This window comes from Iningainema tapete BLCC-T55 (genome assembly GCF_014698965.1).
Taxonomy (GTDB): domain Bacteria; phylum Cyanobacteriota; class Cyanobacteriia; order Cyanobacteriales; family Nostocaceae; genus Iningainema; species Iningainema tapete.
Map to the genome: position 1 here is coordinate 1 of NZ_JACXAE010000080.1, position 57671 is coordinate 57671.

General features: G+C 40.8%; 54 protein-coding genes, 2 pseudogenes and 1 CRISPR repeat array (1 of these 57 running past the window's edge). Of the genes and pseudogenes, 34 read left to right on the forward strand and 22 right to left on the reverse strand.

What is annotated here, in order from left to right; genetic code table 11:
- Window positions 1-208: 208 nt before the first annotated feature.
- Together ICL16_RS25825 and ICL16_RS25830 are read right to left on the reverse strand one after the other, a co-directional pair.
- Window positions 209-355, reverse strand: a complete 147-nt coding sequence (locus ICL16_RS25825) for a hypothetical protein (protein ID WP_190833723.1) — start codon at window positions 353-355, stop codon at window positions 209-211.
- A gap of 98 nt (window positions 356-453) precedes the next feature.
- On the reverse strand, window positions 454-4764 hold the full coding sequence (locus ICL16_RS25830) for an nSTAND1 domain-containing NTPase (protein ID WP_190833733.1): 4311 nt from the start codon (window positions 4762-4764) through the stop codon (window positions 454-456).
- A 161-nt stretch (window positions 4765-4925) separates the two neighbouring features.
- Here ICL16_RS25830 and ICL16_RS25835 point away from each other — a divergent pair, with 161 nt between their 5' ends.
- Complete coding sequence (locus tag ICL16_RS25835) at window positions 4926-5723, forward strand: DUF4058 family protein (RefSeq protein ID WP_190833736.1); 798 nt, start codon at window positions 4926-4928, stop codon at window positions 5721-5723.
- Between the two features lie 415 nt (window positions 5724-6138).
- Here the strand turns inward: ICL16_RS25835 and ICL16_RS25840 are convergent, their stop codons facing one another.
- On the reverse strand, window positions 6139-7080 hold the full coding sequence (locus ICL16_RS25840; RefSeq protein ID WP_190833738.1) for an alpha/beta fold hydrolase: 942 nt from the start codon (window positions 7078-7080) through the stop codon (window positions 6139-6141).
- Between the two features lie 122 nt (window positions 7081-7202).
- On the opposite strand from ICL16_RS25840, the gene ICL16_RS25845 reads away from it, so the two are divergent.
- Window positions 7203-8078 (forward strand): shikimate dehydrogenase, encoded by an 876-nt coding sequence (locus tag ICL16_RS25845; RefSeq protein WP_190833740.1) that lies wholly within the window; start codon window positions 7203-7205, stop codon window positions 8076-8078.
- A gap of 21 nt (window positions 8079-8099) precedes the next feature.
- Here the strand turns inward: ICL16_RS25845 and ICL16_RS25850 are convergent, their stop codons facing one another.
- Complete coding sequence (locus ICL16_RS25850; RefSeq protein WP_190833742.1) at window positions 8100-8678, reverse strand: class I SAM-dependent methyltransferase; 579 nt, start codon at window positions 8676-8678, stop codon at window positions 8100-8102.
- 137 nt (window positions 8679-8815) lie between these two features.
- Here ICL16_RS25850 and ICL16_RS25855 point away from each other — a divergent pair, with 137 nt between their 5' ends.
- Window positions 8816-9250 (forward strand): hypothetical protein, encoded by a 435-nt coding sequence (locus ICL16_RS25855; protein ID WP_190833744.1) that lies wholly within the window; start codon window positions 8816-8818, stop codon window positions 9248-9250.
- 143 nt (window positions 9251-9393) lie between these two features.
- Here the strand turns inward: ICL16_RS25855 and ICL16_RS25860 are convergent, their stop codons facing one another.
- The 3 genes from ICL16_RS25860 to upp form a co-directional block, all read right to left on the reverse strand.
- The gene (locus tag ICL16_RS25860) at window positions 9394-9654 is read right to left on the reverse strand and encodes a YggT family protein (RefSeq protein ID WP_190833746.1); all 261 of its coding nucleotides are present in this window, start codon (window positions 9652-9654) and stop codon (window positions 9394-9396) included.
- A 225-nt stretch (window positions 9655-9879) separates the two neighbouring features.
- Entirely contained in the window at window positions 9880-10227 is a 348-nt protein-coding gene (locus tag ICL16_RS25865; protein WP_190833748.1) for a ssl2009 family thylakoid membrane protein, read from the reverse strand.
- Window positions 10228-10283: 56 nt separating this feature from the next.
- A complete protein-coding gene (gene upp / locus ICL16_RS25870; protein ID WP_190833750.1) occupies window positions 10284-10934 on the reverse strand; it encodes a uracil phosphoribosyltransferase in 651 nt (216 codons plus the stop codon).
- Between the two features lie 326 nt (window positions 10935-11260).
- On the opposite strand from upp, the gene crtH reads away from it, so the two are divergent.
- A complete protein-coding gene (gene crtH / locus ICL16_RS25875; protein ID WP_190833752.1) occupies window positions 11261-12751 on the forward strand; it encodes a carotenoid isomerase in 1491 nt (496 codons plus the stop codon).
- An 88-nt stretch (window positions 12752-12839) separates the two neighbouring features.
- Here the strand turns inward: crtH and ICL16_RS25880 are convergent, their stop codons facing one another.
- Window positions 12840-13805 carry an orange carotenoid protein N-terminal domain-containing protein gene (locus ICL16_RS25880; RefSeq protein ID WP_190833754.1) on the reverse strand — a complete coding sequence of 322 codons (966 nt, stop codon included), beginning with the start codon at window positions 13803-13805 and terminating at the stop codon, window positions 12840-12842.
- Window positions 13806-14221: 416 nt separating this feature from the next.
- On the opposite strand from ICL16_RS25880, the gene ICL16_RS25885 reads away from it, so the two are divergent.
- The 5 genes from ICL16_RS25885 (at window position 14222) to ICL16_RS25905 (ending at window position 21221) form a co-directional block, all read left to right on the forward strand.
- Entirely contained in the window at window positions 14222-15643 is a 1422-nt protein-coding gene (locus ICL16_RS25885) for a sigma-70 family RNA polymerase sigma factor (RefSeq protein ID WP_190833756.1), read from the forward strand.
- 24 nt (window positions 15644-15667) lie between these two features.
- Entirely contained in the window at window positions 15668-16711 is a 1044-nt protein-coding gene (locus tag ICL16_RS25890) for a DUF1822 family protein (RefSeq protein WP_190833758.1), read from the forward strand.
- A 163-nt stretch (window positions 16712-16874) separates the two neighbouring features.
- Window positions 16875-19502 (forward strand): CHAT domain-containing protein, encoded by a 2628-nt coding sequence (locus ICL16_RS25895; RefSeq protein WP_337907123.1) that lies wholly within the window; start codon window positions 16875-16877, stop codon window positions 19500-19502.
- A 280-nt stretch (window positions 19503-19782) separates the two neighbouring features.
- Entirely contained in the window at window positions 19783-20661 is an 879-nt protein-coding gene (locus ICL16_RS25900) for a polysaccharide deacetylase family protein (protein ID WP_190833760.1), read from the forward strand.
- Window positions 20658-21221 carry an ureidoglycolate lyase gene (locus ICL16_RS25905; protein ID WP_190833762.1) on the forward strand — a complete coding sequence of 188 codons (564 nt, stop codon included), beginning with the start codon at window positions 20658-20660 and terminating at the stop codon, window positions 21219-21221. The genes ICL16_RS25900 and ICL16_RS25905 overlap by 4 nt, the downstream gene beginning before the upstream one ends.
- A 154-nt stretch (window positions 21222-21375) precedes the next feature.
- On the opposite strand, the gene ICL16_RS25910 is transcribed toward ICL16_RS25905, so the two are convergent.
- The 3 genes from ICL16_RS25910 to ICL16_RS25920 form a co-directional block, all read right to left on the reverse strand.
- Window positions 21376-23379: a bifunctional metallophosphatase/5'-nucleotidase gene (locus ICL16_RS25910; protein ID WP_190833763.1), complete on the reverse strand. Its 2004-nt coding sequence runs from the start codon at window positions 23377-23379 to the stop codon at window positions 21376-21378.
- A 186-nt stretch (window positions 23380-23565) separates the two neighbouring features.
- Window positions 23566-24060, reverse strand: a complete 495-nt coding sequence (locus ICL16_RS25915; protein ID WP_190833765.1) for an ureidoglycolate lyase — start codon at window positions 24058-24060, stop codon at window positions 23566-23568.
- A gap of 39 nt (window positions 24061-24099) precedes the next feature.
- Window positions 24100-24321 carry a hypothetical protein gene (locus ICL16_RS25920; RefSeq protein ID WP_190833767.1) on the reverse strand — a complete coding sequence of 74 codons (222 nt, stop codon included), beginning with the start codon at window positions 24319-24321 and terminating at the stop codon, window positions 24100-24102.
- A gap of 320 nt (window positions 24322-24641) precedes the next feature.
- Between ICL16_RS25920 and ICL16_RS25925 the strand changes: the two genes are divergently transcribed.
- The 3 genes from ICL16_RS25925 to ICL16_RS45995 all read left to right on the forward strand — a co-directional run bounded on the left by ICL16_RS25925 (window position 24642) and on the right by ICL16_RS45995 (window position 25946).
- The gene (locus ICL16_RS25925) at window positions 24642-25145 is read left to right on the forward strand and encodes a hypothetical protein (protein WP_190833769.1); all 504 of its coding nucleotides are present in this window, start codon (window positions 24642-24644) and stop codon (window positions 25143-25145) included.
- Window positions 25146-25220: 75 nt separating this feature from the next.
- Window positions 25221-25634: a hypothetical protein gene (locus tag ICL16_RS25930; RefSeq protein WP_190833771.1), complete on the forward strand. Its 414-nt coding sequence runs from the start codon at window positions 25221-25223 to the stop codon at window positions 25632-25634.
- A gap of 105 nt (window positions 25635-25739) precedes the next feature.
- Window positions 25740-25946, forward strand: a complete 207-nt coding sequence (locus tag ICL16_RS45995; RefSeq protein ID WP_238360964.1) for a glutathione S-transferase family protein — start codon at window positions 25740-25742, stop codon at window positions 25944-25946.
- Between the two features lie 23 nt (window positions 25947-25969).
- On the opposite strand, the gene ICL16_RS25945 is transcribed toward ICL16_RS45995, so the two are convergent.
- Window positions 25970-26548, reverse strand: a complete 579-nt coding sequence (locus tag ICL16_RS25945) for an HD domain-containing protein (protein ID WP_190833774.1) — start codon at window positions 26546-26548, stop codon at window positions 25970-25972.
- A 4-nt stretch (window positions 26549-26552) separates the two neighbouring features.
- A complete protein-coding gene (locus ICL16_RS25950; RefSeq protein ID WP_190833776.1) occupies window positions 26553-27902 on the reverse strand; it encodes a TIGR03985 family CRISPR-associated protein in 1350 nt (449 codons plus the stop codon).
- 47 nt (window positions 27903-27949) lie between these two features.
- Here ICL16_RS25950 and ICL16_RS25955 point away from each other — a divergent pair, with 47 nt between their 5' ends.
- The 17 genes from ICL16_RS25955 (at window position 27950) to ICL16_RS26040 (ending at window position 42764) form a co-directional block, all read left to right on the forward strand.
- Entirely contained in the window at window positions 27950-28312 is a 363-nt protein-coding gene (locus ICL16_RS25955; protein ID WP_238360965.1) for a CRISPR-associated protein Csx3, read from the forward strand.
- Between the two features lie 92 nt (window positions 28313-28404).
- Complete coding sequence (locus ICL16_RS25960; RefSeq protein WP_190833778.1) at window positions 28405-29322, forward strand: CRISPR-associated protein Csx3; 918 nt, start codon at window positions 28405-28407, stop codon at window positions 29320-29322.
- 27 nt (window positions 29323-29349) lie between these two features.
- Window positions 29350-31701 (forward strand): type III-B CRISPR-associated protein Cas10/Cmr2, encoded by a 2352-nt coding sequence (gene cas10, locus ICL16_RS25965; protein WP_190833780.1) that lies wholly within the window; start codon window positions 29350-29352, stop codon window positions 31699-31701.
- Entirely contained in the window at window positions 31698-32429 is a 732-nt protein-coding gene (locus ICL16_RS25970; RefSeq protein WP_190833782.1) for an RAMP superfamily CRISPR-associated protein, read from the forward strand. Before cas10 ends, ICL16_RS25970 begins: the two co-directional genes overlap by 4 nt.
- Complete coding sequence (csx10, locus tag ICL16_RS25975) at window positions 32426-33796, forward strand: type III-D CRISPR-associated RAMP protein Csx10 (protein ID WP_190833784.1); 1371 nt, start codon at window positions 32426-32428, stop codon at window positions 33794-33796. The genes ICL16_RS25970 and csx10 overlap by 4 nt, the downstream gene beginning before the upstream one ends.
- Window positions 33793-34203 carry a hypothetical protein gene (locus ICL16_RS25980; protein WP_190833786.1) on the forward strand — a complete coding sequence of 137 codons (411 nt, stop codon included), beginning with the start codon at window positions 33793-33795 and terminating at the stop codon, window positions 34201-34203. The genes csx10 and ICL16_RS25980 overlap by 4 nt, the downstream gene beginning before the upstream one ends.
- 24 nt (window positions 34204-34227) lie before the next feature.
- Window positions 34228-35391 (forward strand): Card1-like endonuclease domain-containing protein, encoded by a 1164-nt coding sequence (locus ICL16_RS25985; RefSeq protein ID WP_190833788.1) that lies wholly within the window; start codon window positions 34228-34230, stop codon window positions 35389-35391.
- A 32-nt stretch (window positions 35392-35423) separates the two neighbouring features.
- Window positions 35424-36341, forward strand: a complete 918-nt coding sequence (csx7, locus tag ICL16_RS25990; RefSeq protein WP_190833790.1) for a type III CRISPR-associated RAMP protein Csx7 — start codon at window positions 35424-35426, stop codon at window positions 36339-36341.
- A gap of 363 nt (window positions 36342-36704) precedes the next feature.
- Complete coding sequence (locus ICL16_RS25995; protein WP_190833793.1) at window positions 36705-36929, forward strand: hypothetical protein; 225 nt, start codon at window positions 36705-36707, stop codon at window positions 36927-36929.
- On the forward strand, window positions 36926-37381 hold the full coding sequence (locus ICL16_RS26000; protein ID WP_190833795.1) for a hypothetical protein: 456 nt from the start codon (window positions 36926-36928) through the stop codon (window positions 37379-37381). The genes ICL16_RS25995 and ICL16_RS26000 overlap by 4 nt, the downstream gene beginning before the upstream one ends.
- A gap of 36 nt (window positions 37382-37417) precedes the next feature.
- Window positions 37418-37819 (forward strand): hypothetical protein, encoded by a 402-nt coding sequence (locus ICL16_RS26005; RefSeq protein ID WP_190833797.1) that lies wholly within the window; start codon window positions 37418-37420, stop codon window positions 37817-37819.
- Window positions 37820-38076: 257 nt separating this feature from the next.
- Entirely contained in the window at window positions 38077-38697 is a 621-nt protein-coding gene (locus ICL16_RS26010; protein ID WP_190833799.1) for a hypothetical protein, read from the forward strand.
- Window positions 38698-38793: 96 nt separating this feature from the next.
- Window positions 38794-39753 (forward strand): RAMP superfamily CRISPR-associated protein, encoded by a 960-nt coding sequence (locus tag ICL16_RS26015; RefSeq protein ID WP_190833801.1) that lies wholly within the window; start codon window positions 38794-38796, stop codon window positions 39751-39753.
- Window positions 39750-40217 carry a hypothetical protein gene (locus tag ICL16_RS26020; RefSeq protein ID WP_190833803.1) on the forward strand — a complete coding sequence of 156 codons (468 nt, stop codon included), beginning with the start codon at window positions 39750-39752 and terminating at the stop codon, window positions 40215-40217. The genes ICL16_RS26015 and ICL16_RS26020 overlap by 4 nt, the downstream gene beginning before the upstream one ends.
- Window positions 40214-41287, forward strand: coding sequence for an RAMP superfamily CRISPR-associated protein (locus ICL16_RS26025; protein ID WP_190833805.1), 1074 nt, complete (start codon window positions 40214-40216; stop codon window positions 41285-41287). Before ICL16_RS26020 ends, ICL16_RS26025 begins: the two co-directional genes overlap by 4 nt.
- Complete coding sequence (locus tag ICL16_RS26030; RefSeq protein WP_190833808.1) at window positions 41287-41949, forward strand: hypothetical protein; 663 nt, start codon at window positions 41287-41289, stop codon at window positions 41947-41949. Before ICL16_RS26025 ends, ICL16_RS26030 begins: the two co-directional genes overlap by 1 nt.
- A gap of 623 nt (window positions 41950-42572) precedes the next feature.
- On the forward strand, window positions 42573-42764 hold the full coding sequence (locus ICL16_RS26040; protein ID WP_190833810.1) for a hypothetical protein: 192 nt from the start codon (window positions 42573-42575) through the stop codon (window positions 42762-42764).
- Between the two features lie 29 nt (window positions 42765-42793).
- Here ICL16_RS26040 and ICL16_RS26045 read toward each other — a convergent pair whose 3' ends face one another.
- The gene (locus ICL16_RS26045) at window positions 42794-43006 is read right to left on the reverse strand and encodes a hypothetical protein (protein ID WP_190833812.1); all 213 of its coding nucleotides are present in this window, start codon (window positions 43004-43006) and stop codon (window positions 42794-42796) included.
- Between the two features lie 297 nt (window positions 43007-43303).
- On the opposite strand from ICL16_RS26045, the pseudogene ICL16_RS26050 reads away from it, so the two are divergent.
- From ICL16_RS26050 to ICL16_RS26060, 3 genes and pseudogenes are all read left to right on the forward strand, one after another.
- Window positions 43304-44724: pseudogene (locus ICL16_RS26050) on the forward strand (transposase); the annotation flags it as partial.
- A 556-nt stretch (window positions 44725-45280) separates the two neighbouring features.
- Window positions 45281-46561: a CRISPR direct-repeat array (repeat unit 36 nt; unit sequence CTTTCCAAACCACTTCCCCTGAGCGGGGACGGAAAC).
- A gap of 154 nt (window positions 46562-46715) precedes the next feature.
- Window positions 46716-47584, forward strand: a pseudogene (locus ICL16_RS26055) (Rpn family recombination-promoting nuclease/putative transposase).
- Between the two features lie 390 nt (window positions 47585-47974).
- On the forward strand, window positions 47975-48982 hold the full coding sequence (locus ICL16_RS26060; protein ID WP_190833813.1) for a DUF2235 domain-containing protein: 1008 nt from the start codon (window positions 47975-47977) through the stop codon (window positions 48980-48982).
- A 406-nt stretch (window positions 48983-49388) separates the two neighbouring features.
- Here ICL16_RS26060 and ICL16_RS26065 read toward each other — a convergent pair whose 3' ends face one another.
- Entirely contained in the window at window positions 49389-50414 is a 1026-nt protein-coding gene (locus ICL16_RS26065) for a sulfate/molybdate ABC transporter ATP-binding protein (protein ID WP_190833816.1), read from the reverse strand.
- Between the two features lie 74 nt (window positions 50415-50488).
- Here ICL16_RS26065 and ICL16_RS26070 point away from each other — a divergent pair, with 74 nt between their 5' ends.
- A complete protein-coding gene (locus tag ICL16_RS26070; protein WP_190833818.1) occupies window positions 50489-51070 on the forward strand; it encodes a Crp/Fnr family transcriptional regulator in 582 nt (193 codons plus the stop codon).
- 120 nt (window positions 51071-51190) lie between these two features.
- Here the strand turns inward: ICL16_RS26070 and ICL16_RS26075 are convergent, their stop codons facing one another.
- From ICL16_RS26075 to ICL16_RS26105, 7 genes are all read right to left on the reverse strand, one after another.
- On the reverse strand, window positions 51191-51841 hold the full coding sequence (locus ICL16_RS26075) for an NIL domain-containing protein (RefSeq protein WP_190833820.1): 651 nt from the start codon (window positions 51839-51841) through the stop codon (window positions 51191-51193).
- A 99-nt stretch (window positions 51842-51940) separates the two neighbouring features.
- Window positions 51941-52207: an NIL domain-containing protein gene (locus tag ICL16_RS26080; protein WP_190833822.1), complete on the reverse strand. Its 267-nt coding sequence runs from the start codon at window positions 52205-52207 to the stop codon at window positions 51941-51943.
- Window positions 52208-52218: 11 nt separating this feature from the next.
- A complete protein-coding gene (cysW, locus tag ICL16_RS26085; RefSeq protein WP_190833824.1) occupies window positions 52219-53109 on the reverse strand; it encodes a sulfate ABC transporter permease subunit CysW in 891 nt (296 codons plus the stop codon).
- Window positions 53096-53962 (reverse strand): sulfate ABC transporter permease subunit CysT, encoded by an 867-nt coding sequence (cysT, locus tag ICL16_RS26090; protein ID WP_190833826.1) that lies wholly within the window; start codon window positions 53960-53962, stop codon window positions 53096-53098. The genes cysW and cysT overlap by 14 nt, the downstream gene beginning before the upstream one ends.
- 53 nt (window positions 53963-54015) lie before the next feature.
- Window positions 54016-55155 carry a sulfate ABC transporter substrate-binding protein gene (locus ICL16_RS26095; RefSeq protein ID WP_190833828.1) on the reverse strand — a complete coding sequence of 380 codons (1140 nt, stop codon included), beginning with the start codon at window positions 55153-55155 and terminating at the stop codon, window positions 54016-54018.
- Window positions 55156-55316: 161 nt separating this feature from the next.
- Window positions 55317-56090, reverse strand: a complete 774-nt coding sequence (locus tag ICL16_RS26100) for a class II glutamine amidotransferase (protein WP_190833830.1) — start codon at window positions 56088-56090, stop codon at window positions 55317-55319.
- 88 nt (window positions 56091-56178) lie between these two features.
- On the reverse strand, window positions 56179-56754 hold the full coding sequence (locus tag ICL16_RS26105; RefSeq protein ID WP_190833832.1) for a Uma2 family endonuclease: 576 nt from the start codon (window positions 56752-56754) through the stop codon (window positions 56179-56181).
- Window positions 56755-56915: 161 nt separating this feature from the next.
- Between ICL16_RS26105 and ICL16_RS26110 the strand changes: the two genes are divergently transcribed.
- Window positions 56916-57671, forward strand: the 5' portion of a protein-coding gene (locus ICL16_RS26110; RefSeq protein WP_190833835.1) for a sulfate ABC transporter substrate-binding protein. 366 nt of this gene lie beyond the right edge of the window; the window shows 756 of its 1122 coding nt (coding positions 1-756); it begins with the start codon at window positions 56916-56918; its stop codon lies beyond the right edge, outside the window.

The following is a 57671-nucleotide window of genomic DNA, read 5'->3' on the forward strand; positions in this document are numbered from 1 at the left end:
TTATCTATAACTCTTGCTTGAATATTTTACTAATCCTCCTATGGCTTTTTATTGAGTTTTTCAGCAAGCCCTAATTACAGCCAGAGAGATCGCCAAAAAGTGTCATTAGTCACAAAGGACAATTGACACTTGACAAATGATAGCCTAGCGATGTACATGCTACTACTGACCGTGAGTTTTTCACAGGAGCGGCTCATCTACCTCTAATTTAAACACTACGAAGAGCGTTTTCTGGTGGAGTACCTACCCGCCCCGATATAAACCGTGCAGTTTGTGGTAGTTTACATGCCTGCTCCGATTTAGACCATTTCCCGCCTTGTTTTTTACAGTCCTTTTCGTTTGTTGGAATTCCCATAACTTTTATCTAACCTCCTAAAAATTGAGCTTTGTAGTATTTTTTGTTTATTGGGGTTTCACTTATATACTTCACTTTAGATACATAAATTCCTGAATTTACTGGCAGAGATTGCGATCGCTCTTTTCTACGTTTGGTTTGTACTTAAGATAATTCCTGAGCCATTTACAAGCTATTACTTCTAACTGAGGTAAATCTAAATTAAACTTCCATAAAATTAAAAGTCGCTCGTCATCAACAGTGGCAATTGTCTTACCGTCAAGGCTGAAGCTCACACCCAAGACATTACCAGAATAGCTGCTTAAAGTTTGAAGTTCCTCGCCGTTGATGCTCCAGAGTTTAGCTGGACCATTGGTACTTGCTGTAGCAATTGTCTTACTGTCGGGACTAAAACTCACCCTCAAAACAGCACCAGAATGACCGGGAAGATTTTTAAGTAGTTGACCGTCTAAGTTCCAAAGTTTGACAGTCCCGTCTTCATTGGCTGTAGCAATTGTTTTACCATCAGGACTGAAACTTAGGTCGTAAACATAACTAGAATTCCCCATGAGAGTTTGGCGTAGTTGACCATGGAGGCTCCAGAGTTTAGCAGTACCGTCCAAACTGGCAGTAGCAATTGTCTTGCCGTCTGGACTAAAACTCACGTCCCGAACTGCCTTGGGATGCACTGTGAGAGTTTGAAGTAGTTGACCATGAAGGCTCCAGAGTTTGACAGTACCGTCCGAATTGGCAGTAGCAATTATTTTACCGTCGGGGCTAAAACTTACGCTAGAGACTCCATCTTTATGTCCTTTCATGGTATGAAGTAGCAGACCATTTAAGTTCCAGAGTTTGGCAGTACCGTCCTGACTTGCAGTAGCAATTGTCTTTCCGTCGGGACTAAAACTCACGCGATTAACTGTAACTTTATGTCCCTTCAAGGTTTGGAGTAACTGACCGTTAGAGCGCCAAAGTTTAGCAGTACCATCTTTACTAGCAGTGGCAATTGTCTTTCCGTCGGGACTAAAACTTACATCGAAGATCCAATCTTGATGTCCTCGCGATATGATGTTGAGTTCTTCAATATCCTGGCTCCAGAGTTTAACAGTACCATCTCTACTGGCAGTGGCGATCGTCTTTCCGTCTGGACTGAAACTTACGCTATTTACCTGCTTGTTATGTCCCTTGAGAGTTTGGAGTAGCTGAGCGTCAAGGTTCCAGAGTTTAATTGTACCGTCCTCATTGGCAGTAGCAATTGTCTTGCCGTCAGGGCTAAAATTCACATCATAGACCGAACCACCATGCTCTTTAAGTGTTTTGAGTAATTGACCTTCCTGATTCCAAAGTTTGACGGTTTTATCATCACTGGCGGTAGCAATTGTTTTACCGTCGGGGCTAAAACGTACACGCCAGATCCAACCGTCATGTCCGCGCAGTATTTTGAGTAATTGACCTTTAAGATTCCAGAGTTTGGCAGTACCGTCCTGACTTGCAGTAGCAATCGTTTTACCATCCGGGCTAAAACTCACGCTCAATACATCAGCAGTATGCCCTTTGAGTGTTTTGAGTAATTGACCTTCCTGATTCCAAAGTTTGACGGTTTGATCGGCACTGGCAGTGACAAGCAGTCGCCCATCGGGGCTAAAAATTATGTTATATATTTCACCATTGTGTGCAGTAAAAGTACGAATGAGTTTACCATTAAGATTCCATATTTTGAAAGTTTTATCACCACTGGCAGTAGCAATTGTCTTACCATTGGGGCTGAAATTAACACTCAAAACCTGCTCAGTATGTCCGTGCAGTGTCTGTAATTGCTGACCATCAAGACTCCAAAGTTTGGCGGTTTTGTCTTTACTGGCAGTAGCAATTGTCTTACCATCTGGACTAAAACTTACACTAATAATAGATGCTTTATGCCCCTCTAATCGTTTGTGTTCTTGAATGTTGTAGACTTTCTGCCTCCAAGTCCGTGTAACCTGTTCGCGGAGTTTTTTATTTACCCAAGGTATGTGTTTCAATTGCTTACCTGCCTTGGCGATCGCAATCATTGCTCCGAGTTGATCGTCACGAAGAAGATTAGATTCTGACAAAGAAGTTAATCCCTTAATTTCCTCTTCAAAAGCAAACTGACGTTGAGCAAAAGCAAACATAGTTAATCCGCTCAGCGCTACAATCACAAAAACTACAGAGCTAATCAAACGTCCGAGTTTATTTCGTTTATGCTCAATGCTGTGTTCAAAAAATTCCAACTCCAAAGAATTCAACCAGCTAGGATCGAACTTAAGTAATTGCTGTATTAATGGTAGGCGAGGATCATCATTCCATAAAAGACCAAGAGCTTGTTTATCCCTCCTTTGAGTTGCCCATTTGTTAGCAGTAGGCGTAAGTTCACGTTGTAGTAGCAGAGAACCTAATTCTTGATCTTTCCATGTCTGCAGCTTTTGCCATCCCCGAACTAAGAAATCATGTGCAGGCTCAACATAAATATTACCTTCTGTATCTTGTCCTTGCACCAATAGGCGTGCGGCTGCGAAACGTTCAATCACCAACTGTACCCGCTGATTTTCTGGCTTTGGATACTTTAATTCAGTCAGAAATACCCGTCTACGAGATAACTCACCACCTCCTAATGCCACCATTCTGAGCATGACGTGCTTGATGGTTTGAGCATATACTGGGTCAAGTTTAACTAACTGCTCATATTCATAATCTGCTCTTTGAGTGAGACTGCGCGTGACTCCACCTAATTCCTCGTAATCTTGTTGAGTAATTGCGCGATTATTTCTTTTATTCTGTGATGCGCTTCTAATATATTTTAGGTAAAGTTCGCTCAGCGTAAAAGATAGCAATGGCAAAGCAGCTGGCATTTGGATGACTTCATCAATCAACTGCTCTACTAGAGTAGATGGTTCAAAATACATCACCCGACAAGCAGCTGGTTCGACAATTACTTGACGCAATTCATCCCGTGTCATTGCTGGGACTATAAACCGAGCTTGTTGCCAATATGGTTCTAAAGCTGTATTTTGAAATTGCGGCTCAAAGTCGGAACGTACAGTTACCACAATCCGTAACTGGTTTGCAAAAGCTTTGATTGCCCTTGCTAACCCACTTAAGAACTTTATACGCTCCAAGTCATTGCGACACAGGGTAACTAATTCTTCAAATTGGTCAATCACTAGCAGCAGTTTGGTATTAGGATGAGCTTCACTCCAAACTTTCACAGATTGAGCTAGTGTCTGCAAATCTTGCTCAAAAGCCAAGTCTGGTTGCGTAAAAACTGGCAAGTTCTCCATGATCAGCGTATTATTCAAAGCTGTAAACGGAGACTCACCCGGACGAATGGGAGCGAGGATGCGCCATTGTTGCTCGTCCTGCTTCAACTGTGCAATCAAGCCCGCTTTCACTAAGCTAGATTTGCCAGAACCGGATGCACCTAGCACTACTGTTAATGAATGATTGGTAACGAAACTTTTTAGCTTTTCAATTAACGTTTTCCTCCCAAAAAACAGTTTGCTATGTTCAAGTTCAAACGATTCCAAGCCGCGATAAGGATTTTTACTTTCATCCAGTACGGGTGCTGATTTTAAGTTATTAGGGTCAAATTCAGGAACAGTAAAGATGTACTCGCCCTTATCATGGCGTTTGAGTTGACAAAATCCAGGGGTTTGTCTAGCACTTATATTCAGTAATTCACTATGTAAATACACGTATAATTCAGTTGCTGTAATTACACCATCGTTGCTTAAATCTGCTGCACCCTCTAGTGCTGCAAACAGCAATTCAGCAAAAGGTGAATGTCCATCATGCTCTCTGCGCTGTCCTAATCGATACAAGAAGTCGGCGGCTTTTTCGTCATCAGCAGCGGAGGTAATCACCTGTTGCGCACAACCAGAAATGAAGCGTTCATAGCGTTCGCGATACATTTTTGAGCGTCGCACTGCTTCGCGCGAGCCGGACCAACGAAACGCCCCAGCAAAGCAGCAGTCGAGGATAACCAATAAATGACGGCATGGTAACGTGAGCAGAGCATCATGCAGTCGCTTCATGGGCAACAAGCTAGCACTATCATCCAGTCGCGCATCTTGGGGAACCAAATAACCAGCAGGACCATCACTACAATCCAATGTATCTAGAGCAATGCCATGTCCTGCAAAGTAAAAAAGGATACGATCATCTGGTTGAAGTTGAATGGTACTACCATCTGCTAAAAGGAACTTCTGCTTTTCCAAGGTAGTGAATAGATGATACAGTTTTGCGTAATTTGCCTCACTGTCTAATAATAAAAGAACTTGGTATTGGTACTTAGTTTCTAAGATGTGAGCAAGTTTGGTAGCATCATTCACAGCGGTTTTTAATACTGGGATGCAATTAATGTACTGATTAATACCAACAACTACTGCCAGATTACGTTTAATTTCTGCCATAGATGCAATACCCCTGAGTAGCCCCAATCAGTAAGACTTATGCACTTTACAAATAGAGCATAATATGGATTTTTCCTAGTTCTACATTTTTAATAGGAGCAAGTCCAACCTACTTATGCACTGCTAAAATCAACTTATCTGTGAGTACATGAGGTTTTGTTATGCCCTCACCTTTTCCCGGAATGGATCCGTATCTCGAAAATCCTGAGTTTTGGGCTGAGGTGCATCATCGGCTGATTACAGCAATAGCCATTGCCCTTGCTCCTCCTTTACGTCCAAAGTACCAAGTTGCAATTGAAAAACGTACTTATCTGACTACCTTAGAAGATACAGTCCTCGTGGGAATTCCTGATACAACGATTTATTCTCGGCAAAGAGGGAACCTCCAACCTACGACAGTGGAAACCGCATCAACAACACAAACAATACCTGTTCAGGTAGAAGTACCGATGTTAGAAGAGGTACATGAGGGCTATTTAGAAATTCGTGAAAACGCCACCAAACAAGTCATAACTGTAGTGGAAATTCTCTCACCCAAGAACAAGCGATCAGGTGAAGGACGAATTGCTTATGAAAGTAAGCGACGGCAAATCTTAGCAACAGCAACACATTTTGTGGAAATTGATTTACTTCGCAGTTTACCCCAGATGCCCATCTTAAAATATACTGGCACTAGTGACTATCGTATTCTCATCAGTCGAGGGGATAAACGACCAGTTTCTGACCTCTATGCGTTTAGTGTAAAAGACCAGATTCCTGCTTTTCATGTACCTTTGCAACCATTAGATACAGAACCTATCTTAGATTTGCAACACTTGTTGAATGAGGTTTATGACCAAGCAGGCTATGACTTGAGAATAGATTACACACAACCCTCAGTACCACCATTATCGGAAGAAAAGGCAACTTGGGCAAATATATTATTAAGTGAAAAAGGTTTTAGAAATTCCACTAACTAACCAGCAGAATCAACCTGATTGTAAACTTTAGTAAACAAAGAGTAACCACTTCTAATTTCGGTGCTAACTTAATAAATAGGACACCAAACAAAACTAAAACCAAACTGAAAAGGGCAAATGACATAGTGTCCCCCGTCAGCCGCCCAAGTGAATTCCAGCATACAACTATATAGTGTGGCACAGCGCCGAAGTGACAAGGCGAAGCCAAATCCCAAAGCGGAAAAACAAGAGTGTGCTGAATTGACTGATAGTTTTGTCCACCCTATTTATTGAATTGTTTGTTAACTAAATTTTTGCAGATTAAACTAAAAAACCTGGTTCCTTAACCAGGTTTTCGCGTTTTTAAATAGACATCTTCAGACATTATCCATAATCTGTGTAGAGACGTTCCGCCGGAACGTCTCTACATTATTTTTCATGGATGTCCAATAGACAAAATCCAATCACGTAACAAAGAATTAACCTGTTGAGGTACTTCATCGTGAGGACAATGACCAGCCCTGATAAAGTATTCTGTAAGTTCGGGATAATATTTGCGAAACTGCCTTGAACGCTCTCTAGCATTAATCCAAGGATCAGCCTCTCCCCACAATAGCAAAAGAGGACAAGTTAATTTTTGCAGAAGCACATCAACTTTTTCCCCCTGAGGAGTACTAAAAACCGAAGAAAACACATCAAAAGCACCAGTATCGGCAGCAGGGCGCTGAATCTCCTCTATAAGTTGATCCGTAATCGCACTTTTGTCAAGATAAACCTTCTCTAACGTTTGACGAATAACCCAAGGTTGACGTATATACTGAAACAAAACAAACCGCGCCCAAGGCTGCTGAAAAATCCATTTAACAACATCACCCAACAATCTTTGCAACTGCTCACTTTGTTTAGGAGGCTGAATTTCCGACTGCAAAGCCTCAGCTTCAACAGAAGGTTGATTCTCGCTAAAAGGACCAGCACTATTAAGCAATACTACACCAGCCGCCACCTCAGGACATTGTGCAGCAACACACAAACTAGCATAGCCACCCAAAGAATTACCCACCAAAACAGCCTTCTCACCAATCACAGAAGAAATAAAATCCCGCAATTGGTCACGCCACAAATCACCACTATACTCCAACTTAGGCTTAGCCGATCGCCCAAACCCCAACAAATCGATTGCAAACACCTCAAACTCATCACACAAACCGCTAATATTCTTCCGCCAATGATCGGTTGAAGCACCAAAACCGTGCACCAAAAGCAAAGGAGGACGATTAGAACGCCTCTCCCCCGCCTGCACATAATAAACACTATGCCCCCGCCACTGCCAAAACCTACCAGGAATTGGAATAGTAGAAAAGGCCACACTTCCCTGCATAAACACTACAAAATATTAAGTATCTTTAACAATTGTAGCTCAATCCTCTCCATCACTTAACTGATAACCTATACCCTATCCCTCTTCTCTTGGCGCTCTTGGCGTCTTGGCGGTTAAAAAAAATGCAACACATCACAGGCAAAACCAAACTACTAGGAATAATCGGACACCCAGTCGAACACTCACTCTCACCCATAATGCAAAACGCAGCCATCAATCACTTAGGACTAGACTACATCTACATCCCCTTCCCCATCGAACCACAAAACCTACAAACAGCAATCCAAGGCTTCGCCACCATAGACATAGTAGGCTTCAACGTCACAATTCCCCACAAACAAGCAATACTACCCCTCCTCTCCCACATAGAACCTCTAGCCCAAACAGTAGGAGCAGTCAACACCGTCACCTACAAAAACAACCAATTCATCGGTACAAACACTGACATCATCGGATTCCTCGCCCCCTTGCAAACATATCAGCAAGATTGGAGCCAAAAAACAGCAGTAATCTTAGGCAACGGAGGCGCAGCAAGAGCAGTTGTGAGCGCTTCTGCGCAACTTGGTTGTAAAGAAATTTACGTAGTCGGGCGCAACGAGCAAAAACTCAAAGAATTCCACAACAGTTGGAATAACTCTTCCCTAGCACTCAATCTACAAACCAGTAACTGGGACATACTACCAAATTTAATTGCACAAACCGACTTACTGATTAACACCACACCCATCGGTATGTATCCCAAAATAGATGAGTCGCCATTGAGTGTGGAGGAAATAGCACAACTACCTAAAGGAGCAATTGCTTACGACTTAATTTATACCCCCAGACAGACGAAATTTCTTCAACAAGCAGAGCAAGTAGGTGCTATAGCCATTGATGGATTAGAAATGTTAGTTCAACAAGGTGCAGCAGCATTAAAAATTTGGTTGCAACGGGAAACTGTACCTGTAGATGTAATGCGCCATGCAGTGGAGGAATATTTGGTAACGGGAATGTAGAGACGCTCCGGCGGAGCGTCTCTACCGCACGGGTAATCGCCAATTGTAGCGATTCCATTCGTAGATGCCTTGAATTTCATATTCAACACCATTGCTGAAGCGGATCGTACAATTGGTAGATGAATCATTACCATTACTAACGCCAATCACAATACAGGAGAACCATTCAGGTGTACAAGGACCATTTTCTTGTACCCATTCCCATAATGCATTGCAAACTTCTATGCGATCGCCTACCTTTAACTGTGTTGACGGTGAATACTTATTCAAATGATACGTCTCCACGCGATCGAGCCACTGCAAACCGTAGCGTTTGCGAATAAACTGTACTGCGCCCGAATCATTTTCACGTAGCCAGTCGTTGAGTAATTGCGCTTTCCAAGAGCGATTTTGTTCTGTCTGTACTTTGACGAACTGTAAAAACGCCTGTAATTCTTCTGGATTAAGTTCATCTAAGGGATTAGCAAACTCTACGTTAGCTCCCACAGACGCAGCTACCTGTAGTAATATTTGTTTTTGGGCATCAGTGAGAGGGCAGCTAGCTGCATCACAACGATTAAACGCTGCGATAATTGCTGCTTCAATCTCATCTGGACTCATAAGTTATATGGCAATTGAGAGTTTTATTCTCATTATTATTACAAAAATTAAAAGCAACTCTCTAGTCCCTTAAGGTGGAATTTCGGGGTATGCTGAGTTTAAAACTTATCTATAATATTGATTCTGTGGTGTCTTTTATGCGTTTGCGCTCACTCGCGGTTATCTTCATTTCCTGCGTCATCGGGTTTGTGTCGTGGGTGTATACTCCTAGCGCTTTGGCGCTGACACAGATTAAATTATCTAATCTTTCATATCAACAATGTCCACCAGAACTAGCCAAAGGTGCTGTGACTAGTGGTGGCACTACCATGACTGCCAACTGCTTTATTGTTACAGGCATTGCGGAAAATACTACTAATAAAACAGTTTACGATGCAGATATTTTTGGACGCATTTATGATGCTAATAATGACTCAGTAATGCAAAACCGCACCCGTCTGGGATCGATTGCGGAAGTACCACCAGGTAATAGCGATTTTGAATTGAGAATTTCTGTACCTGCTAATCAGCCGTTACCTTTGAAGCTTAAGCAGTTTAAAGCGGCTGGATTTAGCGCTCAAGTACGACGTTAATCGCGTTGCATAGAATGCGGGATGAACAAAAATTTCTTGTGGGATGGGCTTGACAGCCCGTACTTTATAATCGGGAGCAGGCAGGATGCCTACCCCACAAGAATCATCCCTTAATTCAGCAATGGCAAATTTAAGGTTTGTACCTATGCAAATCCTTGTAACCCGCTACTAACTAAGTTAAGTAACAAGAAGGCTAAGATTGGGGAAAAGTCAATTCCGCCCAAGGGAGGAATTATGGAACGAAAAAGATTGAGATAAGGATCTGTGATTTGGCTTAAAGCAGCAAATGGTTGATTGTACCAGTTAATGCTGGGAAACCATGTTAACAGAACTCTGATCAGTAACAAGAAACTATAAATCTGTATGAAACGAAGTAATACTACAACCAGTAGAGTTAAATCCATGAGTGCTTAATCCTGTTAATTGTTATTCATCGGTCTTATCTTTGATTTTAATTGAGCCGCTGTGATGCTGCATGTAGCTGAGGATGATCGTTTATGAGTTTTATGTCGAGTCAACTACACTTTTGCCAGCATGAGCACATCGTGGCGGAAATAAAGCTACCATTGAAAACGGCGCAAAAGCTGAGAATATAACTATCATGGACTTTTGACGAACGCACAGTGGTGCTAGCGTAACTCTTCGCGTACTGAAGAGCGATCGCTCATTGATTTTTGGGGACTATCATTGACATCCCCTAATTGCTGTCGCACTTCATCAATTGTGGCATTAAGTTGGGCAATTTTATCTTCTAGACTTCGCCGCGCCATTTCCATCTCGCCTTCGTTATCTAAGGCTCTCATTTGACTTCTTTTGGCGGTAGATGCTTTTTTCGCTTCGGGTATCTGACGCTCGGATGCTGCTAATTCTGGATCATCACGTCGGTAAGTAACTAGTGCGCCCACAATACCTCCAACTACACTACCAAAAATCGCTCCTACTAAGAAACCGCTTGCAAAACCGTCTCGCTCTTTCATATTACCGCCTCAAAAAAATGCTGCACATAGCATAGTTGTTCTAGCTGCATACTAACTTAAGTGCCAAAGATGCGATCGCCTGCATCTCCCAATCCTGGGACAATAAATCCTTGATTATTAACCGTTTCATCAATTGTGGCAGTATAAATAATTAAACCCGGATAAGCAGCGCTCAGTTTTTGCAAAGCTGGGGGAGCTGCCACTACACAAATAATTCGTGTCAGGGCGGGATCGACACCTCGTCTTGTTAACTCTGCCATTGCTGCCATTATAGACCCTCCTGTTGCCAACATGGGATCTGTGACTAATACTCGTGTACTAGGAGCGAGTTTTTCGGGCAATTTGTTCAAATAACAACGAGGTTGTAGAGTTGTTTCATCTCGTTCTAAACCAAGATGGTAAATCGATGCCAAGGGTAATACAGTTTGCGCTCCCTCTAGTAATCCCAGCCCTGCCCGTAGAATAGGTACTACTGCCACTGGTATCTCTGGATTGATTAAAGTGGCAGGACATGAAGCCAAAGGACTTTGCACAGTGATATCTTGTGTAGGCAACCACTCCCGCGCCGCTTCATAAGTCAACCAGCGTCCCAATTCAGTTATGGCACTACGGAATAACACTGAAGGTGTAGCAGCATCACGGGCAACTGTCAACCAGTGCTTAATTAAGGGGTGAGGTGGAACATAAATATGCAATTGTAGTGTCATAGCCAGAAATAGGCGCAAGAAAGAGTGTATAACAACTGAATTATCATACTCCTTAAACAGTACTGCTTACCATGATTGTAGAGACGCGATTAATCGCGTCTCTACAAAAAATTGTAGTTGTACGAAACACCAAATCCAGTTCTCCCAAATAGTTGATAATATTTTTCATTTATAGTTGACATAGATTCTCAATCAAGGTTATATTGTTTTTCAGTGTTCTCCTCTCTTTAAGGATCGGCAGACGGGATTAGCCAGCAGCAGCAGGCTTGTCCCTCTTTTTTGTTATTATTTTGTGAACAGTTAAGTGTTAACTGTTCGACAACTCTATGCAATTTGATGTCATAGTCATTGGTAGCGGAATTGGTGGCTTAGTAACAGCGACCCAGCTAGCAGCCAAAGGTGCTAAAGTACTGGTTTTAGAACGCTACTTGATACCGGGCGGCAGTGCTGGCTATTTTGAACGGCAAGGTTATCGATTTGATGTTGGGGCGTCGATGATTTTTGGGTTTGGACAAAACGGCAGCACCAACTTACTAACTCGTGCCTTGAAAGCAGTCAACGTTAGTTTAGAAGTTATACCCGACCCTGTACAGATTCATTACCATCTACCCAATAATTTAAATCTCAAAGTTGACCGAAATTATGAAAAGTTCTTGCAAAATCTCATAGCATATTTCCCTAACGAAAGCAAGGGTATTCGCCAATTTTATGATAAATGTTGGCAAGTGTTTAACTGCCTCAACAGTATGGATTTGCTGTCACTTGAAGAACCCCGATACTTAATCAGGGTATTTTTTCAACATCCTTTATCTTGTCTTGGTTTAGCAAAGTATTTACCGCAAAACGTAGGAGATGTAGCGCGAGGCTACATTAAAGACCCCAACTTATTAAAATTTATCGATATGGAGTGTTATTGCTGGTCTGTAGTCCCAGCCGATCTGACACCCATGATTAATGCTGGGATGGTATTTTCTGATAGACATTATGGCGGAGTCAACTATCCGAAGGGTGGAGTAGGACAAATTGCCCAAAAATTAGTAGAAGGACTTGTCAAGGCAGGGGGGCGAATTCAATATCAAGCCAGAGTAACAAAAATTATTATAGAAAATGGAAGAGCTGTAGGTGTACAATTAGCTAATGGGGAAGTGCAACTAGCCAAGCGGATTGTTTCCAATGCTACACGTTGGGATACTTTTGAGAACTTGATCCCGCAAAATAAAATACCTGTAGCTGAGAAAAAATGGCAGCAACGCTATCAAAAGTCACCCAGTTTTCTCAGTTTGCATATGGGCGTAAAAGCTGAATTGGCGAACGGGATAGAATGTCATCATATTCTGCTGGAAAACTGGGAGAAAATGGCAGAACCCGAAGGTACCATATTTGTCTCAATTCCCACATTGCTTGATCCAGATTTAGCGCCACCTGGTTATCATATCATTCACTCATTCACACCAAGTTGGATAGAAGATTGGCAGCGTCTATCACCTAAAGAGTATGAACTCAAGAAAGAAAAAGCAGCTGAGCGAATCATCAACCGCTTGGACAAGATTTTTCCTGGTATAGAAGCGGGGTTAGATTATTTAGAAGTGGGAACACCACGTACCCATCGCCGCTATTTAGGACGTATTGATGGCACATACGGACCAATTCCCCGACGTAAAATGCGAGGATTATTAGGTATGCCCTTCAATCGCACAGCCATCCCCGCACTATATTGTGTAGGAGATAGCACCTTTCCAGGTCAAGGTTTAAACGCAGTCGCTTTTTCCGGCTTTGCCTGCGCCCACCGCATCGCCGTGGATTTGGGTTTGAGATAAACGCAGCTAGCCAAAGCAATTCCCAGTCAGAGACTGGGAACAAGAGTACGAAAGCTGGCTGTTGTACATACGTTCCGGCGGAACGTCTCTATCTCGGACGCAGGTTCATTAATTCTTGGGGAGACGCCAACATATCAATTGCCACGAAGAAAATTTTGCCTTCGGGATTGATTAAGAATCGCCAGCCAATATTCATTCCAACTTGCACACCAAACCAAGGAGTTTGAACTTTACCTGTAACTTTAAATTGCTTAGCACCATCTGGTAGAACTTCGCTTATGCCTTGTTCCGGCATAATAGTAAGTCCCTGTGCTTCTGCACGCATATATGCGATAATTCCTTCACGACCAACAATCGGTTGTTGGAATGGTGGTTGTAATGCACCATCATTCGTAAATAAAGCAATAGCTGCTTCAAAGTTGTCTGTGTTGAGGGCTTCAAAATAGCTGAGTACTGCAGGTTCTGTGATCCCTTGTACAGTCACTTTGGTAGGAGCAGGCTCAGCACGCTTGAACATGGGTTCTGTTGCAGCTCTTGCGTATCCAGCAGTACTAGCTTCTGCCTCGAATCCCATATCTACTACAGTATTACGAAGTACTGTGATTTGCTGACCGGGATCGAGTTTCTGAATTGCTTCTAGTACTATTTTTACACCCTCACTCATTTGATAGCCAGCTGGAACGGGAGTGACAACGCCCTGCTTCATCAACTCTCCTAACTCAAACCAGAAAGCCAGCTTGGTGTTTACACTGAAATTGGCGTAAGAACGGCTGATGGGAGTGTCAATATTACCCGCAAGTTCTCTCATGACTTGCATTTGCTCGTCATTAGACATCTGCTTAATTTGGTTAAGCAGTCCCTCTGCTAGTTGTAGACGTGCAGCTCCAGGCGCTGCTGGAGTAATTGAACGACCTAATTCAGTGTAGGCATACCAGAGTAATGCTAGTTGATCGTCAATGCTCAGTTGATCGAATAGTGCTATGGTAGCTGGAATCGGACTCGGAACTTGAGTATTAGAGAAAATCTTTTGCGCCGACTCAATAGTTAAGGACATACAGCAGAATCTCCCAGTTCGTCTATTAACTTGTTACTTTCAAAACTCAGCTTACATTAGAGCACTCCTTGAAGTAGGTGCCTTTTCCAAGCTGTATCAAATCAGAACTTCGCTTATGGTAAAAGTCCGACTAAACCAATCAGGTGAAATTTTTCTCCTGTGGTTTAGTGACCTTTGTAAAGTAATGTAACAGCTATTGTAAATTTTGTAAATATTTTTCAAGACTTAATGACAAGTTTCCCTTTACAGAGTGTGGGTATATTTTCATCGATTAGTCCCACCCCACACTAACTGAAAATATTAACACACCCCCACTCCCCCACTCCCCCACTCCCTTCAACTGCATAACGTCAAACAGCTAGCATTTAATTATCTTATGTAACGATGTCAGTCCAATGTGAGGCTTAGCAACAGCTATGGGTGCTTCATCAAGATACTGGAATATGTGGCGAATTAGCCAAAAAAGTGAAAACTTAGGATACAAATACAGTTTAGTTCCCACAGCGCAGGAGTTTGTCATCAAAAAAGTTGTCAATTCTCCGAACGGAGAAACTCAAGCTGCTCTGCTGACGTATTTTAACGCCAAAACATCTAATATAGATGCCGTAAGCCGCGCTCAAGCTGGGCTATGTTTGAGATGTTATGTTTCTGACCCGATCTTGAAAGCTTGTCAAAAAATTGATAATCTCTTCAGTGGCGAAAAGCAGTTCACTTACCAGGATTTGTTACCGTTTGTTCTTAATGATGACGGTGAAACTCTGGTAATCTTGGATCAAGATGGCAGATCTCAGCTGATCCTTGATCGCAATGGTGAAGCTCAGACAACAGCTTACAAGTTCTTTTCGGTGAAAGTTTTGCAAACTTTCAATACCGAGCGCTCCAGCATGAGTTTGGACAATTGGGCTTACTTACAAACCAGACAAAATCCAGAAATTAAAGATTTCTTATCAGAATTTGGTTTTAAGCATCTCAGTGACTGGGCGGTGTTAAATAGAGCTAGACCTAAACAAATTGAACGTTTATCTACACGCGATCGCCACTTAGTACAAGTCTTTCATGCTGTGTACCGTCGTGACCGACTGCAAACACGCTCCAAAGGACCAAAAAGATGTCCAGATCCGACCAGCACTCAATTGCAAGAAATGCTCAAAAGTTTACAAGCACTTGATGTCATCGTTAACAGTGGGGTGGAGTTAATTAGAGAACTTAAACAAATTGCTGCACAACTAAGACAGTATGATGTCTGGAGTTATAGAGAACCATTGGAAACTCAAGATCCTGAAACTGGAAGTTATACGCTCAGACGAGATATACCTACTAATTCTCTCAATGAATTAGATGTGGAGCAAAGTGAACTTTTGGCGTTTTTACATGAGCAACTGAAGTTAACTTTAACTGATGCCATCGACAAAGAGATGAGCTCGCGCATCTCTACCTTGCAAAAAAGCAAAAAGTATGCTCCCCTTGCTCAACAGTTCATTCCTGGCTTAAAACTGTATTACTGTGAGGGGATGTCTCTCAAAGATATTGCTCCTAGATTAGGAATGACAAGTTGGGATCAAGCTAGACGAGTTTTAAATCCAGGGGAAATTTTGAGCAAGGTACGCACTCTAACAGTACAACAACTGCTCGAAAATATTTTGAAAAAAGCTGAGGAAAAAGGTTTAACCAAAATTCCTCCAGAACCAGATTATCTGAAAACCCTAGCTGAACAAATTGAAGCTTTTGCTGATGAAGAAATCTTTACTCCAGCAGCAGAAGAACTCAGGGTAGGTAAAAGTCGCGTCATGAGCAGTGTATACGCACAAAGCATTCGTCTTTACTTTGCACAAAATTAATAAATACATAAAAGGAGGTAGATAATGACTAATTCTTCGGTGAATCCAAGTGAAATAAGACTGTTGCTATCGGAGACAATCTGGCTTGAATCAGAACATTTTGAGCAAGCAAAACAGAGCAGCAACAAGTTAACTAATGAAGCTCACCAGTGGCAAACTTATTTAAACATTCTCGCATCACTTGCATTTGAACAATGGTTTAGTGAACGGATGCCAGGACAACCAATCAAAAGTCATGCTAATATTAACGAAAATTTAGTTAATATCCAAGTGGGTGAGTTTAAACTCAGTTTAATAGCCACTGAACATTTGTTAGATGAAGTAGTTAAACTTCCTCAAAATGTCATTAATCAACCAGACTTAACCAGTCATTTTTATGTAGTGATTGAGGTATTAGAAGAAGAAGAACAAGTAATTATTAGAGGATTTTTACGTTACGATCATCTAATTAAGTATCGTAGTCAAATTAATCTACAACCGTTACAGGACGGTTACTACCATCTACCATTTCAACTCTTTGATCCTGAACTGAATCACTTAATTTTCTACTCGCGTTTCTTAGCACCAACCTCTATCCCTCTACCTCTAACTGGAACAAATTCAAATCTACTGTTAACATCTTTACAAGAGGCTAAAAATAAATTGAGCAGATGGTTAGAAGGCGTATTTGATGAAAGTTGGCAAACTATTGATGCCTTGATTAATCCAGAGGCAAACTTAGCCTTCAGTACCAGGAATGTTCAAGAGGGTGCAAAAAGATGTAAACTCATAGACATGGGGATGCAACTAGGTAATCAAAAAGTTGCCTTACTTATGAGTATCGCAGCAGCACCAGATGATAAAATGGGAGTTTTGATTCAGTTACATCCAACAGGCGGGGAGAGATTTTTGTATCCCGATTTCAAACTAACATTGCTATCTAAAGCCGGAAAAATTCTCCAAGAAGTTCAAGCAAGAGATCAAGATAATTATATTCAACTCAAGCCTTTTCGCGGAGAACTTGGTAAACGCTTTAGTGTTGAAGTCAGTCTCAGTGATGTCAGTATTAAAGAAGATTTTGAACTGTGATTGCTCTGCTAAAACAACACTGAAGAAAAGTTGTATATGAGCGATCGCACTGAATATCTCCTGAGTTTTAGCACAGTTGAGAGTAGCGATCGCCCTATTCTAAGATACAATAGTCTTGAAAAAAGATGTGAAACTGTATTTATAATCTAAATTTAGGTTAATTTTGAAATTAATACACTTACATAAGCGCTGGTTAGCTCAAGTTTTACTCGCGTTAATGGCAGCAATTCTTTGTGTAGTAATATCACCTGTTTTCGCAAAAGTACCTGCCCAAACTCCTGGTGTACAACAAAGTAGCACACAAGAGCTTGTCCAACAGGGGAAAATATATTATGATACAGGACAGTATACAATGTCCGTAAAAGTATTACAACAAGCAGCAGCAGAAGCTACAGCTAAAAGAGATGATTTGAGATTAGCTACTATCTGGGGTAATCTCTGTTTAGCTTATCAACAACTCGGCTTGTGGAAAGAGGCAGAGCAGGCGATCGCTCAAGCTCTAAACAGATTACAAATTGTAAATAAATCTCAACAGCCAGTCATTAGAGCAAAAATTTTTGATGTCCAAGGAAAGTTACAATTTGCACAGGGAAAAACCGAAACAGCACTAATTACTTGGCAAAAAGCCGCCGAAATTTATCAGCAAATTGGGGATAAAGAATCCTTAATTCGCACTCGGATTAACTCCGCTCAAGCAATGCAGGTACTCGGACTTTACCGTCAAGCCAATAAGACTTTAACAGAATTAGAACAAACCCTGAGCAAAATCTCAGACGTATCGATAAAAGCCACAGGATTGCGTAGCTTAGGTAATGTTTTGCAAGTAGTTGGCGATTTAAAAAGATCGCAAAAAGTCTTAAAGCAAAGTTTAGCATGGGCAGAAGCTTCTTCAGATCAAGCGCATAGTGAAACTTTATTCAGTCTGGGCAACACAGCACGCGCTCAACAAGATACTAAAGCTGCTTTAAATTACTATCAGCAGGCAATAGCTACATCTGGTAACTCAAGCATACGTCTTCAAGCTCAGCTAAATCAACTGAGCCTACTTGTGAATACACAATCCCAAATAGGGTCAGATTTGCTACCGCAAATTGAGTTAGAAATTAACAAATTACCTCCTAGTCGGATGTCAGTAGATGCTCGAATCAACTTAGCTCACACCCTTTTGATATTGGATGATAAGCAGCAATCCAAAATCCAAAATTTAAAATCCAAAATTGCACAGTTACTGGTACAAGCAATTAAACAAGCACAAAATTTACAAGACAAACGAGCAGAATCTTATGCTCTAGGGACTTTGGGTGAATTGTATGAAAAAACCTCTCAGTTACAAGATGCCCAAAAGCTCTCGGAAAAAGCTTTGGTGATTGCTCAAAGTATTAATGCATCGGATATAGCATATCAGTGGCAGTGGCAGTTGGGACGTTTACGTAAACAGCAACTTGATATCAAAGGAGCGATCGCCTACTATTTAGGAGCATTTAATTCCCTCAAATCTCTGCGTACTGATTTAGTGGCGATGAATCCAGATATACAGTTTTCTTTTACACAAAGTGTGGAACCAGTATATCGAAACTTAGTTGAATTGTTGTTACAACCCTCTCAACCCCCCCAACCCCCCCGAAATTCGGGGGGGCAAGAGGGGGTGGGGGTTAATCAAGAAAATCTCCAGCAAGCTCGTTTTGTGATTGAATCACTACAGTTGGCAGAGTTGGATAACTTCTTTCGCTCCGCATGTTTAGATCCTCAGGAAGCAATTGATTTGTTGGTGGATAAAAAAGATCAAAGAGCAGGAGTTATTTATCCAATTATTTCGCCAAATCGTCTGGATGTAATACTCAAGTTACCCAATCAACCGTTGCGACACTACAGCACTTCAATTAACCAAGAGAAAGTGGAAATTGTAGTAGCAGATATGAGAAAATATTTACGAGACGTAACTCGAACTGCTCTGATGAAAGAGCGATCGCAACAGGTATATGATTGGCTAATTCGTCCAGCAGAAGCAGAGTTTGCTAACAGTGGTATTAAAACTTTAGTGTTTGTCTTAGATGGAGTATTACGCAACATCCCAATGGCGGCTCTCTACGATCATAATCAGCAGAAATATTTAATAGAAAAGTATGCGATCGCCTTAACTCCTGGGTTACAGCTACTCGCTCCCAAACCTTTTGAAAAAGTACAGTTAAAAGCCTTAACTGCGGGAGTAGCGCAAGAAAGATCCATTGAAAACCTCAACTTTCCCCCGCTTAAAAATGTAGCACGGGAGTTAGAAAAAGTTAAAGCAAAGATACCCAAAACTCAACAACTTTTAAATCAGCAATTTACTGAAAAAAATATGCAAAACCAGTTGCAATCTAACAACTTTTCAGTAGTTCATCTTGCCACTCATGGCGAATTCAGTTCCGATCCGGAAAAAACCTTTATTGTTACCTGGAATGAACTACTTAAAGTCAAAGATTTTGATCATTTACTGCGAGTGAGCGACTCTAGCCAATCTAACAACATTGAATTACTCGTACTTAGTGCCTGTAAAACTGCTGAAGGAGACAAGCGAGCTGCTTTAGGATTAGCTGGAGTAGCGGTAAGAGCAGGAGCGCGTAGTACACTAGCAACATTATGGTCAGTAGATGACGAGTCTACAACCAACTTGATGAGTGAGTTTTATAGCGAGTTAAAAGCTGGGGTAAATAAAGCCGAGGCACTCCAACACGCCCAATTAAAAGCTTTTGCTAAGCAAAAAAGTCCTTATTTATGGGCACCGTTTGTGTTAGTAGGCAATTGGCTGTGAGGGAATGTAGAGACTTCCCGTCGGGACGTCTCTACATTTTGTTCATTTTTGCAAATATTGACATAAGTGACATTTTGTGCATATACTCTCTTGAACTAGAACTCTAAATCTTGCAAAGAGGAAAAATGCAAAATTGTAAGCATATTAACTTATCGATGAATTAAATTCCGTTGTATAAAATACATAAAACTAATTATATGCCAAACTAAGATATCACAGAAAAATATCTGCGTTTATCTGCGGTTAAAATCTAAAATCCAAAATCTAAAATCCAAAATCGATGCAGCCTCCATCTTTCCAACCGATTACACAGCGTCCTATTTTAAAATTGCCACATAATGCCAGAGTGGCTGTTTGGGTAGTAATGAACGTCGAACACTTCACTTTTGGTAAACTAGGAACCGCGATTCAACCTCATTTAAATAGTTACCCAGAAATTGCTAATTATGGCTGGCGAGACTATGGAAATCGTGTTGGGATTTGGCGCTTATTCAACTTATTTGCTGAGTTAGAAATTCCCGTCACCGCCGCAGTAAATGGCGAAATTTGTACAATGTATCCCGAAATTATCACAGCCATAAAAGAACATGGTTGGGAAATTATGGCACATGGTATTAATAATTCTACAGGTCATAGTGACATGGATCGGGAAACAGAAATAGAGACAATAGATAAAACTCTAAGTTTATTAGAAGAAGCAACTGGTAAAACGCCCAAAGGTTGGTTAACACCCGGATTCTCAATTACAGAATCAACTTTTGAATTACTGTCTTTGGCAGAAATTGTTTATACGGCTGATTGGGTTAACGATGACCAACCTTACTGGTATAATTTACCTAACGGACGCTTACTCGCGATTCCTTATACTATTGAAGCAAATGATATTAGTTTGTGCTTGAGTAATCGATTTTCTGGTGCAGAATTTGCTCAAGCCATAGAAGACCAATTTGACCAACTGTGGCAAGATGGAGAAACACAACCAAGAGTAATGGCGATCGGTTTACATCCCTTCATAGTTGGACAACCACTAAGATTAAAGTATCTACGGCAATGTTTGCTACATATTAAAAATAAGCCTAATACCTGGTTAACAACAGGAGAAGGCATTTATGAATGGATGAAACAGGAGTCAGGAGTCAGGAGTCAGGAGTCAGTATGACAACCACACAAAACCAAATTTTAAAAATTCCTGTAATTGACGCCAACCCAGAAAACGTCAAACCCTTCGGTCATTTGTTAGGCGATGATGTGAGCAAACCAGGACTTGGAATCCCATTTTACCAAGAAAGAGTAATAGAAGGCGAAAATATTGACTTTATCTATCGAGGTACAGCTACTTTTCGCACAGCAAAAATTATGCCAGGTTACCCAGCTATTACCTGGTTAGAACGTCACATGCACATGACCCAAATGTTTATTGGGTTGGGACAAGCACCGTTTATTATGGTGATGGCACCACCTAATCATGATGCAGTACCAGATTTATCTCAGGTAAAAGCGTTGCGATTTCCACCAGGGTATGGACTTTTGCTACATCTTGGCACTTGGCACGATTTTCCCATAGCGTGCAGGAGCGCCTGTATAATCCTCACGGCAAATTCTGATGAGGTTGTCACAGCCTTGAGTCAAATGAAAGAGCCAGGAGAAATGAATCAAGGTGATGTTTACAAGATTTCATTGCCGCAAAGATTGGGGTACGAAATTCATTTAGAACCGTGAAAAAAGATGTGGGCACGACAATGCGTGCCCTCACTTCTCACACTTCACTCCGTCCGAGTCAGCGTTTCCAAATAAAATGGAACTGCTATGATTACAGGTACAGCATACTACGCTATTGATGATATGAGATCCGGATTGTTCCTGTGATGCTGTGCTAGACGTTTGCTAAAGTATATTCAGAATGCAAATTCGCAAAAACAGCCGGCTCATTATCAAACCCGATTGGCTGTTGCCCAAAAGTTGATCTGCCTAACAATACTGTGTCAGAGCGGAAAGCAAGATTTTGAATGCGAGTGTCTTGTGCAGGGGGAACGTCAGAAATACTGTAAGGAATTTCGTTAAAGTTAGCAATCAGGTACTCAGCAAAAGCATCTTGCTCAGAACCGTCAGCAGCAAAAGTTGCTGAGCCTGTGCGTAAGAGAGGATCTGAAACTAAATCAACTCGATCTCTATTGGGGAAGGTATAACCGTCACCGCCAGTCGCTAAGAAGGTAAGAGTAACGGTGCGGAAAGTGCGCGTGGGATCACCAACTAATTCACCATTCTCGGCAACAACATCAAGGTTGCCTGTGTTATCTTGAACAGCAAGAGAGAGTATGCGATCGCCTGCAGGTCGAGTTGGATCAAAACTAAACGAAAATCCACCAATTTGCGGAAAACGTCCTGGTGTTGCGCCTGGTGCTGTGGCAGCTACCCCATACTCAGCCACTGCCAGTAACTCTTGAGCAGTTAAAGTTAACAGCGACAAACCATTATTGAAGCGTAAAGCATTGGTGATATCGAGTTGGGAGATATCCCCTTCAAGCTTACCTGCAACTGGGTTAGCTTGAGGAGGCACAATCAGAGCATCTGCGGGGTTGTTAGAACCGGGAGGAATGGTAAACACACCAATGTTATCGCGCACACCACCACCATTTTTGATCGAGATGACCGTGCTAGGATCAAACTGCCGAGCGTAAGCCAAGTTAGCATCAGCTGTTAAATTACCAAGATTAGTTTCTTGAGTGCGGACATCGGTACGCGAACCGTTGAGAAAGACTGTTGTTTTACCAAAAATATTACCATCTTGGGCAATGATAACTTCTCTAAGAGCATCTGTAATTGCCACAATTTCCGGATCGGGTGTACCGTTAACTGCCGCTACGCCTGCTGCATCGGTTGCGTAAGCACCACTGATATTAGGGTTAATGCTATCGGGAACAATAACACCACTGCGATCGAAGTCAACCACAAGACGACCAACATACTTGTAGTTACCATCAGTGTTGACAACAGCTATAGGATTTCCGTCAGCCGCCGTCTTGAGAATTGGGTAAGCTCCTTGCACTTGATCTCCAGCGCGGAGGCGGTCTGTCTCATCTGCTAGCAAGGTATTCGAGCCACCTGCTATAATGATGTCTACTCCAGTTAGCAGTTCTGCAAGCTGTAACTCAATGGCAATTTGTTGCTGGTGCGCTAGCAAAATTACTTTGTTAATTTCTGGGTTGTTAGACAACAGCGTATCTACAGATTTTTGAATCTCAGCAGCGAGTGCGGCGATATCAGCTGGGTTACTTTCATTAAAATTACTTGGCAATACAGTAACATTACCAGGAGAAGAAATTGACCGTAGTGTAGGAGTCGTCGCACCGACAACACCAATTTTTTCTCCGTTAACTGTAATGATGGTATTGCCAGCAATTCGATTAGGAATTGTACTAGCTTCTTGCCCATCCGCTGTTACTAGTGGTGCCAAGCTGGCATCTGTACTAAAGTTCAAGTTAGAACTGAGATAGGGGAAGTTAGTTCCAGGGTAATTTCCGCTAGCTCTAATTAAGCTTGCGACAACATCAGTACCAAGATCAAATTCGTGGTTGCCAAAAGCAATTGCTTGGAAGCCAAGTTCATTTTGAATCAAGATATCTGCTCTACCTTGACCACCAAAAGCTGTGTCGCTACCAAAGAAGAATGGGCTAGGGATGTAGGCGTCTCCCGATGAGAGTACTAAAGTGTTAATATAATCTATATTGCCATCTCCATCAGCATCCTGATTTTTGAGAGCATTGAGAACTGCAGAAAAGTTAGGCGCATCAACCAAAGCCGGAACACCTGCTTCTTGGTCGGCAGCGTGCAATAATTGGAGTGTGAAAACAGAGCTTGATGTGGATTGATTTGTCATGTATAATTCCTGAATCTAAAGCATAGTAGTAATGCACCTAAACAGATGCGTAAAATATATTACAATAATAAATTTAGGTATAAATTAAGGTTTATTAAAAATTAGGTAAAACCTAGTTTAAATTTATGAGTAAACAAGATACCCGACTTCTATAAGAAGTCGGGTATCTGAAAGCATCTGAATTGCTCAAACAATTTCAAACTCCAAGTTATGACTTTTGAGAAAATTATGAGTGAAATGATCCACAACATTCGTATCACTCAATTCTAAATTATAAAAATCCACAACATCATGCTCAAAATATGGTCCTGCGTGCCAAGTACCCACTGCTAATTTAATAAAGCAATTTCCTGGGATGCGGAAGGCAGCAATCTCTTCTATCGCAGGTTTATCTACATCCTGATTAGGAGGACAAACTGCAATTAACCAGTCTTTTCCTGCCAAAGATCCCAGACATTGAGTACATTGAGTGTGACGTGTAATTGTGTGAAATTTTCGCCCCCTACGCTGTAACTGCATAATATAAAAGCGGGGTATACCTTTGTCAAGTACTAACTGCGCATCTTCTACATCAAAGGGTTTTCCGTCTTTACTCGGAAAAATTACCTGTCCGAAACGACGAAAATTTTCCGAACTTATCCATTCCGCTCTTAATTGTTGTATTGCCTTTGATGTATTCATAAGTTGCCCCAACAAATTAAATCTAAAATGCTCAATCAATTATTCTAAGGAATATAAAATTGTATCTTCACGAACATTTTCTTTGATTAACTCTGCGGATAAAGCTATTTCTAAAATAATCTGTAAATAACTTTCAGTCCACCCAGTTTTTTGAAGAATATCTATTTTTAAATAAGGCTTAATTTTTAAAAGCTCCATTAGTTGCTTTAATCTTCTACCCAATTCTTGTGCATCTGGAGTGGATATTTTTATACTATTCATATTTACTCAAGCTTAATACAAGGTAACAATAGTTTATTATGTCACAAAATTCAATATACGCTAATTAATTTTATACAAGCATCTCAATAATTGCGATCCTAACAACCCACTCTACCTCCCCATCTCCCCAAGTACAACGAATGGACACGCGACATTGATAGCTATTTGGAGAGAAGACGCCAAAAACGCCAAGAGAAGAAAAACTTGTGTTTACAAATCCTTTAGAATTGCTATATATTAATCTTTTATTTATTTTATCTTAATATAAATAATGTATAATAACAAGACTAAAATCAAAATAGGAAGCAATTAGCTTGATTATGAAAAAAATTATTTCAATGAGATCAAAATACTTACTTATCTGTGCATTAGCAGTTGTTGGGTTGATTTTTGTAAATGGTTATATTCAACCAACTCACGGTTCGATGGGAAACACTGAGTATAATCAATCATCAGAAAATACTATTAGTGCAGAGCTTGATACTCCATTTAAACTAAAATTTGGACAAACAGTATTCATTGGTTCTGAGGAATTGGAAATAAAATTTTTAAAAGTTACTGACTCAAGGTGTCCTGCTAATGCGTTTTGTATCCGACAAGGAGAAGTAAAAATTGAACTTGAGATTTTAAAGGATGGTGATACTATTGACAACCTCATCCTTACTAGTGAAGTAACGAATCAAAAATACTTAGCAAGTGCTGATTTTGACGGTTATTCTGTAAAACTATTAAGAGTTGATCCGTATCCTGGACTTGCACCTAAAACAACAATCTCAGATTATGTTGCAAGGCTGATTGTTTCTAAAAAGGCTGAGGAGGAATGATTGTTATACATAAGTTTTTAGCTGTGTCCCTTGTTTTATTAAAAGCGATCGCATTTTTAAATTACTCAACTAGCTATGAAGTTACTAAGAAGGGGTATTTCGGTTCTTTGCACTGCATCAGCTACATCAGGGTTAATGTTACTGCTATCTATACAAACAGCAGTTGCTTGCAAGTGTGTTGTCTCCACTGACGAGGAGTATTTTGAAAGAGCAGATGTTGTTTTCACTGGCACGGTGAAAGCGAACAATAACTCTGAGGTAGGATCTAGGGGAACTGTCTGGAGTTTTATTGTAGATGAAGTATTGAAAGGCAATGTTGCCCAGCTTCAAGAAATAATCAGCTTCGGGAATAGTTGTGGAATTAGTTTTAGCATTAATACTCAGTATCAAGTTTACGCCAGAAATGTTAATGAAGCTAGTGTGACAGATTTGTGTTCTGGAACTAGGAAGCTACAGGTAAAGGCTGTTTCTGGAGATGAAAATCCCTAAAACAGAGATGGAGTTGGGAGCAAAAGGCAGTATTAAAGTTTTGCGCCCTGGTGAAGTGGTGTATATTCCACCAAGAATGCCACTGGATAAATAAGGCTTATTCAATTGTCCAAAATTTTAGTCAACTTCTCTTTGCAGACTACGGCGTGCCTCGATAGTAAGTTCTTTGCCCCGATGCATCCTTGCCTGCTCTCATTTATGGGCGCTCCGGAATTTCAAGGTTTAACGCTAGATAACCACCCCAATCTCAAACGTTGGGTGGAGAAGGTACAGCAACGCCCAGCAGTACAGCGTGGGATGAATGTGCCGTAGGTAGAGACAGTACTGTACTGTCTCTAAATTTCCCGTTGATGGCACAACTGTGACACAACTCGTGCAAATTCCTCCGTCAACCAATCAGAACCAGTCTCTTGATACACTTGTACCAGTGACTGATAAAACCACAAAGTTTTCTCCTTGCCACCGTTAAACTGACTCCAAATTGCATCGCCCTGTTGTTGCCATTCTGCCAGAACCGAGCGAGCATTGTGGAGTTTATCTGCTAATGATACCAATCGCACCTGGCGTGAAGCGTGGCGTAATTGCTTCAAGTAATGGGTTTTCCGCTCCAGCCAAGGAGGTTTCGGTTGAATATCCGTTTCAGTACAACCATCAACAATTGCTACAACTACATCTCCAAATTGTCTGTGAATTTCCTCACGAGTAGCTTTGCCTCCTTGATCTTCTACGGCATCATGTAAAAGGGCGGCGATCGCTTCATCCTCACTCCCCCCTGCTTCCAGTACCAAAGCTGCTACACTCATAAGATGCGAAATATAAGGAACGCCTCCTACCTTGCGAGTTTGGTTTGCATGGAGACGAGTGGCGTATATTAATGCTGCTTCAAATCTTTCTGTCAACTTTGTTGTATTCATTAATCTAAAATCCTATATTATATAGCTGTGCCTCTTGTTGCACTTCTTTAGCAATAATCTGCCGTAAATCCCAAGGTAGCAAAACTTCGCATTGAGGACGCCAAGCCCTTAAACGCATAACCACGTTATTATCTTTATGTCGGTAGTAGACGCGGTAGTAGGCATCTTGTTGAGAGCAATGAGCAAGAATTTCTAGCAAAGATTGCTGTTGTGACACTTCTCGTGTAATTAGACGCTGTGCTTGCTGGTAAGTAATTGGTTCAAAAGTTTCATGACGAAAGGTATCCCTGATATAACGGTCATGATATTCTCGTTCAAATCGCAGCAACATGAGCCGTTTGGGTAAGTAGAAATCAAAGCCCCAAGCTTGGGACAATTGCACTGCGATATAATCGGGACTTGGTAAGGATGCTTTTTGATAGCATTGACGCAAGGGCAAGGGAATGGCTGAGTGTTTCCATTGTAGAGGAGTCATCTGTTGAATGCGATCAAGGCGAAAGTTATACCAATCTGTTTGTCTATCAGGGCTTTCGCCAAAGGCACAAAGGTAAACTGCTCGTTGCACATAGTAGATGCAGACTGGGTAGACTATGCAATCAACGGTATTTCCTACTCTGGCACTGTTGTAAGTCAAGTTAATGGGTGGTACTATCTTTTTTGCCCAAAGCTCTTTTAACTCGTACTGCCAATTATCAACTTGATCTATGGTGGCATGGGGAATCACATAATCAAGTTTGAGGAAGAAGCGTTGTACACCGTCAATCTGTTGGGCATGATTTTGAGCGATCGCTGCCAAGTCTGGATGTAAAAAATTCCATTCATAGATACCTAGTTTAGCAGTTGTTGGTTCTTCTTGGATATTTGTGGGACGAGATGGTAACTCATCCACACGATAATATTTCTGATTTTGGTACACAAGCCAGCCCAGTTCTGCTAAAATTTCCAAGTCTCCTTGGAGGGAGCGACGAGTTATTCCAAATAAGCGTTGCTGTAGTAATTTATTTAGTAAAGATGTATCTATATTTGTATGAGAAATTAGCGATCGCTTCCACTCTACTTCATTCATTCCTGTTTGAGCATTAAACAACCACTCAGCCGTAGTTTTTGCACAAGGGCAATTGGCGTCATGTAATTTGGGAATTGCTTCTCCTTTGGGATGTGTGGCAGTGAAAAAGGCATTCCGCCAGTCGGCAAAAGTGAAAGATTCTGCCAACAGCAAATTGTTCTTATCGTCTCCGTAAAGGGTGCGCAACCACACCCACAAACGAATAGCCCGATTCAGGTTTTGTTTGAGAGAACCGCGTGCCAACCATTGCAGCAGTTCTACTTGAGGAAGATCTTGAAATATTTGCACTCTTACACTGGGGGAATCTGTGAGCTATAACTCTAGGATACGACAAATTGGAAATAGCATTTTCCAGCATCGTGTATGATGGAGCCATTCGATTACAGGTTGAACTGATGACAACGTACCTCATGGAATTGAAAGACGATATTTTGCGCGTCAATTTTGGGGAACCTGCCCAGAATGACCAAATTGTTAGGGATGCAGCCGCTCGTTTGGATGAAATGGCATCGGGAGAGCTAAAAGGGGGACAGTTGTTGAAGATTAACGGACCTATTTCTATACCAGTAGCGTTTGTGCTGGCACACAAAGTAAGTCATCTTTATGGTGCGATCGCTTTGTTTGACCCTAAGTTGGGTAAATATGTGATTTGTATCACACACAATCCTGAGTATAATCTAGGAGAATTAATTGATTGAGTTGTTGCATTGCGACAAGGTAATAAGCAACATTGTTAGGCGTCTACAATTTTTCCTCATCATAGAATTTGTCTTATACCATTTTGTAATTCATGACTACGTACCACATCAATTTAGAGGATGATGTTCTGAGAGTAAAATTTGGCACACCAGCTAACGGCGACCAAATTGTTCGCGATGCAGCAGCACGTTTAGATGAATTAATTGATTCTGGGGAGTTATCTGGAGGTTCGCTGCTCAAAATCAATGGACGTGCGTCGGTGCTTGTCAGTCAGGTGTTAGCACACAAACTATCTCACTTGTATGGAGCGATCGCATTCTTTGACCCCAAAATTGGCGACAAAGGACTAGACAGGTATGTAATCACAATCAGTCATAACCCAATGTACAAAGTTGGAGACACACTAGATTTAACTAGAGCGCAAAAGAATCTGTCCAGTGTAAAAGTGGTGCTTTGTGGTTTTGCCAACACAGGAAAGTCATGCTTTCGGGAAGGTTTAAAGCTGGCAATTTTACAAATCCCTGATGCGCCCGACTCCTACGTAATTTCAGGTTGCCCTGACGGTGATGGTTCTTGGTATTGCGAAACTGCACGCCGCGATCCTGAATTAGCTCAACAATTGAAGAAAGAGTACAAAGCCAAATTCACTCCAGAGTTTGCCCAATTAAAAGCACATGAGATAAGAGTAATCAATACACCTCTACTAGTGTTTGATGTTGGTGGCAAAATTTCTGATGAAAATCGTTTGATCATGACTGAAGCCACTCACGCTGTCATACTAGCCAACAATGAGCAAGAAATTTTGACATGGCAAGAGTTTTGCAAGTCTTTGAATCTGCGTGTGATTGCAAAGATTTATAGCGATTATAAAGGGACAGCCGACTACATTGAAGCAGAGTCACCCGTTATTAAGGGTAGCGTTCACTATTTGGAACGGGGGGAAGATGTTTCGACACGCCCGATGGTGCAAGCTTTGGCAAGGTTACTGGTTGATGTAAGTAAAGTGTAGAGAAACGAAAATTTTGCATTGGGAAATATGGTAATTAATTCAAATTCAATTACAACAGCGATCGCCTGGTGTCTTGCTTGGGGCGAAGGAAGCCAACCTCAGTCTGATTTAACTGTGTTGCAGCAGATGCGACAGGCTTTGAATAATGGGGGAGAGGTTCCAGAAGAGGTGCGAACACTAGTTGAGGAAGCCAAGCGATTAGAAACTCTCTCATTTCCAGAAACATTAGATGAGCTAAAACAGTTAACCGAAGAAAAGCACCCCACTGAAAAAGAAAAGCACCCCATTCTTTGGAACTCCAAGATAGGCTTAGTGTATGGTGGTGCAACCAAGATTAAGCAATATGTATTTGAAGAAGCCAAACTTCCAGATATTAGGGGTGGCTCAGCACTTTTAGACCGAATTAACTTAGTTGATTTACCCGCATTTTTCAACAAAAAACCTGAGTCTAAACATAATTACAATGCACAATGTATTAAGATAAGAAACTGGCTGACTCAAAACGTTTCTGCTGAACACAAAAATATTTTAGAAGCTTTGATTCCAGAACTAATTATCTACTCAACTGGCGGAAACATTTTAGCTTTTTGTCCTGCTGCTTTTGTAAATGTCTTAGCTAATGCGATTGAAAAGCGCTACACTCATGAGACTTTAACAGCTAACTCTTGTGCAGTTGGATATACATTTAGACTGCTAGAAACTCGTTTTGGTTTGCTGCCAGATAATATTGAGGAAACATTTTGGATAGAAAAGTATCGACAAAAATATAAAGAACCACTGGTAGAGGCTTATTATGGTATAATAAAAAATGAATCCGAGCTACTTGAGCATTTTAAAAATCGTAAGTCTTTTAACGAATTAAGTACGAAATTAGCAATTCTTTTCAATCAGCGGCGCAGTGGAAATGACTTTGAAAATCGTCCCACTCGCCGTTATCCACCGATGTTTGAAACCCATCCTTACATAAAACGAGATGAAGGAGAGCAACGAAGCACTATTACTAAAGCAAACCAACTTCCAGGAGAACCTTATTTTTCTGAAACTTCTGCACGGAAAAGACGAGTTGGTGGTAGAGCGAAAACCGGACTATCAGTGCCACCTCAATGGTATAAAGATATTGGGCTAGAGTGGGATTCAGGAATCATTGAAGGTTGGGTTGACAAATTTGAGGAATTTTTGAGCGAAAACTCTGAACAGCGTCATAAATACTGCGGTAGTTACCAACTTGATAAAGTTAAGATTCCTCAATCTTTAACAGAGATTGGCAATGTTAGTAACGGCTTTATTGCCTATATATATGCTGATGGCAACAATATAGGTGGTTATATTCAAAAATATATACTTACTGCTAAAGATTATCAAGAATTTAGTTATGATGTTAGCCTAGCCACAGAATATGCGGTTTATCAAGCTTTGGCAGATAATCTTCATCCGCGTGTATTAACAAATATTAAAAAATCAGAATCAACCAACAAAAATGGCGATCTGATTCATCCCTTTGAAATCCTCACCATTGGTGGAGATGACATTATCTTGATTGTGCCAGCCGATAGGGCATTAGAAATTGCCAAGATGATTGGCGAACAGTTTGAGCAAATCCTTCTTAAACAAGTTTCTTTTGTAAATATACAAGGTAAAAATGTTGAAATTAAAAGAGATTATCGGGTTAAATCATCGGAAAAACCAATAGACTTGAGTAAGTGTCATCGCTACTCTTGGCAAAATACAGAACCTTCTCAATGTGAGTTGAGTACATCTAGTGGGGTATTGATTACTGCTTACAACACTCCCATTTACTATGCACAGAAGCTCTTTGAACAGTTACTCAAGTCAGCGAAGAAACGTGGTAAAAAGCTTAAAAATGTTGGTTATAGTGGCGGCACAGTAGATTTTTTAACAATGAAATCTGTTACTATGATTTCATCTAATATCAAAGAATTTCGTGAACAGGCATTAACAAAAGAGTGTGGTGCAAAACTGAGGCTATACGCTGCTCCTTATACTCTACATGAATTGGGAGGATTGCTCCAAGTAGTTCAAGCTTTGAAAGAAGTTAATTTTCCTAAATCGCAACTCTACCAAATTCGTAGCTTCCTAGAATCAGGTAAGCGTACAGCTATTCTCAATTATCTTTATTTCCGCTCCAGACTTAAAAGCGATAAGGCAGAACTACTAAAAAAACAGTTTGAAGATGCTTGGTGTAAAGCAAAGACTAATGAAGGTAAAATTGCCCCTTGGATGTATGATTCAGGCAAGCTCGATCCACATGATACAGAAGCTCCTGCATATGAAACTATCTGGCGTGAAATAGTGGATTTGTACGATTTTATTCAATTATCTGATGCTGTACCGATTTCATCCTTGGAGGTAGATGCATGATTTCTCTGCAAGCACTATCGAATCCGAATTCAGTTGATACTATTAGAATTACAGCAGTAATTGATACTGCCTTATGTGTGGGTGCGGGTGGTGCTTCTGGAGTACTGGCTGACAAACCAATTGTCCGTAACTCAGAAGGAAATTTGCTTATTCCTGCTTCTCAATTTAAAGGGCGTCTGCGTCATGAGTGCGAAAAAATAGCTAGGGCTTTGGGATGGGCTATTTCTGAGTCTCCTAGTGCGGAAAAAATGGTGATTCGTAGAGCAAATGCACCTATTAAATTTCGACGAAGTGAATACGAATTACCAGGATATAACGAAACATATCACTGTTTAATTAGTCAGATTTTTGGCGATCCTGTTTTACCTTCACGAGTAATAGTTGAGGACTTAATTTACACAGAAAATCCAGATAACTTACCAGAAGTTTTGCGTCCGGGTGTAACAATTAATCGCCGACGACGTATTGCAGAGGAGAAAAAACTCTACTTTCTCGAAACTTCTCCAGTAAATGCTCAACTAAAGTTTGAAGGTAGCATTCTCATTCAACCAAGCCTCAAACCCGAACAACCAGATTATGCTCCTGCATTGATTTGGGCTGGTTTGCAACATATTCATGCACTGGGAGGAAGTAAGTCGGCTGGTTTGGGATGGTTACATTGGGAATTACCAAAAATTGAAGTTGATGATAAGGTCTGGCAGTTTTTGGGAAAAGGAGGGGTAAAGTGAAACGTATTCAACTGCAAATTAAGGCTTTGTCTCCTCTGGCGATCGCACGGCAAAAACCAGGTGGTTCAGTGAGTGAGGTTGAGGATTATATTCCAGGAACCGTGATTCGTGGAGCATTTGCTGCTCAAATATTACAGCAATCTGGTCATCTGTCAACCAATCTCGCAGAAAATGGCGGGGACTTTCAGGCTTTATTTTTGGGTGATGAACCTGCAATTTTTCAACACGCCTATCCTGCTACCCTAGAAATTAATGATGAGATAGTTTCTCGACAAAGAGTCGAAGAAATTAAAGTATTACCTGCTACTGCACTAAGTTCTAAGACTAAACCTGGTTTTAAGCCTAAGAATAACGGTGTTTTTGATACTTTAATTGATCGCTTTTGTGCCGAAGGTTACGGTTATCCTTACGATCCAAACTGCCCAACTGATGGAGAAAGAGTTGACACTCCTGGCATTAGTTTCTATAGCCAAGTCAATAAGGCTTTCCTAGTTTTCTGGTGTAAATGGTATTATAAGCTACAAAATAACCAACTTGTAGAAGCTGGAAAGCTTGATCTGTGGTTCATAAGCCTTGCTTATTACCTCATATACGAGAGAGCCTACAAGCAGGAGGCTAATAAACGACTGTTAACAAGGGTAGGTATCAATCGACGACGGGCAACGGCTGAGGAAGAAATACTCTACAGTATTGAAGTGCTGAATGAATCTAAGTTCAAAGGTGAAAAGCCGAAACCCGTAATTTACAATTCAGCAATTGTAGTTACAGATACTTTAGCAGATTCTTTATGGCAATTTATTCATGCCCGTCATCAAGACTTCCGCTTGGGTGGTTCGACTTCACGAGGATTGGGAAAAGTGGAAATTAAGGTAATACAGCCCAAAGATGTTCAACCAAATGTAGAGGATAAAGTCACAAAATTTACTCAGACATTGCAAAAACGTTGGCAGGAATGGAATAACATTTTTGGTTCTCCTATTAAAGAATCGCCCGATAATCGAACCTTTTTTACCTTAGATTTACAAGCTGATGCTATTTTAACTGAACAATGGCGACGCACTACTGTAATTTCTGCTACCATGTTACAACAGTTTACGGGTGTTGAAGCACCCGTAACACTCGAAGCTGTTTACAGCAGCTATGATTACCGTTCTGGTTGGAATGCTGCTTGGGGATTGATGAAAGATGTGGAATTAGTGACTAGAAAAGGATCTGTATATTTATTTAGTACTACTGAACCTGATAAATGGTATGAAGCTTTAGCTCAATTGGAATTAACAGGTGTAGGCGATCGGACTTGCGAAGGCTTCGGGCAAGTGCTAGTTTGTAATGATTTTCATCTTGTATTTAGAGAGTTTCCTGTATGAGTTTCTTGCCAGAACAGAGAATAGAGTTAGAAGTCCAAAAAGGAATTCGTCAAGCTGAAGATGATTTAGTGATATGGATTCAAGATGCTTTAGATAAAGCAAAATATGGTGATTTGGAAGAGTCTCAATTTCGTAATTTAGTACGTGTGGCTGATACCACAGATAGTGCAGAAGTCATTAAAAACTTTCTTTTTTATCAAGTTGGTAGAGATAAAAAATGGGGGAGAGGTCAAGAATCTCTGGCAGAGAAAATTGTTCAAGATATTGATGGTAACATTAAGAAAACTGCTCAAATAATTGCTGAATGTTCTCATACTAACTTCAAACCTATTTGGTTAGAACTGATTCGCCGTTATTTAGGCTATGGTGCACGCTATCTCAAGTACTTAAAAGAAGGAAAATATTAAATAATTTGATTGAGGTATTCACATATGTCAGAAAGTACAATGTTAGTTTTGATTGGAGGACGTAGTGCAGTTCCAGCAATTGCTGGTGCCCTTCAATTTATTGAAGAAGTTAACAGAGTAAAGTTCTTGCTTTGCGAGGGTGAGCAGTATCCGAATTTTCAGAGAAGTATAGAAACTGTTTTAAAGCAAGAACAAAAAGATTTGCTTTGTGATGAAACCGATGTGAAAAGCGTTGAGCCAAGCAGGTTTGATGATGTATATAAAGCCGTTAGTGAACTTTGTCATGATGTGAAAAATTTGAAGTATGTAAATCTGACAGGTGTTCCTCAAACTATGGCATTTTCAGTTTATAGCTATGTTCGAGAAAAATATAAAGATGTGATGATTTTTAGTGTAAATACTCACCAATCAGAAATTATTCCCTTAATTTTTGGAGAGAAACCACGTTCTTTCAATAAACGCTTGAGTGTTGAAAACTATATTGCTATGTGTGGACTAAGCATCTTCAAAAAGAAATCTGGATGTACAAATTCTTTTTTAGAGGGAATAGCAAAGTACTGTGCAGAATATTACGATACTGTCAGCAAAGCTTTTTCTGTGATTCGTCGCAAAGCAAAAAATGCTGATAATATTGCAGTACCAAAAGGTTTTAACTTTCAAGAACAAGAATTTACTAGAGAAGGAATTTTACAAAGTCAATTGCAAGAGATTTTTAAGAATTTAGAACAAAGTTTAATAATTCATAATTATCAAAATTATAATAATGAAATCTATTTTCAAATTAGAGAAAGAGAGAATTATGCTTTTATAGCTGGAGATTGGTTAGAGTTGTTTGTATATTATTCAGCAAAGCAGTGTAGTTTTGATTCTGTAGAAATGGGTGTTGAACTAGATAATTATAGGGGTGAAATAGATGTATTCTCTTTGAATAGTGCTAATGCCATGATTTGTGAATGTAAGACAGGTAATTATAGTTCAAATGATTTGTCTGTCCTTGGAGCTAAAGCTCAAAAGTTAGGTGGTAACTATTGTGTAAAATTATTCATTACCAGTCAAATTACAGTATCTGAAGAGTTTAAAAATCAGGCTAAAAATAATAGAGTTATGGTAATTTCAGGCAATGAATTAAGTCGGTTACCTGATATTTTAAGCAAAGAAATGCAAAACCCTACGTATTCAAGAAGCTAAGCACTAAATTACTAATGTGATGAAATAAGGTTATGTTTGATATCTTCAAAAATCGTCTGGAACTAATAGGAATTTTGACAACAGTAACAGCATTACGCATTAGCTCTGGTCGCTCGACTGAGGCAATTGGTTCTGATTTACCAGTCACAAAAGATGCTTTTGGTAGACCTTTGATACCAGGGTCAAGTTTCAAAGGAGCATTGCGATCGCGTCTGGAAAGCTTCCTACGCGCTATCAACCCAGATTTTGCTGCTAACCCGGCTATAGAAGCAGAGTGGTCTATTCTATCTAAAACCATTAAAAATGAACAAGGGGTAATTATTAAAGAAGGTATTGATCAGCTAAAAGAGGATACTGAAAAAGAGTTAGAAGAAGATCCATACAAAGTTTTTAAGCTTGACGAGTTACTGACACAAAAGATTCTCGCAAAAACAGACTTAGTTTCTTGTTTATTCGGTTCTCCCTGGCTTGCTAGTAAATTCCAAGTGCGAGATTTAACGGTTGTTCCAGAATTTTGGTTTGGACAGTACCAAGAAAGAGACGGTGTCGCAATTAACCGGGATACTGAAACTGCTGCTGACGGTAAGCTTTATGATTATCAGGTAGTTCCCGCAGGAACACCCTTTTACTTTAAAGCTGTTGTGGAAAATGCCGAAGATTGGGAACTAGGCTTATTAATGATTGGGTTGCACCAATTTGAGACAGAGCAAATTCCTTTGGGAGGAGGGCGATCGCGTGGCTTGGGTGTTGTTCGCTTAGAAATTGACAAGATGCGATGGATTGATGTAGAAGACAACCCGCAGTTTCTACTGGAATACCTCAGGAAATTAGTTATGGAAGATGAAACAGCTTATGAAGATGCTAGGGACTACAAAGACGAATGGGTACGAAAACTTATTGAGCATCTGAATAATAAAATTTCTCCGCAAACCACAGCAGAGTCAGTATAATTACAATAGAGTTTAGAAAAAAATCACTCATTATGAATGAATTAAGGTCAAACTTCACAGTACTAGACTTATATTCTGTATCGACGCCTTCTCAATCTTTGCAAAAGCAGTATTGTTCTTTCACTAAGTATCAAATTACACCTCTAATTCAAGGTACTCAGCTAATCATTCAACTGTCAAAGACTACGCTCTTTAAAGTGTAGGCAGCTGATAGTAGATACGATTAGGTATATAGGCTAGTTCTACTTTAGGTAGGGCTTGCCTTAAAATAAGGGAGATTGCGAAAATGAGTGCCGTGCCTACTGCATTTTCCCTCTCCCTTTCACAAACAAAAGAAAATAAACGTGAAAGAGCAAATTAATCATGAGTGAGCAAAGTCAGGATAAAGTGTACTTAGTTACTGGTGTACGCATAGCAATTAGTGAAGATGGAATTTTAATAGCAGGAATGCTATCTGAAAGCCCATTTGAGAGCAATGAGCAACAGTCAGCATCACCAGTACATCCGATAGGTAACTTTGCGTTTACTCGACGACAAGCTACCTTCTTAAGAGATAGTATAAATGAATTTTTAAAGGAAGAAGAATGAGCAGGAATTCAACAGAGAAGCGTTCATCACCAATATATACAACAGATACCACTTGGAAAGAAGTTCGTACATCTTCTTCCTTAAACTTGATGAAATGGAAGAATTTACCAAGTATTGATGTAATTCATAAAGTACGAGAATTGGTAAACAAGTTAGCTAAAGTAGCTGATGTAAAAAGGGTATGGGCTGTAGCCCCAAGACTTCCCGATCTTCATCATATTGATTTTGAACTAGAGTTGCCGTCAGGAACTGAGTTATCAGATGAAGCCTGGAATCTCGTACAAGATTTAGTGATTGACTATGAATGGAACTTAAGAGATGTTAGTAGGGAAAAATGGTATTTTGATGCTCAAGTAGTATATCGATTTCCAGAGGCGACTAAGGTAATAGCAGATTCTAACGACAAACAACGTGCTTGGTCAAGCCCCCCTCTCAAATTAGTTGTACATTGATTACCTAAGCGCCAAGTTTTGAAACAAAAATGATCTATGACCTGTGATTACTACCTTGAGCAAGCTAAAAGTAATGAACAAGCAGCACGAAGTGTGGAAAAGAGTTATCCAGATTGGGCAGTTACTATGTGCTTTTATGCTGCGTTGCACTTGGTAGAACACTATGCTTGTGTTGAAGGGTCTAATATAGAGCAGGAATATCCAGGACATTCGCCCCACGATTCTCGTCGGCAATATGTTTACGACCTTGCCGACAAACTACGTAATTCTCATTTACGTAAAGTGTATAAAGATTTAGAAAAAGAGAGTCGTAAAGCCAGATATCTTGAAGGTATAACTACTAGTGCGAAGGTATATTACACTAAGAATAAATTAAAAGTAACAAACTCTTTTCAAAATTTACAGCAAATTAAACAGATATTAGATGATAATTTGTAAAATCCCCGTGAGGGGACGGAAACAAACATCCGTCATATACTGACTAACAGTCAAGTACTGTTGCCAGAATAACTCCATAGGGAGACGGATACATTAATCCGTGAGATGCTAGATGATTAGTTTAATTAATCTCCCATCTCTCTTCCCCGCAAGGGGATTACACCGATCTATAAAGTTTCCTAGTATTGAGGGAAAAAAGATAAGATTCAAGCAAAAACATTATAGTTCTATGGTGTAAATTCATTGAGGATAGTGATATGGCTTTTAGTAGCTACAAAACTGTAGGCGAAGTTTTGAAAGAATTTCAGGTTAAATATCTTGAAGCAAATTTCATGAGCGAAGCTGAGTTTGATGTCTCAGATTACTTTAGAGAAGATTTGCAAACTGTAATGCGGGAAGGAGTTGTTGATAACTCAGAATATGCTATTTGTGAAAACTTGATCTACCCTGTTTTAAAGGAAGTTTGGAAGCGCTACAGCAGCAAGTTTATTTTATGGAGCCATCAGTTTCTCACTTATAATGAGCCATTATCAGGTTATCCTGAATATATCTTGGCTAAACGTTCTCCATTGGGGAAAGTTGTCTTTGACAAACCCTACTTCATTTTAGTCGAAGCCAAGCAGGATAACTTTGAAGCAGGTTGGGCGCAATGTCTGGCAGAAATGATTGCAGCACAAAGACTGAATGCAGAACTGCCAATAACTATATATGGCATTGTCTCTAATGGCGATCGCTGGCAATTTGGTAAGCTGGAAGCAGAAGTATTTACCAAAGATAACGCTCCTTACACCATTTATGAGCTAGATAAACTCTTCGCTGCTGTCAATTATGTTTTTCAACAGTGTGAATTGCAGCTAAATAATCTAGTAACTGCTTAATCTTCCTCTGCGTTCTCTGCGCCTCGGCGGTTCATTCTTAAATCTTCTCTAAACAAAACAAGAGCAGTTAAAACCAAATATTTTTCTCATAAAACCATGCACAAACGATTTGTCAACCATTGCACTATTGACTTAACCTTAATACCCGATGGACCAATTCTGATCAAATCTGGTAAAGAAGGTGCTGATCCCACCAAGCCAGATATGGAATTCGTCGAGACGTACCATGCAGGGGGACGCTCAATCTATTTACCAGGAAGTGGGCTTAAAGGTGCTATTCGCGCCCACGCAGAAAGAATTGTCCGCACTGTAGGAAGAGATAGTAATCCTAATAATTCTAAAATTCCTTGGGCTAATGACCCTTTAAATGATAAGTATGAGTATTTAAAGGATTTAGAAGCTGCTGACATATACAAAAAATCATCTTTTACTGACCAGATGTTTGGTAATATTGCTATTGCCAGTCGTATTCGAGTTGAAGATGCTTATCCCGTTGACCCTAAGCAAATTAAACTTGAGGAACGTAATGGGGTAGCTATTGATCGTGTATTTGGTTCTGTTGCCGTTGGTCCCTTTAACTATCAAGTTTGTACCTCTGGTGAATTTAGCACTAAAATTCATCTCAAAAACTTTACTTTGGCGCAGCTAGGTTTAATTGGTTTGGTACTACGCGATTTAAATGATGGTTGGTTTGGTCTTGGTTTTGCTAAATCTCGCGGTTTGGGTACAGTTGCAGTAAAATTTAACTCTGCTACTGTACAATACCCTAGTTGTGTGTTAGATGCAGAAACTCGAAAAATTCGCCAATTAGGAAATTTAGGAGAATGGGATTGGACTTTATTGCTAGGAGCGGGAGAGTTTTTATCAGATGGAGAAGCAAAAAAATACGGCTTTCCTAAACCTGATCGCCAACCTACTCCCATTCGTGCTGAAGCAATGGATTTGGGTTTTGGCGTTAAGCTAAATTGGCAAGGTGATGGTGAAGCAGGCGTACCGGATTTGTTTACAAGAGCAGTTCGTGCTTGGAGTGAAGTTTTGAGAGGTGCAGCAGCATGAGTGGGTTTGTATATTCTCAGAAAAATGCATCATTAGATGAACTGAAAAGCTTGCTTGAGAAATTAGCAATTGAGCCTAGTTATTACTTTTTGCGTTCTGCTCATGCAGTCAGCGGTATCTGTAGGAAATTGCCAGAAGAATTTGCCACTCCTGAAGGGCAAATGTTTAATGCCGATCACGAACTACGCTGGAAAAAACAAAAGTCTGGCTACGATGTCTTACTTCTAAGTATAAAAGAAGTTAATTTAGAAGGGATAAAGAAAGATTGTAGTAGTAATTGGGAAATATGCGATTTCAATGCCTACTTTTATAAAAACGAGACTAAATTTCCCAATGGTTTTACATTCAAGGGGTTAAGTGATGAAGATATCAACCCTGAAGACATCCATATAAGTCAGCGATATTTCAAAGACGCAAAGACTGCAACAGTACATTTTATCGCTCTTACTGTGAAGGAAAAATGACTACTACTCCGCCTCGAAAACCGCAAAAACCTACTCCACAATCACCGCCTCGTTCTCGTGACTTTTCGGATGGAACAGCTGCGCCTAAACCTTATGAGTTGATTCCTTTTCCTCAAGAACGTCCTCTTTTACAGCCTCCGGCTGGACATCATAAATACGATAATAATCGCTTGCATGGAACTTTGTTTCTCACCCTAAAAGTTCAAACTTCTTTGCACGTTTCCACCGGCGTAAGTGTTATGGGTAGCGACATTGGTAGTCGTGTGCCTCTGATTAAAACAATGACACAGGGAATTGACCAAAAACTCTCCATTCAAGGCAGTTCCCTCAAAGGCTGCATTCGCTCTGTGTATGAAGCAATAACTAACAGTACTTTAGCAGTTATTACATCAAAGTATAAAGCAAACATACCCCCAGAACGCTTACCTTGCAAAAACAAAACAGATCTTTGTCCAGCTAGCCGAGTCTTTGGTGCTTTGGATTGGCAAGGATTGATTGATTTTAATGATGCTAAGTGTAAGAATACAGGTTTCAGTACGGGATTTATGCCGTCTTTATATCGCCCTCGTCCTGAGGAACGCCAAGCCTATTTTAATACAAGAGGTAAAGTAGCAGGACGCAAGTTTTATTATCACACGATTCGGGCAATTGATAAAGGTCAAAATCAAGGCATTACAGTTCAGCAAGCTGCAAAGGAGTACACCTTTACAACTGAGTTACACTTTAGGAATTTGAAACCAGAGGAACTTGGTACTCTGTTAATTGTATTAGGACAAGATCCAAAATATCCTATTGCTCTTAAGGTGGGTGGTGGTAAACCAATTGGGATGGGAACAATGACGGTGGAGGTGACAGAAGCACAAGTACTGCAAAATGCCAAAGATTTGCGTGATCGCTATTCTGCTTACATCCCCCCAAGTGATCGCCTGAATGGACATGAATTGCAACAATTTGTCCGCAAACAAGTTCAAGCGGCTCATTCTCGGCTGATTCAAACTGCGCAATTACAGGAATTAGCTGTTGTACTGCGTTACCCAACTGATCGCGAACCCCCAGAAGGAATGTACTGATGCTGACTACTGAATCTCTAACAGAAGCTCAATGGCAAATAGCTCATGCGATCGCACTGACTTTAGTCAAAGATAATACAGATGTGAATGAATTGGGGAAGGCGATCGCTTATCTTCGCGCCTCTATCAATCAACCTAATGCAGGTGCAAAATTCTTCAAATACTTAAAAACTCTGGTCAGTAACGATAGACAAATTGGACACAGCGGTAAAACTCCTGGATACTACCGCAGTATTGAGAGAACTTGCAGTCAATATCTACAAAGTGAAGCTAATGCCCAAACCATGCTGCAAATTTTGGGATGGGCTGCGCGTTTAATGCGCTACTACAAAGATGCTGCTCCGATTGAGGATATTACTTTACCTTCTACCTCTCTACCAAAAAGAGAGTCGCAACTGGAACAGGGTTCCGAACGTCAAGCAGAAATTGCTTCTGTTATTCAGTCGCGTAACTTTGCTCTTGACCAAACTTTAGATGCTACTGTACTTGGGATTAAGGGCATTAAGGTGACTTATGAGATATTGGGGACAATCAAACTTACGGAGAAAGAGCCGAAAAAAGCAGATTCTCTGAAAGAAGGACAGGTAGTGAAAGTGAAAATTACTGCGCTTAAAGAAGATGGGAGTATTAAAAGTGTTAAATGTGTTTGTAATTGTATTTAGTAAAACTCCGAAGCGAGCGCTACCTCCTCTAATTCTTAGATTTCTGAAAAACCTACCCAGGGTGACGGGTGGACGACTTGGAAATTCAATAACAAGCTGCTTATGCAGTTAGTGGTACATTTGTCAGGACGATTTAGTGTTTAGCATGAGTGAAACTGTTTATATCGAAACTAGCATTCTCGGTTATCTCACTGCCCAAGCAACTAGAAATCTAATAACTGCTGGAAATATTGAGATGACTTGAGAATGGTGGGAATTCCGTCGAAACCTTTTTACTCTTTATATCTCACAAGTCGTTCTAGATGAAGCATCTCAAGGAGATTCAGAGATAGCTGCTCAACGTCTGGCTGTAGTTCGGGGGTTTCCACTGCTTGAAGTAACTGAAGCTGTGGAAAACTTAGCCGCTCAGTTTATGCGGAAAAGTAATCTCCCAGCCAAAGCCTCTGACGTGTGCAATTCATATCGCACTAGCCACTGTTAACAATCTCGATTACCTGTTAACGTGGAACTGTAAACATATTGCCAACGCTCAGATTCAAAAGAAGCTATTGAAAATTTGCTTAGATTTTGGATACACTTTGCCAATCATCTGTACACCTTATGAACTTATGGGAGAGTGAATTATGTGGGAAGACGAAATTGTAGAAGAACTTCATCGAATTCGTGAGGAACATGCAAAGGCGTTCAATTACGATATAAGGGCAATCTGTGCGGATTGGCGAAAAAGACAGGAACAAAGTGGCAGGCACTTTGTAAGCCTAACTCCTCCTGCAAAGCCAGCTAACAACCCGGCGCAGCGGACAGAGCAGAAATAGCTACTTCTATAATAGTTTTTGAGGAAATGCTAACTTATACTTGGAAATACGGATGTTCGTCGATATAAATTAGATGGAAGCTTGAGACAATACGCTGAAGGAACAACATCAATTATCCACCAATTGAATAAATCTATCTTGGCTGCTGCAAAAGGGGAAATTGCATCGCCTGCGATCGCATCGTACAAAATATCTATAGGTAGGTCTATGTGAGCAGGATAGTAAGTGGTATTTGGTATCATTATTACCTGAAAATCTCATTAATAGATTTGTGCAGCAGCGATCGCGCCTGCATTGGTTACTGTTTTAACTATTTCCTTCAGATCAAGGTGCTATCGATCTTGCCGCAAAGCACTTATCTGGTTCAACTTGCTATTAGTCAAAAAATTAACTAGGGCTTGCTGAGAAAGTAGAAAAAGGTAGCACCGTAAGGACTATGAAACCTTACAAATCTTGTTAAGTGCAAGAAAAAATGAGAAAATCACTAAAAACCCTTGCATTACCATTTTTCCTACGTACTATTAGTGTAATTAGCTACTATGTACAGAAAACAAGAGCAAGCATCAATTCCACCGGAAAACTTTCAACTTCCTTTTGAAGGAAAATTATTAGAAGATAATCGTTGGGTTGTCATGGCATCAATAATACCATGGTCAGAATTTGAAGAGGAATATGCATCATGTTTTGATGAAAAAATGGGAGCCCCGGCTAAATCATTCCAGATGGCTTTAGGGGCATTAATAATCAAAGAAAAACTAGGTCTAAGTGATAGGGAAACAGTAGAGCAAATCAAAGAGAATCCTTATCTACAGTATTTTATAGGGATGTCGTCTTATAGTAATGATGCTCCATTTGACGCATCAATGGAGCGTACATTTTCGAGAAAGAATGAGTGCAGACCTAGTACACAAAGTAAATCAAAGAATGGTAAAGAAGATGCTAGAAGCAACATCTGCTCAACCAAATGAAAAAAAAACACAAGAACCAGAAAAACCAGAAAAAGAGGATGAACCACCTAAAAATCGCGGAAAACTAATAATAGATGCAACTTGTGGCAAGCGTGATATTAGCTATCCGACAGATTTAGAGCTATTAAATAAGCGCGAGAAAGCAGACAGAACAAATTATAGACTCTCTTTATGAACAGCTAAAGGGGCAATTAGATAAAAAACCAAGAACCTATCGAGAAAGGGCCAGAAAGGATTACCTGGAAGTGACAAAGAAACGACGTGTATCACAAAAAGAAAGAAGAAAAGCTATTAAAAAACAACTCCAATATATTAGAAGAAACTTATTTTATATTGAGCAGATAATCGGCTCAGGAGCAACACTTGAAAGTTTGAGTAAAAGACAATATAGGATGTTATTGGTAGCTACAGAAGTCTATCGTCAACAACTATGGCTATATGAGAATAAAAAACAGAGTATTGATGACCGTATTGTTAGTTTAAACCAACCCCATATTCGTCCAATAGTACGAGGAAAAGCCAGGAAAAACGTTGAATTTGGAGCAAAATTGTCAGCCAGTTACTTTGATGGATATGTGTTTTTAGACCAGATAAGTTGGGATAACTTTAATGAATCAGGAGATTTAAAAACACAAATAGAAGCATATAAAAACTACACTGGTTATTATCCAGAATCCGTTCATGTTGATAAAATTTATCGCACAAGAGAAAATCGGGCTTGGTGCAAAGAAAGAGGTATTAGAATCAGTGGACCTCCTCTGGGAAGACCTCCAGCTAATATTAGTAAAGAAAAAAAGAAACAAGACAAAGAAGACGAGAAGATTCGTAATTCTATCGAGGGAAAATTTGGGCAAGCTAAAAGAAGATTTAGCCTGGATAGAGTGATGACGAAACTTGCTCATACGTCTGAAACTGCAATTGCTATTACTTTTTTAGTAATGAATCTTACCGCCGGCTTATTGCGGGTTTTTCTATCTTTTTATGTCAATTTTTAAAAATCACACCTTTTTCTCTCTATTTAATCATTTATAATGATGATTTTTTAATTATCGATAACTAAAAATTATCTAAGACTCTTGCTTGAATAACCGATCAACTCTTCTATTGGGTTTTTCTTACTTTTTCAGCAAGCCCTAACTAAATGTGTACTGAGCATAACAAGCGATAGTATGGGTTATGGGCAAAGGCTATCAACCCGTTCTATCTGAGCGAAACTGTCTACAAAAATAGCCTGCAGCGATCACTATTCACTTAGCTGTAAAAGTTGGCGATCAAATCTCCAATATTGTAAAGAATCTTACACATTCATTGACAATAGGGCAAATTACGTATTACTCTGTATTTAGTCGAAAAAATCATCGACACACCTCTACAAAACCTTGAAAACCGCATTATTTCGTTGACCTGTGTCGATTGCTCTTGTAGCAAGGCTTTTAAGCTAAAAGGAAAGAGTTGATTGTCAATAATTTTGCGCTTATTGATAATTGAAAAAAGGTGTGTCGATTTGACGCCTGAAACCCGCTCCCAGTAAGGCTCCCTGAGCGAACTCTTTCCAAACCACTTCCCCTGAGCGGGGACGGAAACGTTAATTACGGATCGGTCGAGATCTCTAATTGCCGCTTTCCAAACCACTTCCCCTGAGCGGGGACGGAAACTCCTCTCGAATGTACGGAAATGCGCCTCTTGTCGATGCTTTCCAAACCACTTCCCCTGAGCGGGGACGGAAACTCGCCGCGTCCAATCTGGTAAGCGTTCCTCTATGGGCTTTCCAAACCACTTCCCCTGAGCGGGGACGGAAACGTCTGCAGAGCTACTACTGGTGTCGAATGAGCTGAGAGCCTTTCCAAACCACTTCCCCTGAGCGGGGACGGAAACTCAACCACCCAACAGGCGGCTCCAGAAATTACTGCCTCTTTCCAAACCACTTCCCCTGAGCGGGGACGGAAACCTTCCTACAGTTCCAGTTGCTCCAGTAACAAGAATTCTCCTTTCCAAACCACTTCCCCTAAGCGGGGACGGAAACTTGACCAAGTGTCAATTGAGTTAAATCGTTGGAGCCTACTTTCCAAACCACTTCCCCTGAGCGGGGACGGAAACTTCGCAAGTTGCAGGTTGGAGGTTTTCCTGCATTGCGACCTTTCCAAACCACTTCCCCTGAGCGGGGACGGAAACGAGTAGTACACTTTTTCTCCTTGACCCTCACGGAACTTTCCAAACCACTTCCCCTGAGCGGGGACGGAAACACTCTAATGTTTTACCGCGAGGAGCTTGGCATAACTGCTTTCCAAACCACTTCCCCTGAGCGGGGACGGAAACCAGCCCGTACTACCGCAGGTGCGTAAAGCGTATGGGTCAACTTTCCAAACCACTTCCCCTGAGCGGGGACGGAAACCACGAGTGAATCGCCAAATGACTTTCCTCTAGTACAACTTTCCAAACCACTTCCCCTGAGCGGGGACGGAAACAATTCTTCCCAGTCAAACTGGGCGCCAGGGTAATCTTGGTACTTTCCAAACCACTTCCCCTGAGCGGGGACGGAAACACCAGGTCTCGATAAGTCAAAACCTGGCTTTATTAATTAGCTTTCCAAACCACTTCCCCTGAGCGGGGACGGAAACGAGAAAAGTGTAGAAAATTTCATGAGAATCTCCACTTTCCAAACCACTTCCCCTGAGCGGGGACGGAAACGAAGACATATTACATCCTCAGCTTTGTTGTGTGATCTTTCCAAACCACTTCCCCTGAGCGGGGACGGAAACTCAAGGTTTTTCTCCCTTTCTTTAGAATTTGTTACTTTCCAAACCACTTCCCCTGAGCGGGGACAGAAAAGATTGCAGATGTAGTTTACTCAACTTTCACATTCCCAGGTTTTGACGATCGCACTCCCTAGAGTTGTTTCAACAAAGTACCCGAACACAAGATTCGATTTCAGCGCTATCTCATGTATCATAAGTAACACTGCGTAAGTACAACTACATTCCCCATGCCAAAACCTGCCGATGTCAGCACCAAACGTTTAATTAGCCTCGCACCCGACAATTGGGTAAAATGGGTAACACAAATCCCTGATGTTGTTGCAGGCTAAATCCTCAACTCAGAGTTCCAGTGGATTAGTAGAGAAAGCGATGTACTCATCCGGGTTAAGAGTCAAGAACACGGCAAATTTCTTGTACTCAATGAATTACAATTGCGCTATAAATCCCAAATGCCCAGAAGGATGCGTGCCTATGCCGCACTGGCAGAAGAAAAATATCAATTACCAACTTATCCTGTACTGATTAATATCCTCAAAACGAGTGATACACAAATTCCCACGCGATACGAGTCCAATGTTGCTGGGTTACAAGCACGGCAAGATTACCGTGTCATTAACCTATGGGAAGTTGATGTTAACATCGCCTTTGAACAACCTTTACCGTCATTACTTCCATTTGTGCCAATTCTTAAGGGTGGTGAAGACGAATCGAAAATTCGGGAAGCATTACGGATATTGCAAGCAGATGAACAATTGAACCAATTAGAAACAGTCTTAGCATTTTTTGCTACGTTTGTAATACATAGTGCATTAGTCCAACAAATCATGAGGTGGGATATGACAGTATTACGTGAGTCTCCTTGGTATCAGGAATTCTACAAGAAGGGGAAATACGTGGCGAGAGCAGAGGTGAGGAACGTGGAAGACGTGAGCAAATGCTATCGAATATTGAAATGACTCTGGAGATGAAATTTGGTAGTGATGGCTTACAACTGATGTCACAAATCTCGCCTATTTCGGATTTAGAAAACTTGAAAGCGATTTTGCGTAGTGCGATCGCCGCCTCTACAATTGAAGAATTGCAACAAATGATTTAGTACACTTATTGTTTGTGTTTACTAAATATTTCCTACTACTCCGTTAAGTTTTACATAATTAAGAATCCTTGTAGAGACGTTCCATGGAACGTCTCTACATTATTTTTCACGTCTATGTCTATAGTTGTTAAATAGTATATTTGGATTTATAAAGTATTATATATTACATTTTATCTGAACAGAGATGAGAGCTAAGAGTGCAATAAAACATCGATAGCGAAAGGTTACGGAGATTATTTTTTACGTAAATTTACTCAGGTAAAATACAAATTGGTATATTTATGATGAGAATAATCGTGAAATGCTTCAATTAGCGTACTCTTTTGTCGAATCCACCTCTAAATTTGCATAACAATTAATTCCATTTATCAAAGGCTTTGAGATCAAACTATGAAACGTCTTGTTATTTGTTGTGATGGCACGTGGCAACAGTTAACGAGTGCTTACCCAAGCAACGTAGTTAAGCTGGCTCAATCTGTCAAACCGATCGCTAGTGATGGGGTTACACAGATCGTGTTTTATGACGAGGGCATTGGCACTGAGAGTTATAAAGTTTTAGGCGGAGCTACCGGACTAGGAATCGATAGAAATATAGAAGATTGTTACCGATTTCTGAGTCTTAACTATGTTCCTGGTGATGAAATCTATCTGTTCGGCTTTAGTCGTGGTGCGTATACAGTTAGAAGTCTAGCAGGGATGATTTATTGCTCTGGTTTGCTCGAACGCCCTCATGTCACTCAAACACATGAAGCTTACGAGCTTTACCGTAACCGAGATGTTAAGCCAAAAGATCCTACAGCAGTCAAATATCGTGATAAATACGGAGAGCGTGTCCCAATCACCTTACTCGGTTGTTTCGATACTGTCGGAGCTTTGGGTATCCCTGGAATGCCTGCTTTCAGCAAGTTTCACGAACAGCTTAATAAGCGGTATAGATTCCATGACACTACTGTAAACAAGTGTGTTCAGAACGCATTACACGCTGTGGCGATCGACGAAATTCGCGAAGTCTTTAATGTCACTCCCATGAACAAGCATCCTGAAGCTGAAAATCAGCGAGTGATTCAAAAGTGGTTTCCTGGTGAACACGGCTGCGTTGGTGGCGGAACCAAAGAACACAGTGGGTTATCAGATGCTGCCTTAAAGTGGATGATTGATTCTATGAGTGATTTGGGATTGGGGCTTGACTTCGATACAAGCGTGATTCCGACAGGCATCAATCCCAATTATGAATGTGACTTTAAGAACGATGTTGGATTCTTTAAATTAGCAGGAATTAAGTTTCGTGAGGTGGGCGATGTCATTGAAGATCTTCATGAAAGCGCCATTTACCGTTTAAAAAGTCGCAAGGACTATCGACCCAAGAATCTAGAAAAGATTTTGTCCAAACTGAGTTAATAAAAGTTCACTAGCATTACGTAATGGTAGTTTTGGGAGTGAAAATGATCCAGCGATCGCGCCGAATAGTTTAGAAGCAACAAATCAGCTTTATATCTTCAGTGTCTTAAATGGCATTAAGTACGGCTTGATTCTCAAGAATGAAGACGAAGATGTCCTTGAAGAATTGAGAACGACTTTGGCGCGTTACAAGAAAGACTTTGCCAATCTCGGTTATGAAATTGGCAACATCAGAACTTTGATCAATATTTGACTATTAGTCCTCTTTAATCACTTTTGAGAAATAAAAATTAATTCCTGTTTGTAGTAAGCGCTTAAGCGCTCACTACGAACCTAAGCAATTACTTCTTGTGGAAGCAGGCATCGGGTACCTGCTTTTATTTGAGGCAGGCAAGGATGCTCGTACTCAATTTACATTAGCGTATGCAGCGGGGAAAATCTTTGCCTGCTTAGATGTAATATAGACACGCTCATTCACCTCAATGTCGAGTTGATTAAATTGATCCCGGCTGAGGTAAGCATTAACTCTCTCCCCAGACTTGAGAGCTAATTCAACGCGAATTTCCCAACCCAAGTTAATAATTCGATCTACTTTGGCGGGTGTAGCCAAATCGCTGGCTTGTTTTTGAATCACAACGTCATGGGGGCGTAAAAAGACTTGGTTGTTCGGTGCAACAGAACCTCCCCTATCTGGTATAATGCCAGCGTGACTGGGTAGAACATTCACCGGACCAACAAAGCTCATCACAAATGGTGTTGCGGGTTTATCATAGATCTCTGATGAAGTACCAACTTGCTCTACCCGACCTTTATTCATGACCACAATTTGGTCGGCAACTTCCATCGCTTCCTCTTGGTCGTGAGTAACGATTACAGTTGTGACATGTACTTCTTCATGCAGGCGTCGCAACCATAGTCTTAACTCTTTACGAACCTTAGCATCTAACGCACCAAAGGGTTCATCTAGGAGTAGAATCTGTGGTTGAACAGCCAGCGCTCTTGCCAATGCTACCCTTTGTCTTTGCCCTCCAGAGAGTTGAGAAGGATAGCGATCGCCAAGCCCTCCTAACTGCACTAACTCCAGAAGTTCATCCGCACGCTCCCTAATTTTCTGCTTGGGTATCTTACGGATTGACATGCCAAAACCTACGTTTTCGCGGATTGTCAAGTGCTTAAACAAAGCGTAGTGCTGAAACACAAAACCAATATGGCGTTCCTGCACCGAGCGATGAGTGGCATTTTCACCCACCAACCATATTTGTCCTGAATCAAGAGTTTCTAACCCAGCAATCATGCGCAGTAAGGTAGATTTTCCCGATCCAGACGGACCTAACAGTGCTACCAATGAGCCTGTTTTAATTTCTAAACTCACCTCATCAACAGCACGGAAAGATCCGTAGTGTTTGGATACATTATCCACTAAAATCCCCATAGTAATCCTCCAACATAAATTGATATATTAATAAACTACTATTTGTTTATCAAGAAATAGGAGTTTATACAAAAATGTCTCTTTCAATACCTTTTCCCAATCATTCTGGAAAAAATCTCAGGATGCAATTCAAGCCCCGCTCATTCCTACCCTTGGATAATCTATGGAAAATAGAAACAGGGGTAATACGAGTTGTAACGTGGCACGAAGACGGTACGCTCGTCACGATGGGAGTGTGGGGGGCAGGAGATATTGTTGGCAAAGCTTTGTCCAAAATTGAACCATATCAGATCGAGTGTTTAACCAGAGTAGATGTGACTATTTTTCCTCTAGATGGGTTGTATCAACTGACAGATGTTTTGTTGGCACATGTTCAACAAGCTGAAGAACTAATGGTAATTCGCAGTTATAAAACAGTAGAAACTATGCTAATTAAGCTGTTAGCTTGGTTAGCCAAAAAGTTTGGGCGAGCTATAGAAACAGGACAGCTAATTGATATGCGTTTAACTCATCAAGACATTGCTGATTTACTAAACACATCTCGTGTGACAATAACTCGTGTTTTGTTGAACCTAGAGGAACAAGGATTAATTCATCGCATGACATTACATCGAATTGTGCTAAGGGAAGAAGAAATTTGGCACTATGAAATTTAGGGTCAAACTTATTCACAATGCCAGCCATCGCCCTCGGCGTTTGGCTTGCTTTGTATTCTGATTAGAAAATTAGTCTGTTTCATATTTTACTGTAATTTGACGGTTAAGAAAAGCTGTCATTTATACAATTAAGTTGGGATTACCATAAAGAGCAGAATAATCCAACCATAACGGTAGTCCCAATTCTTCTAAGTAATTTAGGCTGGAAAAAAGTTGTTTTGGTTTACCCCACAAATCCAGATTGAACCAGCCATCTGACTCTTGATTAGGATTGAGCGAAGCACTGGTAATGTTGACAGTTAAACCATAGCGCGAAACTAACTCAGAAATTACGGGTTTTTGGTAATAAGTTTTCAAGATACACAATTGCAAGCGCACTCGATTGCTTTGCCCTACCGAAACCCCATGCTGCAAACTTTCCCATTGAGTTGTTAAAGGTGCAGATTGTTTTGAATAGTTACTGTATGCAGTGGAGAATGACAAAGATGTTGGTTTACTAAGTGTTTTACCCATAATTCCCAGTTGCATTAAATCAACGCCCAATCTTTGCAAATAGCACAAACTATCTGTGATTTGTTCTGGATTACCTTGAAGTTCCAAGTCAAACCAGCCGTAGTTGTGACTATCTTGAGCTAGGGACGCTGCTGTGATATTTACAGTTAAGCCATAGCGCGAGATGAGACGGGAAATTACAGGTTGGCTGTGGTAATGCTGAGGCACCCTAATTTGACTATGAACTGGAGTAGGTTGAGTGGTTTTTCTCGGAGACATAGGACTTTTAACAGTTAACAGTTATCAGATCTCAGAAACCCGGTTTCTGTGAGAAACCGCGTTTCTCGTTTCTGTGAGAAACCGCGTTTCTCTGTTCACTTACCAAGTACCTGTACTGATGTCATGCCAGATTTCTAGACCTAAAGTATTGAGATAGGTCAGCCCACCGTCAATTTGTGTAGTTGTTCCTTGTAAATCCAAGTCAAACCAACCATCACCAATAGCATTAGCTCCGAGCATAGCAGCAGTGATATTCACCACCAAACCATAATCAGAAACTAAGCGAGAAATCACAGGTTCTTGGTGATAGTCTTTGGGAATTCTCAGGCGAATTCGTTTATGGTTAAGCGTATTTTCGGAAATCATACTGTACCACTTTAATGTTGTCTTCGTTTCGCACCGCCTGTTCTCCGTTCCAAAATCTCCTTCAACACCAAAGTTAAAACTGCTAGAAAGGCTAATAATACGGCAGCAGAAAAAGCTGCTTCAGTTTCATACTGTTTGTATGCATCCTCCACATATAAAGGTAAGCTTTGTGTTTTTCTGGCGATGTTTCCTGACACTACAGAAACAGCACCAAATTCACCCATTGCTCTAGCGTTGGTTAATAGCACACCATATAGTAAGCCCCAACGTATACCAGGTAGGGTGACGCGCCAAAATATCTGCCAATCATTTGCTCCTAAAGTTTTAGCTGCTTCATCTTGATCGCTACCCATCTCCTCTAATACAGGAATCACTTCACGAGCGACAAAGGGCATACTGACAAAGGCTGTCGCCAGGATCATTCCCGGCAAAGCAAAGATGACTTTGATATCGTTGGCTTCTAAAATGCTACCAAACCAACCATTGCGCCCATACAGTAACACAATCATTAGACCGGCTACTACAGGGGAGATGGAAAAGGGTAGGTCAATAATGGAAAGCAGCAGAGTACGTCCTGGAAACTTTTTGCGGGCGATCGCCCAAGCTGCACACAGACCAAAAACTGTATTTACAGGCACAGAAATTAGAGCCAGTAGCACTGTTAGCCAAGCTGCATTGAGAAAATCTGGTCTGGTTAAGTTGTTTAAAAACGGTCCTACTCCTTTATGAAAAGCTTCGATAAAAACATTAATAGCCGGAATGTAAATTACCAAGGCTAAATACAATATCGCTGCACCAATCAAAAATATAGTTGTCCAATTTCTGGGCTTAGTTTGCTTTTGATTGTCTGGATCGCTAGTACTATGAAGACTAGGTAAATTTTGCACGTCACTTTGTGTCATATCTTCTTCCCCAAGCTTGTAATAAATTAATTCCCAGCAACATCACCAAAGAAATTAGCAGCAATATGATGCCGATTACAGTTGCACCAGCATAGTCATACTGCTCCAATCGCTGGAAAATGAGTACAGGTGCAATTAAATCTTTGAAAGGAGTATTGGAAGCAATAATTACGGTTGAGCCGAATTCTCCAACTGCACGAGCAAAACCCAAAGCCACACCTGTCAAAATTGTGGGAAATAGAGGTGGTAAAATCACCTTCACAAAAGTTTGCAATTGACTTGCACCCAAGCACCAAGCCGCTTCTTCTACTTCCTTTTCCATTTCCTGGAGTACGGGTTGCACAGTCCGCACTACAAAGGGAAGAGAGATGAACGTCATCGCTACTCCCACCCCCAGACGAGTGAACGCTATCTTAATGCCAAAGGGTGCAACCAAAGAACCAATCCAGCCATTTTCGCTGTACACTGTCGCTAATGTTAAACCTGCTACCGCTGTTGGCAAGGCAAACGGTAAATCTATGGAAGCATCAATTAACTTCTTCAATGGGAAATCGTAGCGGACAAAGACCCAAGCAATTAACGTACCAAATACACCATTTGCTAAAGCAGATATTAAAGCCGTAACAAAAGTTACATCATATGTAGCTAATGCAATGGGACTGGTAGCGATTTCCCAAAACTTTGCCGGAGGCGTGGTAAACGCTTTGAGCAACATGGCGACTATCGGCAAAAATAACATCACACTTAGGTATACCCAAGTGATTCGCCATGTCCAATGAATTCGATTTAACTGAAGCAAAAACCCCTTCCAGCCTGGAGTTGTGTTGCTAAATTGTGGAGATGATACAGCCATAGTTTTTTATTGGGGATGTGGGGTAGAGACGTTCCGTCGGAACGTCTCTACAATTACCGTTTGATTTTTGTTTGTATTTTGTCGAATAAAGCGCCATCGTCAAAGAATTTCTTCTGAATGGCATCCCAGCCGCCGTATTCTTGAACTGTGCCTAGATTTTTGACCTTAGGATATTTTTTGGCAAGATCTTTTGTTTGAGCTACTGTCTCATCTACAGGTCTAAATCCTACTTTGGCAAATTCCTGTTGTGCTTCTGGTGTATACAAATATTTGACAAAAGCTTCTGCTACTTCACGAGTACCATGCTTATCTACATTTTTGTCTACCAATGTAATGGGGTTATCGATGGAGATGTTGACATCAGGAATTATGTATGGTAGCTTCTGCCCTTTTTGTGCCGCGAAGATAATTTCGTTTTCGTAGTTAATCAGAGCATCACCCTGATTTTTCTTAAAGAATACGTCAGTAGCTTCACGGGCATCTTTTGTGAGTACTGGCACACTAGTGTACACTTTGGTCACAAATTCAGTTGCTTTATCTTCTCCTCCACCTGTTTTAATTACTGAGTTCCACAATGCTAAGAAATTCCAACGTGCAATGCCTGATGTTTTGGGATCGGCTGTAATTAGTTGGACTCCATCTTTGCCTAAGTCTGCCCAAGTTTTGATGTTTTTGGGGTTTCCTTCACGGGTAACTATTGCAGCAACACTTTTGGAGACAATGCTATTATTGGGGGCTTCTTTCTCCCATCCAGGCTCAATTAGTCCTGCTTTCTGAATCTTGTCTGTGTCTAAAGCTAATGCTAAATGGACAATATCTGCTTCTAAACCATCTATCACAGCCCTTGTTTGAGAACCAGATCCGCCATAGCTTTGGTTGAAGGTGACGTTTTGGTTACGTTCTTGCTTCCATTTTTCTACGAACTTGGGTATAATAGCGTCGTGAGCAGCCTTGGTGACGGCAAAAGAAACTAAGTTGATTTGCACATCCTGTTTGTTAGCAGCCACAGGGCTAGCACTAGTACCTGTATTACTACCAGTGTTAGCAGTATCGCTACCACCAGAACAAGCGGCGATCGCCACACTCAAGCTTACTCCCACTAAAAACAGTGATAAAAAGCTTTTGATGGACTTGAGCCTCAGCCGATTACTGATTTCCCCTGATTTTTTTAATGCACACTGCCAAAAATTCATTTCGTTTCCTATATTCAGATAACTACTGTTTATTGGTAGAGTTATAGTATCACTTGTGTAAATATCTTATATAAGAGCAGGTTAAATTTCAAGAGAAAATCTTCACTTTTCCGCTCAAGGAGGTGAAGATTTTATGTATATGACCTGTGGTAGATTTCAATTTATACAAATTTATGGGGTAAGCCGTCTTGAAACACTAGTAATTCTCCAGGTTGGATTTGTGTCCAAATTTCATTATCAGTTAAGGGGGTAGTAGCGATGACAGCAACGCGATCGCTCGGAGTCGTCAGTTCGCTGAAATCTACCGTTACATCTTCGTCAATCAAGTGGGCTGCGGCAAAAGGCGCTTGGCGCACAATATAGGAGAGTTTGGTTGAGCAATGGGCAAAAAAGTGTTCTCCATCTGAAAGCAAGTAGTTAAATATTCCTTGACTTGCCAGAGTTTTTGAGATGTCATTCAGCAAAGAGTAAAGTTGTTCTAAAGACGGCTTCCCGTAAGGAAAGTATTTTCGCAACTCATCTAGTATAAGGCAGAATGCTTTTTCACTATCAGTGTTGCCCACAGCTTGATAAAACTTCATACCTTCTGGTTGAAAACCAGGTAAATCTCCATTGTGAGCAAACACCCAGTAACGTCCCCACAATTCCCGACGGAAGGGATGACAGTTTTCTAGAGCAATTTTACCTTGAGTAGCTTTGCGGATATGGGCAATCACATGGGTAGAGTGGATGGGATAGCGTCGTACTAACTCAGCGATGGGGGATATCACCGAAGGTTTGTCATCTAACAAAATCCTGTATCCCTTTCCTTCAAAGAAAGCTATGCCCCAACCATCACGATGATCGTCAGTTTTCCCTCCCCGCGCCGCAAAGCCCTCAAAAGAAAAGCAAATATCTGTTGGTGTATTGCAATTCATTCCTAGCAATTGGCACATGGATGTTAGAAGCTCTCTTTCCAGTTATGAATGGTCTAGCTCAAAGATACTTCATAACGGCTCCACAATCTGGTACTATTGCTGCAATCTACCTTTTGCGCTGAAGAACTTGAAGAGCCGTCATGCGCAGTACCTCAAACTCGGATTGAATCACCATTTCTCCTGTGTACACAGCTTCTTCGTAAAAACCAGCAACTAAAGTGTAAACTGTTATGTTGCTTTGTGGTGGGTTAATTACCCAATACTCCCTAACACCTCTAGCTGCATATTCAGAGCGTTTGAAGCGATAGTCGCGCTCCTGATTAGTTTTACCTGGTGATGCGACTTCAATAATCAACTCAGGTGGAGGCATATCGCGGGTGATAGTTCCGCGATTATCTCCCAGAATTTCTGCTAATTCTTCTGACAAAAGCATTAAATCGGGCAAGCGCGTTTGAGCCATTGCTCCAGACACTTCAATTTCAGTGTCTTTGTGGCAAAGCCTTTCCTCACTGAAAACTTCCAATAGTTTCGCCAAGAGGAACAATGCGATTTTTGAGTTACCCCTATCCTCTGGTGGCATTGCTACTAATTCCCCTGCAACCAGTTCATACTGCTTGTCTGTCCCATCATCGTAAGCTAGGTACTCCTCAAAGGTCATTCGTGACTTCGTTGTTGTGGTCATCGCTCCAGCCCCACTTAACATTTCTATTCTACCCTGTTGGCAAAACAATTGTATGTAAAAATACTTGCTTTTTCTCACTGTCTATGAGATTGTATTTAATCAATCAAATACTTAATGTCTACCTATAAAGCGTAGATAAAATCAAAAAGGAAAATCTTACGATGGAAGCTCCCAAATCGAATTCTGGTAAATCCATACTGCAAACCGGAAAAAAATCTTATCATCGCGCCCGCACATTGCTGGTAGCCACAGGTTTCAGTCTAAGTGTGGGGCTACCCGTTTACGCAGGGATTGCCTTACAAAACCAATCTTCACCTGAGTACTCCAAATCTCAACTAATCGCTCAAAATAAACCTGTTGAACTGACTTTAGTTTCCTACGCTGTAACCAAAGAAGCTTACTCAAAAATCATTCCTCTATTTGTACAAAAGTGGAAGAAAGAGCGTAAACAAGATGTAGTTTTTCGCGAAAGTTACGGTGGTTCTGGCAGCCAAACAAGAGCTGTAATTGATGGCTTGGAAGCGGATGTAGTAGCTCTAGCTCTAGGATTTGACACAGACAAAATTCAGCAGGCGGGGCTGATTAAACCAGGTTGGGAAAAAGAAGTTCCCAACAATGGGATCGTTACTAGATCAGCAGTAGTGCTGGTGACTCGTCCTGGAAATCCCAAAAAAATTAGTGGTTGGGCTGACTTAGCCAAACCCGGAATTCAAGTCGTAACTGCTAATCCCAAGACTTCTGGAGTAGCGCGTTGGAACTTTCTCGGACTGTGGGGATCAGTAATCAATGCAGGCGGAAATGAAGCTAAAGCCCGTGATTATGTGGCTAAAGTTTATCAAAATGTCGCTGTTTTACCTAAAGATGCTAGGGAAGCTAGTGATACTTTTTATAAGCGAAATCAGGGAGACGTGCTGTTG

Excerpts from the sequence above, each read along its gene's own strand:
- ICL16_RS25825 (WP_190833723.1), bottom strand. The coding sequence starts at position 355 with ATGGGAATTCCAACAAACGAAAAGGACTGTAAAAAACAAGGCGGGAAA.
- ICL16_RS25830 (WP_190833733.1), bottom strand. The coding sequence starts at position 4,764 with ATGGCAGAAATTAAACGTAATCTGGCAGTAGTTGTTGGTATTAATCAG.
- ICL16_RS25835 (WP_190833736.1), top strand. The coding sequence starts at position 4,926 with ATGCCCTCACCTTTTCCCGGAATGGATCCGTATCTCGAAAATCCTGAG.
- ICL16_RS25840 (WP_190833738.1), bottom strand. The coding sequence starts at position 7,080 with ATGCAGGGAAGTGTGGCCTTTTCTACTATTCCAATTCCTGGTAGGTTT.
- ICL16_RS25845 (WP_190833740.1), top strand. The coding sequence starts at position 7,203 with ATGCAACACATCACAGGCAAAACCAAACTACTAGGAATAATCGGACAC.
- ICL16_RS25850 (WP_190833742.1), bottom strand. The coding sequence starts at position 8,678 with ATGAGTCCAGATGAGATTGAAGCAGCAATTATCGCAGCGTTTAATCGT.
- ICL16_RS25855 (WP_190833744.1), top strand. The coding sequence starts at position 8,816 with ATGCGTTTGCGCTCACTCGCGGTTATCTTCATTTCCTGCGTCATCGGG.
- ICL16_RS25860 (WP_190833746.1), bottom strand. The coding sequence starts at position 9,654 with ATGGATTTAACTCTACTGGTTGTAGTATTACTTCGTTTCATACAGATT.
- ICL16_RS25865 (WP_190833748.1), bottom strand. The coding sequence starts at position 10,227 with ATGAAAGAGCGAGACGGTTTTGCAAGCGGTTTCTTAGTAGGAGCGATT.
- upp (WP_190833750.1), bottom strand. The coding sequence starts at position 10,934 with ATGACACTACAATTGCATATTTATGTTCCACCTCACCCCTTAATTAAG.
- crtH (WP_190833752.1), top strand. The coding sequence starts at position 11,261 with ATGCAATTTGATGTCATAGTCATTGGTAGCGGAATTGGTGGCTTAGTA.
- ICL16_RS25880 (WP_190833754.1), bottom strand. The coding sequence starts at position 13,805 with ATGTCCTTAACTATTGAGTCGGCGCAAAAGATTTTCTCTAATACTCAA.
- ICL16_RS25885 (WP_190833756.1), top strand. The coding sequence starts at position 14,222 with ATGGGTGCTTCATCAAGATACTGGAATATGTGGCGAATTAGCCAAAAA.
- ICL16_RS25890 (WP_190833758.1), top strand. The coding sequence starts at position 15,668 with ATGACTAATTCTTCGGTGAATCCAAGTGAAATAAGACTGTTGCTATCG.
- ICL16_RS25900 (WP_190833760.1), top strand. The coding sequence starts at position 19,783 with ATGCAGCCTCCATCTTTCCAACCGATTACACAGCGTCCTATTTTAAAA.
- ICL16_RS25905 (WP_190833762.1), top strand. The coding sequence starts at position 20,658 with ATGACAACCACACAAAACCAAATTTTAAAAATTCCTGTAATTGACGCC.
- ICL16_RS25910 (WP_190833763.1), bottom strand. The coding sequence starts at position 23,379 with ATGACAAATCAATCCACATCAAGCTCTGTTTTCACACTCCAATTATTG.
- ICL16_RS25915 (WP_190833765.1), bottom strand. The coding sequence starts at position 24,060 with ATGAATACATCAAAGGCAATACAACAATTAAGAGCGGAATGGATAAGT.
- ICL16_RS25920 (WP_190833767.1), bottom strand. The coding sequence starts at position 24,321 with ATGAATAGTATAAAAATATCCACTCCAGATGCACAAGAATTGGGTAGA.
- ICL16_RS25925 (WP_190833769.1), top strand. The coding sequence starts at position 24,642 with ATGAAAAAAATTATTTCAATGAGATCAAAATACTTACTTATCTGTGCA.
- ICL16_RS25930 (WP_190833771.1), top strand. The coding sequence starts at position 25,221 with ATGAAGTTACTAAGAAGGGGTATTTCGGTTCTTTGCACTGCATCAGCT.
- ICL16_RS25945 (WP_190833774.1), bottom strand. The coding sequence starts at position 26,548 with ATGAATACAACAAAGTTGACAGAAAGATTTGAAGCAGCATTAATATAC.
- ICL16_RS25960 (WP_190833778.1), top strand. The coding sequence starts at position 28,405 with ATGACTACGTACCACATCAATTTAGAGGATGATGTTCTGAGAGTAAAA.
- cas10 (WP_190833780.1), top strand. The coding sequence starts at position 29,350 with ATGGTAATTAATTCAAATTCAATTACAACAGCGATCGCCTGGTGTCTT.
- ICL16_RS25970 (WP_190833782.1), top strand. The coding sequence starts at position 31,698 with ATGATTTCTCTGCAAGCACTATCGAATCCGAATTCAGTTGATACTATT.
- ICL16_RS25980 (WP_190833786.1), top strand. The coding sequence starts at position 33,793 with ATGAGTTTCTTGCCAGAACAGAGAATAGAGTTAGAAGTCCAAAAAGGA.
- ICL16_RS25985 (WP_190833788.1), top strand. The coding sequence starts at position 34,228 with ATGTCAGAAAGTACAATGTTAGTTTTGATTGGAGGACGTAGTGCAGTT.
- csx7 (WP_190833790.1), top strand. The coding sequence starts at position 35,424 with ATGTTTGATATCTTCAAAAATCGTCTGGAACTAATAGGAATTTTGACA.
- ICL16_RS25995 (WP_190833793.1), top strand. The coding sequence starts at position 36,705 with ATGAGTGAGCAAAGTCAGGATAAAGTGTACTTAGTTACTGGTGTACGC.
- ICL16_RS26000 (WP_190833795.1), top strand. The coding sequence starts at position 36,926 with ATGAGCAGGAATTCAACAGAGAAGCGTTCATCACCAATATATACAACA.
- ICL16_RS26005 (WP_190833797.1), top strand. The coding sequence starts at position 37,418 with ATGACCTGTGATTACTACCTTGAGCAAGCTAAAAGTAATGAACAAGCA.
- ICL16_RS26010 (WP_190833799.1), top strand. The coding sequence starts at position 38,077 with ATGGCTTTTAGTAGCTACAAAACTGTAGGCGAAGTTTTGAAAGAATTT.
- ICL16_RS26015 (WP_190833801.1), top strand. The coding sequence starts at position 38,794 with ATGCACAAACGATTTGTCAACCATTGCACTATTGACTTAACCTTAATA.
- ICL16_RS26020 (WP_190833803.1), top strand. The coding sequence starts at position 39,750 with ATGAGTGGGTTTGTATATTCTCAGAAAAATGCATCATTAGATGAACTG.
- ICL16_RS26025 (WP_190833805.1), top strand. The coding sequence starts at position 40,214 with ATGACTACTACTCCGCCTCGAAAACCGCAAAAACCTACTCCACAATCA.
- ICL16_RS26030 (WP_190833808.1), top strand. The coding sequence starts at position 41,287 with ATGCTGACTACTGAATCTCTAACAGAAGCTCAATGGCAAATAGCTCAT.
- ICL16_RS26040 (WP_190833810.1), top strand. The coding sequence starts at position 42,573 with ATGTGGGAAGACGAAATTGTAGAAGAACTTCATCGAATTCGTGAGGAA.
- ICL16_RS26045 (WP_190833812.1), bottom strand. The coding sequence starts at position 43,006 with ATGATACCAAATACCACTTACTATCCTGCTCACATAGACCTACCTATA.
- ICL16_RS26060 (WP_190833813.1), top strand. The coding sequence starts at position 47,975 with ATGAAACGTCTTGTTATTTGTTGTGATGGCACGTGGCAACAGTTAACG.
- ICL16_RS26065 (WP_190833816.1), bottom strand. The coding sequence starts at position 50,414 with ATGGGGATTTTAGTGGATAATGTATCCAAACACTACGGATCTTTCCGT.
- ICL16_RS26070 (WP_190833818.1), top strand. The coding sequence starts at position 50,489 with ATGTCTCTTTCAATACCTTTTCCCAATCATTCTGGAAAAAATCTCAGG.
- ICL16_RS26075 (WP_190833820.1), bottom strand. The coding sequence starts at position 51,841 with ATGTCTCCGAGAAAAACCACTCAACCTACTCCAGTTCATAGTCAAATT.
- ICL16_RS26080 (WP_190833822.1), bottom strand. The coding sequence starts at position 52,207 with ATGATTTCCGAAAATACGCTTAACCATAAACGAATTCGCCTGAGAATT.
- cysW (WP_190833824.1), bottom strand. The coding sequence starts at position 53,109 with ATGACACAAAGTGACGTGCAAAATTTACCTAGTCTTCATAGTACTAGC.
- cysT (WP_190833826.1), bottom strand. The coding sequence starts at position 53,962 with ATGGCTGTATCATCTCCACAATTTAGCAACACAACTCCAGGCTGGAAG.
- ICL16_RS26095 (WP_190833828.1), bottom strand. The coding sequence starts at position 55,155 with ATGAATTTTTGGCAGTGTGCATTAAAAAAATCAGGGGAAATCAGTAAT.
- ICL16_RS26100 (WP_190833830.1), bottom strand. The coding sequence starts at position 56,090 with ATGTGCCAATTGCTAGGAATGAATTGCAATACACCAACAGATATTTGC.
- ICL16_RS26105 (WP_190833832.1), bottom strand. The coding sequence starts at position 56,754 with ATGACCACAACAACGAAGTCACGAATGACCTTTGAGGAGTACCTAGCT.